General features: G+C 63.4%; 56 protein-coding genes and 2 tRNA genes (2 of these 58 running past the window's edge). 21 read left to right on the top strand and 37 right to left on the bottom strand.

Translation table 11 applies throughout. The annotated features are described in order from the left end of the window. From purL to purB, 3 genes are all read right to left on the bottom strand, one after another. Positions 1 to 1,718, bottom strand: partial view of a phosphoribosylformylglycinamidine synthase subunit PurL gene (gene purL / locus VGG89_01220; GenBank protein ID HEY1975149.1) — the 5' portion only. Its footprint begins 514 nt before the window's first position; 1,718 of the gene's 2,232 nt are visible here — the first part of the coding sequence; it begins with the start codon at positions 1,716 to 1,718; its stop codon lies off the left edge, out of view. Further along, a complete protein-coding gene (locus tag VGG89_01215) occupies positions 1,711 to 2,910 on the bottom strand; it encodes a phosphoribosylaminoimidazolesuccinocarboxamide synthase (GenBank protein ID HEY1975148.1) in 1,200 nt (399 codons plus the stop codon). The genes purL and VGG89_01215 overlap by 8 nt, the downstream gene beginning before the upstream one ends. A 123-nt stretch (positions 2,911 to 3,033) precedes the next feature. Continuing rightward, entirely contained in the window at positions 3,034 to 4,458 is a 1,425-nt protein-coding gene (gene purB / locus VGG89_01210) for an adenylosuccinate lyase (protein HEY1975147.1), read from the bottom strand. Between the two features lie 80 nt (positions 4,459 to 4,538). On the opposite strand from purB, the gene VGG89_01205 reads away from it, so the two are divergent. From VGG89_01205 to VGG89_01195, 3 genes are all read left to right on the top strand, one after another. Further along, positions 4,539 to 6,164, top strand: coding sequence for a peptide ABC transporter substrate-binding protein (locus VGG89_01205; protein ID HEY1975146.1), 1,626 nt, complete (start codon positions 4,539 to 4,541; stop codon positions 6,162 to 6,164). 120 nt (positions 6,165 to 6,284) lie between these two features. Further along, a complete protein-coding gene (locus tag VGG89_01200; GenBank protein ID HEY1975145.1) occupies positions 6,285 to 6,818 on the top strand; it encodes a Uma2 family endonuclease in 534 nt (177 codons plus the stop codon). 2 nt (positions 6,819 to 6,820) lie between these two features. Further along, positions 6,821 to 7,726, top strand: coding sequence for a hypothetical protein (locus tag VGG89_01195; GenBank protein HEY1975144.1), 906 nt, complete (start codon positions 6,821 to 6,823; stop codon positions 7,724 to 7,726). A gap of 81 nt (positions 7,727 to 7,807) precedes the next feature. Here VGG89_01195 and VGG89_01190 read toward each other — a convergent pair whose 3' ends face one another. From VGG89_01190 to VGG89_01175, 4 genes are read right to left on the bottom strand one after another with little or no spacing between them, the layout of a single operon-like run. Next, a complete protein-coding gene (locus tag VGG89_01190; protein ID HEY1975143.1) occupies positions 7,808 to 8,800 on the bottom strand; it encodes a hypothetical protein in 993 nt (330 codons plus the stop codon). Next, positions 8,801 to 10,216 carry an alkaline phosphatase family protein gene (locus VGG89_01185; protein ID HEY1975142.1) on the bottom strand — a complete coding sequence of 472 codons (1,416 nt, stop codon included), beginning with the start codon at positions 10,214 to 10,216 and terminating at the stop codon, positions 8,801 to 8,803. It abuts the gene before it with no gap. 41 nt (positions 10,217 to 10,257) lie between these two features. Further along, the gene (mtnA, locus tag VGG89_01180) at positions 10,258 to 11,262 is read right to left on the bottom strand and encodes an S-methyl-5-thioribose-1-phosphate isomerase (protein HEY1975141.1); all 1,005 of its coding nucleotides are present in this window, start codon (positions 11,260 to 11,262) and stop codon (positions 10,258 to 10,260) included. After that, a complete protein-coding gene (locus VGG89_01175; GenBank protein HEY1975140.1) occupies positions 11,259 to 11,555 on the bottom strand; it encodes a zinc-ribbon domain containing protein in 297 nt (98 codons plus the stop codon). The genes mtnA and VGG89_01175 overlap by 4 nt, the downstream gene beginning before the upstream one ends. A gap of 79 nt (positions 11,556 to 11,634) precedes the next feature. Between VGG89_01175 and glpK the strand changes: the two genes are divergently transcribed. Genes glpK through VGG89_01155 form a run of 4 tightly spaced genes read left to right on the top strand, consistent with a single transcriptional unit; the run spans position 11,635 to position 15,189 of the window. Then, positions 11,635 to 13,119, top strand: a complete 1,485-nt coding sequence (glpK, locus tag VGG89_01170; GenBank protein HEY1975139.1) for a glycerol kinase GlpK — start codon at positions 11,635 to 11,637, stop codon at positions 13,117 to 13,119. Beyond that, entirely contained in the window at positions 13,116 to 14,540 is a 1,425-nt protein-coding gene (locus tag VGG89_01165; GenBank protein HEY1975138.1) for a glycerol-3-phosphate dehydrogenase/oxidase, read from the top strand. The genes glpK and VGG89_01165 overlap by 4 nt, the downstream gene beginning before the upstream one ends. A gap of 57 nt (positions 14,541 to 14,597) precedes the next feature. After that, positions 14,598 to 15,017 (top strand): hypothetical protein, encoded by a 420-nt coding sequence (locus VGG89_01160; protein ID HEY1975137.1) that lies wholly within the window; start codon positions 14,598 to 14,600, stop codon positions 15,015 to 15,017. After that, positions 14,974 to 15,189 carry a hypothetical protein gene (locus VGG89_01155; protein ID HEY1975136.1) on the top strand — a complete coding sequence of 72 codons (216 nt, stop codon included), beginning with the start codon at positions 14,974 to 14,976 and terminating at the stop codon, positions 15,187 to 15,189. The genes VGG89_01160 and VGG89_01155 overlap by 44 nt, the downstream gene beginning before the upstream one ends. On the opposite strand, the gene ribH is transcribed toward VGG89_01155, so the two are convergent. Both ribH and VGG89_01145 read right to left on the bottom strand, forming a co-directional pair. Continuing rightward, positions 15,152 to 15,622 (bottom strand): 6,7-dimethyl-8-ribityllumazine synthase, encoded by a 471-nt coding sequence (ribH, locus tag VGG89_01150; protein ID HEY1975135.1) that lies wholly within the window; start codon positions 15,620 to 15,622, stop codon positions 15,152 to 15,154. The two genes, VGG89_01155 and ribH, sit on opposite strands and share 38 nt — an antisense overlap. 11 nt (positions 15,623 to 15,633) lie before the next feature. Continuing rightward, complete coding sequence (locus VGG89_01145; protein HEY1975134.1) at positions 15,634 to 17,052, bottom strand: bifunctional 3,4-dihydroxy-2-butanone-4-phosphate synthase/GTP cyclohydrolase II; 1,419 nt, start codon at positions 17,050 to 17,052, stop codon at positions 15,634 to 15,636. A gap of 128 nt (positions 17,053 to 17,180) precedes the next feature. Between VGG89_01145 and VGG89_01140 the strand changes: the two genes are divergently transcribed. The 6 genes from VGG89_01140 to VGG89_01115 are packed head-to-tail and all read left to right on the top strand — an operon-like array spanning position 17,181 to position 20,856. Next, positions 17,181 to 17,354 carry a hypothetical protein gene (locus VGG89_01140; protein ID HEY1975133.1) on the top strand — a complete coding sequence of 58 codons (174 nt, stop codon included), beginning with the start codon at positions 17,181 to 17,183 and terminating at the stop codon, positions 17,352 to 17,354. Positions 17,355 to 17,399: 45 nt separating this feature from the next. Next, a complete protein-coding gene (locus VGG89_01135; protein ID HEY1975132.1) occupies positions 17,400 to 18,017 on the top strand; it encodes a TetR/AcrR family transcriptional regulator in 618 nt (205 codons plus the stop codon). Next, entirely contained in the window at positions 18,004 to 19,275 is a 1,272-nt protein-coding gene (locus VGG89_01130; GenBank protein ID HEY1975131.1) for a TCR/Tet family MFS transporter, read from the top strand. The genes VGG89_01135 and VGG89_01130 overlap by 14 nt, the downstream gene beginning before the upstream one ends. A 4-nt stretch (positions 19,276 to 19,279) precedes the next feature. Beyond that, positions 19,280 to 19,639 (top strand): VOC family protein, encoded by a 360-nt coding sequence (locus tag VGG89_01125; protein HEY1975130.1) that lies wholly within the window; start codon positions 19,280 to 19,282, stop codon positions 19,637 to 19,639. 42 nt (positions 19,640 to 19,681) lie between these two features. Then, positions 19,682 to 20,197, top strand: coding sequence for a sigma-70 family RNA polymerase sigma factor (locus VGG89_01120; protein ID HEY1975129.1), 516 nt, complete (start codon positions 19,682 to 19,684; stop codon positions 20,195 to 20,197). After that, on the top strand, positions 20,197 to 20,856 hold the full coding sequence (locus VGG89_01115) for a hypothetical protein (protein ID HEY1975128.1): 660 nt from the start codon (positions 20,197 to 20,199) through the stop codon (positions 20,854 to 20,856). The genes VGG89_01120 and VGG89_01115 overlap by 1 nt, the downstream gene beginning before the upstream one ends. Here VGG89_01115 and VGG89_01110 read toward each other — a convergent pair. From VGG89_01110 to VGG89_01095, 4 genes are read right to left on the bottom strand one after another with little or no spacing between them, the layout of a single operon-like run. Then, a complete protein-coding gene (locus tag VGG89_01110) occupies positions 20,853 to 21,299 on the bottom strand; it encodes a thioesterase family protein (GenBank protein ID HEY1975127.1) in 447 nt (148 codons plus the stop codon). The two genes, VGG89_01115 and VGG89_01110, sit on opposite strands and share 4 nt — an antisense overlap. Continuing rightward, positions 21,286 to 21,882 (bottom strand): riboflavin synthase, encoded by a 597-nt coding sequence (locus VGG89_01105; GenBank protein HEY1975126.1) that lies wholly within the window; start codon positions 21,880 to 21,882, stop codon positions 21,286 to 21,288. The genes VGG89_01110 and VGG89_01105 overlap by 14 nt, the downstream gene beginning before the upstream one ends. Then, on the bottom strand, positions 21,867 to 22,967 hold the full coding sequence (ribD, locus tag VGG89_01100; protein ID HEY1975125.1) for a bifunctional diaminohydroxyphosphoribosylaminopyrimidine deaminase/5-amino-6-(5-phosphoribosylamino)uracil reductase RibD: 1,101 nt from the start codon (positions 22,965 to 22,967) through the stop codon (positions 21,867 to 21,869). Before ribD ends, VGG89_01105 begins: the two co-directional genes overlap by 16 nt. Further along, on the bottom strand, positions 22,958 to 23,563 hold the full coding sequence (locus VGG89_01095; protein HEY1975124.1) for a hypothetical protein: 606 nt from the start codon (positions 23,561 to 23,563) through the stop codon (positions 22,958 to 22,960). Before VGG89_01095 ends, ribD begins: the two co-directional genes overlap by 10 nt. A 209-nt stretch (positions 23,564 to 23,772) precedes the next feature. On the opposite strand from VGG89_01095, the gene VGG89_01090 reads away from it, so the two are divergent. Further along, entirely contained in the window at positions 23,773 to 23,964 is a 192-nt protein-coding gene (locus tag VGG89_01090) for a DUF1059 domain-containing protein (GenBank protein HEY1975123.1), read from the top strand. On the opposite strand, the gene VGG89_01085 is transcribed toward VGG89_01090, so the two are convergent. The 11 genes from VGG89_01085 to VGG89_01035 all read right to left on the bottom strand — a co-directional run bounded on the left by VGG89_01085 (position 23,957) and on the right by VGG89_01035 (position 35,810). After that, a complete protein-coding gene (locus tag VGG89_01085) occupies positions 23,957 to 24,499 on the bottom strand; it encodes a hypothetical protein (GenBank protein HEY1975122.1) in 543 nt (180 codons plus the stop codon). The genes VGG89_01090 and VGG89_01085 overlap by 8 nt on opposite strands. 8 nt (positions 24,500 to 24,507) lie before the next feature. Beyond that, complete coding sequence (locus tag VGG89_01080) at positions 24,508 to 25,530, bottom strand: NDP-sugar synthase (protein HEY1975121.1); 1,023 nt, start codon at positions 25,528 to 25,530, stop codon at positions 24,508 to 24,510. A 5-nt stretch (positions 25,531 to 25,535) separates the two neighbouring features. Continuing rightward, positions 25,536 to 26,288 carry a WecB/TagA/CpsF family glycosyltransferase gene (locus VGG89_01075; protein HEY1975120.1) on the bottom strand — a complete coding sequence of 251 codons (753 nt, stop codon included), beginning with the start codon at positions 26,286 to 26,288 and terminating at the stop codon, positions 25,536 to 25,538. Further along, on the bottom strand, positions 26,289 to 27,218 hold the full coding sequence (gene dapA, locus VGG89_01070; protein ID HEY1975119.1) for a 4-hydroxy-tetrahydrodipicolinate synthase: 930 nt from the start codon (positions 27,216 to 27,218) through the stop codon (positions 26,289 to 26,291). Further along, the gene (locus tag VGG89_01065; protein ID HEY1975118.1) at positions 27,215 to 28,435 is read right to left on the bottom strand and encodes an aspartate kinase; all 1,221 of its coding nucleotides are present in this window, start codon (positions 28,433 to 28,435) and stop codon (positions 27,215 to 27,217) included. Before VGG89_01065 ends, dapA begins: the two co-directional genes overlap by 4 nt. Continuing rightward, a complete protein-coding gene (locus VGG89_01060; protein ID HEY1975117.1) occupies positions 28,432 to 29,442 on the bottom strand; it encodes an aspartate-semialdehyde dehydrogenase in 1,011 nt (336 codons plus the stop codon). The genes VGG89_01065 and VGG89_01060 overlap by 4 nt, the downstream gene beginning before the upstream one ends. Continuing rightward, a complete protein-coding gene (locus tag VGG89_01055) occupies positions 29,439 to 30,146 on the bottom strand; it encodes a dihydrodipicolinate reductase C-terminal domain-containing protein (protein HEY1975116.1) in 708 nt (235 codons plus the stop codon). The genes VGG89_01060 and VGG89_01055 overlap by 4 nt, the downstream gene beginning before the upstream one ends. 4 nt (positions 30,147 to 30,150) lie before the next feature. After that, positions 30,151 to 32,313 (bottom strand): DUF3553 domain-containing protein, encoded by a 2,163-nt coding sequence (locus VGG89_01050; GenBank protein HEY1975115.1) that lies wholly within the window; start codon positions 32,311 to 32,313, stop codon positions 30,151 to 30,153. 77 nt (positions 32,314 to 32,390) lie between these two features. Next, positions 32,391 to 33,434, bottom strand: coding sequence for a hypothetical protein (locus tag VGG89_01045; GenBank protein HEY1975114.1), 1,044 nt, complete (start codon positions 33,432 to 33,434; stop codon positions 32,391 to 32,393). A gap of 3 nt (positions 33,435 to 33,437) precedes the next feature. Next, complete coding sequence (locus VGG89_01040; protein HEY1975113.1) at positions 33,438 to 34,631, bottom strand: glycosyltransferase family 4 protein; 1,194 nt, start codon at positions 34,629 to 34,631, stop codon at positions 33,438 to 33,440. Between the two features lie 96 nt (positions 34,632 to 34,727). Beyond that, a complete protein-coding gene (locus tag VGG89_01035; protein ID HEY1975112.1) occupies positions 34,728 to 35,810 on the bottom strand; it encodes an NDP-sugar synthase in 1,083 nt (360 codons plus the stop codon). Between the two features lie 741 nt (positions 35,811 to 36,551). On the opposite strand from VGG89_01035, the gene VGG89_01030 reads away from it, so the two are divergent. The 3 genes from VGG89_01030 to VGG89_01020 all read left to right on the top strand — a co-directional run bounded on the left by VGG89_01030 (position 36,552) and on the right by VGG89_01020 (position 37,178). Further along, positions 36,552 to 37,007 carry an HNH endonuclease signature motif containing protein gene (locus VGG89_01030; GenBank protein HEY1975111.1) on the top strand — a complete coding sequence of 152 codons (456 nt, stop codon included), beginning with the start codon at positions 36,552 to 36,554 and terminating at the stop codon, positions 37,005 to 37,007. Positions 37,008 to 37,026: 19 nt separating this feature from the next. Beyond that, positions 37,027 to 37,104 (top strand) — tRNA-Gln (locus tag VGG89_01025). Position 37,105: 1 nt separating this feature from the next. Next, positions 37,106 to 37,178 (top strand) — tRNA-Glu (locus VGG89_01020). 295 nt (positions 37,179 to 37,473) lie between these two features. On the opposite strand, the gene VGG89_01015 is transcribed toward VGG89_01020, so the two are convergent. From VGG89_01015 to VGG89_00980, 8 genes are all read right to left on the bottom strand, one after another. Continuing rightward, complete coding sequence (locus tag VGG89_01015; protein ID HEY1975110.1) at positions 37,474 to 37,764, bottom strand: hypothetical protein; 291 nt, start codon at positions 37,762 to 37,764, stop codon at positions 37,474 to 37,476. A gap of 8 nt (positions 37,765 to 37,772) precedes the next feature. Next, positions 37,773 to 38,009 carry a hypothetical protein gene (locus tag VGG89_01010; GenBank protein HEY1975109.1) on the bottom strand — a complete coding sequence of 79 codons (237 nt, stop codon included), beginning with the start codon at positions 38,007 to 38,009 and terminating at the stop codon, positions 37,773 to 37,775. After that, a complete protein-coding gene (locus VGG89_01005) occupies positions 38,006 to 38,926 on the bottom strand; it encodes a choice-of-anchor tandem repeat GloVer-containing protein (protein ID HEY1975108.1) in 921 nt (306 codons plus the stop codon). The genes VGG89_01010 and VGG89_01005 overlap by 4 nt, the downstream gene beginning before the upstream one ends. A 72-nt stretch (positions 38,927 to 38,998) precedes the next feature. Continuing rightward, entirely contained in the window at positions 38,999 to 40,780 is a 1,782-nt protein-coding gene (locus tag VGG89_01000) for a PDZ domain-containing protein (protein HEY1975107.1), read from the bottom strand. A 77-nt stretch (positions 40,781 to 40,857) separates the two neighbouring features. After that, positions 40,858 to 41,688, bottom strand: coding sequence for a hypothetical protein (locus VGG89_00995; GenBank protein HEY1975106.1), 831 nt, complete (start codon positions 41,686 to 41,688; stop codon positions 40,858 to 40,860). Between the two features lie 109 nt (positions 41,689 to 41,797). Continuing rightward, entirely contained in the window at positions 41,798 to 42,016 is a 219-nt protein-coding gene (locus VGG89_00990) for a hypothetical protein (protein HEY1975105.1), read from the bottom strand. Positions 42,017 to 42,038: 22 nt separating this feature from the next. Beyond that, positions 42,039 to 42,932 carry a hypothetical protein gene (locus tag VGG89_00985; GenBank protein ID HEY1975104.1) on the bottom strand — a complete coding sequence of 298 codons (894 nt, stop codon included), beginning with the start codon at positions 42,930 to 42,932 and terminating at the stop codon, positions 42,039 to 42,041. A gap of 240 nt (positions 42,933 to 43,172) precedes the next feature. Then, positions 43,173 to 45,131 (bottom strand): family 20 glycosylhydrolase, encoded by a 1,959-nt coding sequence (locus VGG89_00980; GenBank protein HEY1975103.1) that lies wholly within the window; start codon positions 45,129 to 45,131, stop codon positions 43,173 to 43,175. On the opposite strand from VGG89_00980, the gene VGG89_00975 reads away from it, so the two are divergent. Next, the gene (locus tag VGG89_00975) at positions 45,124 to 46,011 is read left to right on the top strand and encodes an SIS domain-containing protein (protein ID HEY1975102.1); all 888 of its coding nucleotides are present in this window, start codon (positions 45,124 to 45,126) and stop codon (positions 46,009 to 46,011) included. The genes VGG89_00980 and VGG89_00975 overlap by 8 nt on opposite strands. On the opposite strand, the gene VGG89_00970 is transcribed toward VGG89_00975, so the two are convergent. Then, on the bottom strand, positions 46,001 to 47,356 hold the full coding sequence (locus VGG89_00970) for an amino acid permease (protein ID HEY1975101.1): 1,356 nt from the start codon (positions 47,354 to 47,356) through the stop codon (positions 46,001 to 46,003). The two genes, VGG89_00975 and VGG89_00970, sit on opposite strands and share 11 nt — an antisense overlap. Positions 47,357 to 47,502: 146 nt before the next feature. Here VGG89_00970 and VGG89_00965 point away from each other — a divergent pair, with 146 nt between their 5' ends. The 3 genes from VGG89_00965 to VGG89_00955 all read left to right on the top strand — a co-directional run bounded on the left by VGG89_00965 (position 47,503) and on the right by VGG89_00955 (position 54,675). Next, entirely contained in the window at positions 47,503 to 51,036 is a 3,534-nt protein-coding gene (locus VGG89_00965) for a TonB-dependent receptor (GenBank protein ID HEY1975100.1), read from the top strand. After that, positions 51,033 to 52,502 (top strand): hypothetical protein, encoded by a 1,470-nt coding sequence (locus VGG89_00960; GenBank protein ID HEY1975099.1) that lies wholly within the window; start codon positions 51,033 to 51,035, stop codon positions 52,500 to 52,502. The genes VGG89_00965 and VGG89_00960 overlap by 4 nt, the downstream gene beginning before the upstream one ends. 73 nt (positions 52,503 to 52,575) lie before the next feature. Next, a complete protein-coding gene (locus tag VGG89_00955; protein ID HEY1975098.1) occupies positions 52,576 to 54,675 on the top strand; it encodes a discoidin domain-containing protein in 2,100 nt (699 codons plus the stop codon). 55 nt (positions 54,676 to 54,730) lie between these two features. On the opposite strand, the gene VGG89_00950 is transcribed toward VGG89_00955, so the two are convergent. From VGG89_00950 to VGG89_00935, 4 genes are all read right to left on the bottom strand, one after another. Further along, positions 54,731 to 55,057 carry a hypothetical protein gene (locus VGG89_00950; protein ID HEY1975097.1) on the bottom strand — a complete coding sequence of 109 codons (327 nt, stop codon included), beginning with the start codon at positions 55,055 to 55,057 and terminating at the stop codon, positions 54,731 to 54,733. A 158-nt stretch (positions 55,058 to 55,215) separates the two neighbouring features. Beyond that, a complete protein-coding gene (locus tag VGG89_00945; GenBank protein HEY1975096.1) occupies positions 55,216 to 55,632 on the bottom strand; it encodes a hypothetical protein in 417 nt (138 codons plus the stop codon). A 232-nt stretch (positions 55,633 to 55,864) separates the two neighbouring features. Continuing rightward, complete coding sequence (locus VGG89_00940; protein ID HEY1975095.1) at positions 55,865 to 57,061, bottom strand: hypothetical protein; 1,197 nt, start codon at positions 57,059 to 57,061, stop codon at positions 55,865 to 55,867. Positions 57,062 to 57,067: 6 nt separating this feature from the next. After that, positions 57,068 to 57,220, bottom strand: the final stretch of a protein-coding gene (locus tag VGG89_00935; GenBank protein HEY1975094.1) for a LuxR C-terminal-related transcriptional regulator. Its footprint extends 2,427 nt past the window's final position; the window shows 153 of its 2,580 coding nt (coding positions 2,428–2,580); its start codon lies off the right edge, out of view; it ends in the stop codon at positions 57,068 to 57,070.

Here is a 57,220-nt window from a genome sequence, read left to right as displayed (position 1 = left end):
GCGCCGACGCACGCGACGATCGCTGACGCGGCGACCGCCATGCCGGCGGTCGACTCGTTATACAGACTCACGTTTCCCGACACGAACGCCAGGCCGAGCTCGCGTGCGGCAGCGCCCAAGCCATCGATAGCTGCGACGAACTCGCTATACTGCTCGATCTTGCGGGGATTGCCGAAGTTCAAGCAATCCGTCAAGCCGATCGGCCGCGCGCCGGTCGCGTAGACCTTGCACGCCGCTTCGACGACCGCGAGCTCCGCCGCGCGCTGCGGATTGAGCCGTCCGTAGCGCGGATTTCCGGCGACGGACAGCGCGACGCCGAGCTTGCCGCCGCGCACGGCAGCAAACACACCGGCCTCGCCGGCGCCGCGCGGAATCACCGTCAAGCCGCGCACGACCGCGTCGTAACGGCGATAGAGCGGTTCTCGGGAGCAAACCGCCTGGTGTGCCAGCACGCGTGGCAGCAGATCCACGATCTCGTCGGTCGCAAGCTGCGGATAGACGATGTCCTCGTCGCGCAGCACCGCCGGCTGCAACTCCGTAAACGGCAGCTCGTCGCGAATCGAGCCGGTAAGAAAATCGATGTCGACGTCCATCACAACGTGTCCGCGATGACGAAGCACGTATTTCTTTTCGCGCGTCACGCGGCCGACGATCGTTGCGCGCGCGTTGTAGGCGATCTGCGGCAACGTGTATTGGTCGTTATAGATGCGCAGGATCTCGGGCGTCACGTGCGGCGGCAACACCCAGAGCAGGCGTTCCTGCGTTTCGCCGACGGCGATCACTTCCGGCGGCATGTTCTCGATCGCGACGTTGACCTCGTCGAGATTGATGTCGGCGCCGAATCCGCCGCTGGAAACGATCTCGGCCGAACAGCCCATCACGCCACCCGCGCCAAGATCCTTAAAGCCGGCTTCGATGTTATGATCGCGTAAATAGGCGAAGGCGCGATAGCTCGCGCGCATCAAAACGTTTTTCAAAAACGGATCGGGAACTTGAACCGCGCCTTTGTTCGCTTCTTCGTCTTCGGTGTCGAGGGTGAGCGACGAGAACGAGGCCCCGCCGAAGCCGCTGGCGTCGGTGGCCTTGCCGACGAGCACGATGTCCCATCCCTCGGCATCCTTCGGCGCAAACGAGTGAACGATCTCGGATTCTTTGACGATGCCGAGCGCGACGACGTTGACGAGGCAATTGTCGTCAAAGCTTTCGTCGAAATATACGTCGCCCGCGAGGTTCGGCACGCCGATCGCGTTGCCGTACGCGGCGATGCCGTCGACGACGCCGACCGCGACCGAACGCTGATGCGAGTCGGGGTCGTCGATTCGTCCGAAGCGCAGCGGATCGGCGACCGCGACGACTTCGGCGCCCATGCACAGCACGTCGCGCACGATCCCGCCGATACCGGTCGCCGCACCCTCGAAGGGCACGACCTGCGAAGGATGGTTGTGCGACTCGTGCGCGATCACGACGCCGTATCGCTCGCCGTCGTGCTCGCCGAGATAGAGAATTCCGGAATCTTCGGCCGGTCCCAATATCACGTCCGGGCCGCTCGTCGGAAGCTTCTTGAGGTGATGGCGGCTCGACTTATAGCTGCAATGCTCGCTCCACTGTGCGTCGAACGCGTGCAGCTCCGCGGCGGTCGGCTCCCGGCCTAGGCGTTGCGCGATGCGCTCGAGTTCGTCTTTACGCAGCGCGACGTTGACGGGCGCCTGATTAACCAAGAACGGCGCCCTGCATTAAATGCTGAGGCTGCTGTAAAGCCGCGTCGGCATGGACCACGCTCGAACGCGCGTTGGCTTGCATCAGCAGCGTCCGCCCGTAGAGCACCGTATCCTCGAGCCCGAAGAGCTTCGCGCACTGCATCGTGAGCTGATTGGTCGCGGCCCTTCCATCGAGCACCGGCGATGACGAGGCTGCGTCGAGCATCGTCCGCAGCAGATCGTTCTCGCCGACGCTGACGAAAATCAGCCGCGCGAACGTCGCTTCGAGCTGCCCGATGAGCTGCAGCACGTAGCCTGGGGTCGTTGCCGGACTCGCGACGTGGCGCACCGTCGGCAGTCCCAGTTGTCCGATGGCTTGCACCACCTCGTTGACCCGCTCGACTTGCGAAGTGGAATCCGCCAGCACCGCGACCATTCCGGGACGCATCACCGGAAACGTACCGACCAGATCGGCAACCTTTTCGTAGGCGCGCTTGACGTCGGCCAGCGCGGCATCGTCGACGCTCTGCAGATTGCGATAGATCTGCTTGTCGAGCATCAGATCCTCGCGCCCCTGCGGCCAGATTCGCCACGAGTCGTTGTCGATGACGTCGGCGATAACGAGCTGCCCCTGATTCTCGCCGCCGGCCAAACGGCCGAACTCGATCTTCAAATCGACCAGCAGCGTGTCGCGGCGGCGCCACGCGTGCGTGAGGATGTCGAACGTCAAACGGGCCATCTCGGTCATCGCGGCCACTTCGTGCGGCTGCGCGATGCCGCGCGAGATGATTTCGTCGGGCGAGATCATCGGATCGTGGTTAGCGTCGTCTTTGAGAAAGAACTCGGTAAGCCGCGGAACCAGCAGCATGCCGCGCTGCACGTTGGGATTGCGCTTGACGAACGAGCCGGCGGCCACACCCCGCGTCACGACTTCCAGCGGGATCATGTTGCAGCGGCGCACGACCATCTCGTTCTGATCGTCGTCCTCACCGCCGTTGAGATAGTGCGTCGGCAGCCCGCAGAGATTGAGCAAACGGAAGACGCGCGCCGTGGTCTGCGCGGCGAGGCGCCCTTTACCGGCGATCTCGTTGCGGCGCGCCCCGTCGCCGGCCGAAATATTATCGGTCTGCGCGACGACGAGCTGATCCGGTTGACCGGCGTGCTCGTAGAGCACTTTGGTCTTGCCGCGCGCGATTTCTAAACCCTTATTCATTTTTGAAGGCGCTCCGGCCCGGCCTCCGCGCCCCCCACTTCGTGGGGCCCCCATACCATGGGGCGCATAAACGTATCGTCCGGCGGTGATTCCCCTAGGGCGCCCCAAACGATCGTTACCTCTTTAGCTGACATGTAGCGGGACCTCGTCTTGCTTTGGAAAGGGTTGCATGTTCTCGATGTTGTCCGCCAGCAATAGCGCGCGCTGCGGGGCGGTACCGACGTGCTTGCCGGGATCGAGCAACCGGCGAATTTCGGCGGGATCGACGCGCGACGTGAGATCGCGATCTTCCACCAGGAGCTGCGAAAGCGGGTTGTCCTCGCCGCGCGCCAGCGACTCCCACGCCTGCATCGAGGCGGAGCGAATCGTTTCGTGCACCTGCTGGCGGTCGCCGCCCGAGCGCACGGCTTCCATCATCACGGCTTCGGTGCCGGCGAACGGACCGTACGTGCGCAGGTTGTGCGCGATGCGCCGCTCGTTGACCTTCAGTCCGCCGATCACGCGCTTCGCCAGCGAAACGAGCTCGTCGGCGCACAGCATCGCTTCGGGAAGAATCGTGCGGCGGTTGGCGCTGTCGTCGAGCGTGCGCTCCAAATAGTTCGTGGCCGCGTTCTGCCACGCCACGTCGCTGTAGCCGGCAAGCAGCCGCGCGAGCGAGTCGATGCGTTCGCACAGAATCGGATTGCGCTTGAACGGCATAGCCGAGCTGCCGACCTGGGCTTTGCCGAACGGCTCGGCCACTTCGCCGAACTCGGGCGAGCTGAGAATGCGCACGTCGGCTGCGAATTTCGAGAGCGACGCGCCCAGCCCGGCCAGCGCCGTCAGCAGTAAGTAGTCGAGCTTGCGAGGATACGTTTGCGTGCTGATCTCACGAGCTTCCAGCCCAAATTTTCCTAAGACGTAACGCTCGATCTCGGACGACTTGCCCGAACCGTCGAGTAGATGCTCGTACGAGGCTGCCGTGCCGACCGCGCCGCGCAGGCCCTTGGTCGTCAGATTCTCAAACGCGAAGCGCAGCGCTGCGTCGTCGATCGTCAGATCCTGCGCGTAGACGGCAAGCCGGTAGCCCAAGGTCGTCGGTTCGGCCGGCTGTAAGTGCGTGAACGCCATGCACGTGAGATGGGCGTACTCGCGAATTTTTTCGGCGAACGCGCGCAGCAGGTCCTGGAGCGAAGCGCCGATCCACGAAAGCGCCAAGCGAAGCCGGTAGGTCTCGACCGTGTCTTCGACGTCCATCGACGTCGCGCCGAGATGCAGCTTCGCACCGCCGGTCTTGGCCTGCGACGCGAACACGCGGATTTCGGCCATTAAATCGTGATGGATCTCGCGCTCGATCGCGAGCGCGGCATCGATATCGATGTGACCGGCGTGCGCGCGCAGATCGGCGACTTCGGCCTCGGTGACGAGTCCTTCGGCCGCCTGCGCCTCGGCCAACGCCACCCAAACGCAGCGCCACAGCCGGCGGCGCGTCTGCTCGGAAAAGAGCGAACGAAGCTCGGCGCGACCGTATCTCCAGGAGAACGGTGAGGCGTACGTGGCGGAATCCATTGGACGGAATCGCCTTCCCCCTCGTGTCACCCTGAGCCTGTCGAAGGGCAGGCGCCACCCCAGAGCGAGAAGAGTAGACTATGAAGTACATCGCGATTGCCTGTGCGGCGCTCTTCCTTTTAGCTGGCTGCAGCCGGTCGGCGATCGGGGGCGGCGGCCGGCATAACGGCACGCAGCCCGGCGTGCTTCGCGTCGCGGTGGTGACGGAGCCCAAGAGCCTCAACCCGCTCCTTGCCACCGATACGACCGACGGCTTCATCGACCGGCTGATGTTCGAGCCGCTCGTTTCGGCCGATCCCAAAGGCGACCCGGTGCCCATGCTCGCGTCGGTCGTCCCCTCCCTGACCAACGGCGGCATCAGCAAGGACGGCCTCACGATTACTTATCACCTGCGCAGAGACGCCAAGTGGAGCGACGGAACGCCGGTCACGTCCCAAGACGTGAAGTTCTCGTGGCAAGCGATCGTCAATCCGAACGACAACGTCATCTCGCGCCACGGCTACGACAACGTGCGATCGATCGACACGCCCGACGCCGACACGGCGGTCGTGCACCTCAAAGAGCGCTTCGCGCCGTTCGTCAACACGTTTTTTGCCGAGAGCGATCAACCGTACAATCTCGTGCCCGCGCACGTGCTCTCGAAATACCCAAACATCAACCAGCTTCCGTTCAACAACGAACCGTCGGTCAACGACGGCCCCTTCAAGTTTGCCTCGTGGGCCCACGGCGATCGCATCGTGATGGACAACAATCCGAACTTTTTCAAAGGCAAGCCGGGTCTCAACCGGGTCATCGTCCAGTTCGTGCCCGACGAAAATACCGCGATTAACTTGCTGCGGACGCACGCGATCGACTACATCTTCCAAGCGTCGATCAACACGTACCCCGCGCTCAAGAACGTGCCCAACGTGCGGTTAGTCTTCGTCGACATGAACGCTTTCGAGGCCCTCGAGTTCAACGTGCAGCATCCGGGGATTTCCGATCCGCTCGTGCGCCGCGCGATCGCGTACGCGCTCGATAAGTCCAGTCTCGTCTCGCGCTTGACGTACAACCAAGACAAGATCGCCACCGGCGACCTTCCGGATTGGATGTGGGCGTTCGATCCTACGGTGAAGTCGTATCCGCACGACGTCGCGACGGCACGGCAACTCCTCGCTCAGGCGGGTTGGCGTCCGGGACCTGACGGCATCGCACGCCGCGACGACAAACCGCTGTCGCTGCTGCTCTCCACCGACAACGCCAACGCCACCCATCGCGAAGAAAGCCTCTTGGTGCAGGAGGCGCTCAAGCGCATCGGTATCGACGTCGAGATCAAGTACTATCCGCAGGATCTGCTCTACGCAACCCAAGCCATGGGCGGCATCCTGCAAAGCGGCAAGTTCGACCTCACGCTCGCCCCGTGGTACGCCGGTATCGATCCCGACGACTCATCGCAGTTCATCTGTGCCATGCTGCCGCCCAATGGTTACAACACGGCGCGCTACTGCAATCGCGATATGGAGTCGGCGCAGCGCGACGCCCTCACGCACTACGACATCGGTCCGCGCAAGAAAGCGTACTCGCGGATCGAGCATTTACTCGTGCGCGACAACCCGTACATCTTCTTCTGGTGGCAGCGACAAATGGAGGCGATTAGCGTCGATTTCAAAGGCTTCTCGCCGAATCCGACGGTCGAATCCTGGAACGCCTGGCAATGGAGCATCTAGCTCCGCTCCTGTCATCCTGAGCGTAGCGCCCGAAGGGCGCGAAGTCGAAGGGCAGGCGCATCTAACGCATCGCGGCTGTAGTTAGCACCTAGCCGTCAGCGCTGGCCGTAGTGATATACTATGGGTGCAGTGGTTCATATCGACCTCGACGACAAGCCGTACCTGGAAATCCTCGACGGCCGCTGCGTGCGCAAGGTGAGCCCGAAGCGCAAGCACGCCGTCCTGCAGTGGCGCATCGCGGCATTGATCGACCGGCTCGGCGGATCGTTCGGCCAGGTCGCGACCGAGTGGCGCTTCCACTTGCCGGCCGGCGGTAACGGAGCAACGACGTTGGTACCCGACGTTGCGTGGGTGGCACTGGAACGATTGCGATCGCTTTCTGAAAACGCACGCGAGGAGCCGCCCTTTGCGCCCGACATCGTCGTCGAAGTTCGGTCTCCTTCGGATCGCGAGGCGCATATCGCCGCGAAGATCGCCGCTTACTTAGCGAACGGCAGCCTCGTCGTACTGGACGTCGATCCCGATCGAGAAGTCATTACCGCCCACGAGCGCGGCGGTTCGACCACGTTCTCGCGTGGCGACTTCTTCCAATGCAGCTCCGTTCCGTGGCTGCGTTTCGAGACAGCACCTCTCTTCGCGTCGCTCGAAATCTAGCGATGCAACCTTGCCAAGTTGTGGCTTGCAGCGTCCTCGCAACCGCGCTGCTCGGCCTAGCGCCACTCCAAAGCAACGATCCGTATCGGATCTTCGATCGCGCGCGGTCCGTTTGGCGTACGCAAAAGTATCCCGACGAGGTTCAGTTCAGAACCACCATCCACGTGACCGAGGGAGCTAAGGACGAGCAAGAGCACTACGACGGCGAAGCTTCGGCAACGGGCGACATTCGCGTCGAAGGCATAAGCGACGAAGAACGGTCCACGCCGCATGAAACGAGCGGCATCAACTTCAAGATCAACCTGGAGTTTAGCTGGAACAAGAATGCCGGCGGAAACGTTGGGTCCTTGAAGATGGACGATCACCGCAAAGAAAGCTCACCGGATTATCTCGGCGTGCCGATGGTCAGCCCGGAATATTCATTCGGCCTAGATCCACTACAGCAGCCGGAACCAGTCTCGACAACGGGAGAGCCCACGCCCAAAGGCGGGCTCCGCACCATCGCAACGGTCAACGCGGTGGACCGTGCATACGATATTACGAACCTTGGTACAGAAACGCTAAACGGCTTCTACGTGTATCATCTGCGCTTGCAGCCGCGTCGCGACCCTACGAAATATCGACTACGGGAGCTATGGATCGACGCTTATACGTTCCAAGTCGTAAAGCTCGTGACGCAAGGAAACTTCACCGGAGCCCCCATGAATGCCGTACCATGGGAGGTCACGTTCCAAGACATCGGCGGCGCGATGTATATCGAATCGGAGATCGCTGGAGCACCGCTCGTTTTTCGCGGGGATCGTACCTTCACAACGGCAACGATCACCTTCAGCGACATTAAGGCCGCAGCCTCGACACTACCCATTCTTCCGTTCATGGACTCCGGCCAAATCTTGCGCGAACCGTAAACCACAAAAGCGCCGCCATTGTCATCCTGAGCGTAGCGCCCGAAGGGCGCGAAGTCGAAGGGCAGGCGCCTCCTAAGCCTATCACCTCGACGGTTTTGACATTCCCGAGAGTTCGACGCTGATGCGTTCGACCAGCGCCCGGTGATCGTCGGGATCGTTGCCGGCTTTGCCCGTGACGATCGATTCAACGCCGCCGACGGCTCGTTCGTACGCAACGCGCGCGCGCCGTTCGCCGACGCGCTGCGCTAGCGGACGCAGCGCGCGCTCGCGCCATTTCGCTCGCGACGGCAACTCGCCCCCCGCGCGTGCCATCTCCCATAAGAAGCCGCATTCCGTCGCGAGTGCCGACAGCAGCGGAATCGCCGCACCACGCGGATCGCTCGAAAAGAAATCGTTTGCGATACCCAGCGCTTCGGCCATTCGCCCCTCGACGAGCGCGCTGGCGTACTTGTACGCCTTGGGATCCTCGATCGAGAGCGATTCACGCTCGAGATCGGCGACGCTGATCTTCTTCCCGAGCAGCGCCAGTTTCTCGAGATCGTTGCGAACCGCCGCTAGATCGGCTTCGCTGCGCGCCAGCTCGTCAATCGCACGCGGCTCGGCTTTCGCGCCCAACCGCTCGAGCGTTTCCGTGACGAATCGCTCGCGCGCTTCTTCGCCTGCCGTCGTGTCGATCCGCATCGCCGCCCGGCCGGCCTGCGCGCCAAAAGCTTTGGGGCGCTCCGATCGCGGCGACAGCAAGTCCATCAGAATCAGCGTGTTGCCGTCGGGTACGGCTTGTGCTGCATCCCACAGATCGCGCCGAGGCTGCGCGCGCAAGGTCTGCGAATCGGTGACGACCACCACGCGCCGCTCGGCAAGAAACGGCATCGCCTGCACCGCTTCGCGCACCCGTGACGCATCGCCGACGTCGTCGGGGGAAATGCGGTCGAGGTTGAGGTCGCGCACGTCCGGCGGCAACAGCCTGTCGAGCAAAATCTCGAGCGCACGATCGGCCAATACCCGTTCTGTACCTTCGACGATGACGAGCTTCGCGATCGCCGGCTCTTTGTCGACGAAATCGTAGAACTTCAACTACTGGTCCGTGTCGACCCTACGCTTGTCGCGGGCAAAGCGTTGCCAGTAAGCCGGCGTATATACCCGCTCGAACGCGGTGCGGTCGAACGAGCCAAAATGCGCGATAGGCGCTATCGGCGTCTGTTTGTAGTTGAACATATCGGACAGATTATCCGAATGCTCGTCTTCTTGGTGCAGCGTTCCGAGCGCAAAGTTCTTTTCGATATAGTGCAGGACGCTCCCGAACGTATGCGTCACGTGCGAGACTTTTTGCCGAGCGTAGGGCGAAACCGCGATGAGCGGCACGCGGAATCCCAGCGGCCCGAACGTATCGTGCGGCGGCGCCACGTGATCGTACCAGCCGCCCGAGTCGTCCCAGGTCACGAGCATCGTCGTCGACTTGTAGAGTGCCGGATTCTCGGTCAGCGCGGCGTACAGCGACATGACCCAAGCCGGCCCTCCGGCCGAGAGCGTCGCGCCGTGATCGGATGCCGCAAACGGAGGCGTCACGAACGAGACCTGCGGCAGCGTTCCGTTTTGAATGTCACTAAGGATCTGCGTCATCGGCGTGACGACGTTGACCCAGTCGCCGCTGTATCGTACACGCTTGATCGCATCGAACGCGCTGATTCCTCCATCGACCGTGCCGATGGCGCCGGTGTAGTACCTCCACGACACCCCCTTCGCGTCCATCAAATCGGCGATCGATTGATAGTCGTAGCACGGGACGCCTTGGACGAGCGGAGCGGAATAGCTCTTACCGAACTCGGCGACGTGCGATTTGGGCGCATCGCATCCCCAAATGGAGGCCAAGCCTTTCGCGCCCGTGCCCCACGGATCGCCCGCTGCCGGCGTTTGTCCGGCTACTAAGAACTGATGTCCCGGGAATGACGGGACCTGGCGCGACGAAAACATGCGATCGGCAAATCCGTATCCTTTGCCGGCGAAATCGAATTTGCCCGCGAGCAGCCAATACCACGTGACCTCGGCCGGCGGGACGAACGAGTACGCGAAGTCTTTAGGCGGCGTGCATCCACCGGCGAGATTGAGCGGATCGGAATCGCACGTGTCGAGATCGAAGCCGTTCATTTTCCCACCGTCGTACTCGGTCGCAAGCGACGGATGCGAGTGGCTCGGATCGTACTCCCATTCGAGTCCTTGGGGTTGTAGCGTAACAGGGTTGCCCTTATGATCCGTGCCGGCCGTAACCGTATCGGCGCCGGGGAAGCCGTTAAACAAATTATCCGTCGTGCGATTCTCTTGAATCACGACGATGACGTGCTCAATCGGGCTGCCTGCGGCGGCCTTGGCGGGTCGCAGCCTTGATAACACCGCGTCCGGATTCGCGAGAGCGCTGGTAGGCGGCGTCACGTTGCCGCCGCACGCACAAAGCAGCGCGGCGCAACCAATAGCGGAAACGATACGGCGTAGCATGCAAGCCACTTCGGACAAGCCGAAGTCGCCCCTCTTATAGGTTAACGAATGCTAACGTGGGGGCGTAACTCGAGGCCGGGAATCGACTCGCCGTAGGGCGCTCTGAGAATGCCGTACTCGGTGACGATCGCCGTAATGAGCCGGCCTGGGGTGACGTCGAACGCGGGGTTATACACCACCGCGCCCTCCGGTGCGACGCGAACGCCGCCGAAGCCGGTGACTTCGTCGGGAGAACGCTCTTCAATCGGAATGTCCTCGCCGGTTTCGATCGAGGGATCGAACGTCGAGCGCGGGGCCGCGACGTAAAACGGAATGCCGTGATGCGCCGCCAGGATGGCCAGGCCGTACGTCCCGATCTTGTTGGCGGTGTCGCCGTTGCGCACGATGCGATCGGCGCCGACGATCACCAGATCGATACCCTTGCGCGCCATCGCAATGGCTGCGGCCGAATCGGGCTGCAGCACCGCATCGACGCCGGCTTGCGTCAGCTCGAGATAGTTTAGGCGCGAGCCTTGCAGCAGCGGCCGCGTTTCATCGACGAAAACCCGCGGTTTCTTTCCGGCACGTTGCGCGGCAATGATGACGCCGAGTGCCGTACCGCCGCCCGCGGTCGCGAGCGGTCCGGTGTTGCAGTGCGTGAGAATGCGCGCGCCCTTGGGGACGAGCTCGAGCCCATTTTCAGCGATCGCCGCATCGACGGCGACTTGCTCGCGCGCGATCGTGTGGGCTTCTTCCAACGGATCGGCCGCCGCGCTCACACGATCGACCGCCCACGCGAGATTCACGGCGGTTGGCCGGGCGTTGCGCAGGCGCGCTAACGCCGCGGCGAGATCCGCTTGGCCGGAAACGGTCCGCATGAGCAGCGCTGCGCCGAACGCACCGAAGACGCCGATGCACGGCGCACCGCGAACCGCTAACGTCTTGATCGCACTCTCGAACTCGTCGACGGAGCACGCGCGTTCGTAGCGGACGTCGTGCGGAAGCTGGCGCTGATCGAGGTAGACGACGGCGTCGCCCTCCCAGGCGACCGCCGTAAAGGACGTCAAACCGTTGCCGGAACCTGCGCCGAATAGCAACTGCGGCAGTACACCGGACGATCGCCGCGCGGACGGAACGGTACGGTTGTCTCCACACCGCACGCCGCGCACACGGCCTCGTAGCTGGGTCGCTGGTTGGACCGCGGTGCCGAATCGCCGTTTTGCGAGCGACGGGCTTGCCGGCAGTCGCGACAGCGTTGGGGCTGGTTCGTGAAGCCTTTTTCGGCGAAGAATTGCTGCTCGCGTGCTGTGAACGCGAACTGATTTCCGCAATCCTTACAGGTAAGCATCTTGTCTTCCAAGGGGGCCTCCACAACGGGCTGAGCCGGGGTAATGCGACCTAGGTAACAGAGCTCCTGCAGGTGAACGCGTCCGGCTGCTATGCCCTTCGTGCTCGCGCTCGACCAAGGGACGACCAGCTCGCGTGCGATGCTTTTCGATGCCGCTGGTGCCATTGTGGCCGTCGATCAGCGCGAGTTCCGGCAGCACTTTCCGCAGGACGGCTGGGTGGAGCACGATCCGCGCGAGATCTGGGAGACGCAGCTCGCGACCGCTCGCAACGCTATGCGAGCGGCCGGCGCAACGGCGGCCGACGTCGCCGCGATCGGCATTACCAATCAGCGCGAAACGACGATCGTATGGGAGCGCGCGAGCGGCGCGCCGGTCGGTCCCGCGATCGTCTGGCAAGATCGCCGCACCGCGGCGCGTTGTGAAGAACTTCGCGCGTCCGCCGCGATGGTCGCGCGTAAGACGGGTCTGGTGCTCGATCCGTATTTCTCGGCGACGAAGATCGCGTGGATTCTCGATCGTACGTCTGGCCTGCGCGAACGCGCCGAGCGCGGCGAGCTCGCATTCGGCACCGTCGATTCGTGGCTGATCTGGAATCTCACCGGCGGCGCGGTGCACGCTACCGATCATACCAACGCGTCGCGCACGTTGCTGCTCAACATCGAAACGCTCGACTGGGACGACGCGCTACTCGAGCTGTTCGCGGTGCCGCGCGCGATGTTGCCGGAGATTCGCCCGTCGTGCGCTGACTACGGCGCAACCGCTACAGACCTGTTCGGCGGAACGATCTCGATCGGCGGGATTGCCGGCGATCAGCAAGCCGCGCTCTTTGGGCAAGCCGGTTTCCGAAAAGGACTTGCCAAGAACACCTACGGCACCGGCTCGTTCGTTGTGCTCAATACCGGTGAGAACATCGTGCACAGCACGCACGGGCTGCTCGCGACGGTCGCGTTTACGACGGCAACGCAGCGCACCTACGCGCTGGAGGGCTCCATCTTCGTCACGGGCGCCGCCGTCCAATGGCTGCGTGACGGACTCGGGATCATCGCCGACTCGCAGGCCGTCGAACGACTGGCCGGTTCGGTACCCGATAACGGCGGCGTGTATTTCGTTCCCGCGCTCACCGGCTTGGGAGCGCCGTATTGGGATCCGTACGCGCGCGGCGCCATCTTCGGCTTAACGCGCGCGACGACGCGCGCACACCTCGCCCGCGCGACCCTCGAATCGATGGCCTACCAAACGCTCGACGTCGTCGACGCAATGGCCGGCGACGCGGGATTCGCGCTGCGCGAGCTGCGCGTCGACGGCGGCGCGGCGCGCGATGACTTGGCGATGCAGTTCCAAGCCGACGTACTCGGCGTCGACGTCGTGCGTCCGCGCGTCGTCGAAACGACCGCGCTCGGCGCCGCGTATCTCGCCGGACTGCACGCCGGCTATTGGAACGACCTCGACGCGATCGAACGGCTGTGGCAGCAAGAACGGCGTTTTGAACCGCGCATCGACACCGCGACACGAACCAAACTGATCGCCGGCTGGCAGACCGCGGTCGCGCGCACGCTCGGAAAACACGGGACGTGAATCGCGCGGCCATGCTGGCGCGCCTAGCGAACGAAACGTTCGACGTGGCGATCGTCGGCGGCGGTGCGACGGGTCTTGGCTGCGCGGTCGATGCGGCGTCGCGCGGCTACCGCACCGCATTGGTCGAGGCGCACGATTTCGCCGCGGGCACGTCGAGCCGTTCGACCAAGCTCGTTCACGGCGGCGTGCGCTATTTGGCGCGCGGCGACGTGTCTCTCGTGCGCGAGGCGCTGCACGAGCGATCGCTGCTGCTTCAGAACGCACCGCATCTGGTGAAAAGCGTCGCATTCCTCACGCCGGCGTATCGTTGGCTCGAGATTCCGTACTATGCGACGGGCCTCAAACTCTACGACGTGCTGGCCGGACATCGCACCGGCTTCGCTCGCAGTCGATTCGCGGGCCGCGACGAGGCTCTGCGCCGCGTTCCATGGCTGCGCGCGGACGGCTTGCGCGGCGCGATCGAGTATCACGACGGGCAGTTCGACGACGCCCGCTTGGCGATCGAGCTGGCGCGCACCGCCGCACACCACGGCGCCGCGTTAGCGAACTATGCGCGCTGTACGCGCATCGCGCAGGGTCGCATTGCTACCGTACGCGACGAGGAATCGGGCAACGTCTTCGAGCTGCGCGCAAACGTCGTCATCAACGCGTGCGGCATCTTCGCCGACGCGCTTCGCAAGCTCGACGACCCCTCGGCCTCGCCGTTTCTCGAACTCAGCCGCGGTACGCATATCGTTATCGAACCGCACGCAATGTGGAGTGACGACGCCGTGCTCGTACCGAAGACGGCCGATGGGCGCGTCGTCTTCGCGATCCCGTGGCACGGCCGTCTGCTAGTCGGCACGACCGACGTTCCGGCGACCGAACCGGTCGCCGATCCGCAGCCGACCGATGCGGAGATTGCTTTTTTGCTCGAGACGATCGGGCGGTACTCCAACGTAACGATCGACGCGGCTAAGATCGGCGCCGCTTTCGCGGGTTTGCGTCCGCTCGTCGCGCGGCACCCCTCGTCGTCGACCGCGCGCGTGTCGCGCGAGCATTTCGTCGACGTTGCGCGCAGCGGGCTCGTAACGATTGCCGGCGGCAAGTGGACGACCTATCGCAAGATGGCGCAAGACACGATCGATGCGGCGATCGACTCGGCGGATCTACCGCGGGCGCCGTGCGTGACCGCGCGGCTTGCGCTGCACGACGGAACGAGCGAGGTCGAAACGCTCACGAGCGCCCAGCCAGATCTGGCACGCCCGCTTCATCCGGATTTTCCGTATACGCTAGCCGATGTCGTCAACGGTTTTCGTAACGAGATGGCGCGAAGCGTCGACGACGTGCTCTTCCGCCGCACGCGTCTAGGCTTTTTGGATAGCCGTGCAACACAAGCGTGCCGCGATGAAGTCGCGCGCTTAGCGGCCGAGCAGGCGTAAGCTCATCGCCCCTGTTGCAGCCTCGTGCGCGAACCGATAGTAAGTCCGGAGGATCCTATGAGTCCGCTCGACATGCTCGAAGAGGTCGCGCTCTTGAGTCTGTTCGTAGCCCTGGCGTTGTCGTACGCGCTCGATCGACTGCACCTCGTCTACTACGGACGCCACGCGCGTGAAATCGTCGCCGATTTAGAAGCGATGGAGGCGCGCTTGCGCGCCGAACAACCCGCGATTGAGGACGCCGACACGGCGATCGTCCGGTTGTCGAAACTCGAGAAGCGGCTGACGGCCGCATCAAAGCGCCTGATTACTTGGCGCGCATCTCCGGTCGAGCGCGCAATCATCGGGCCGCATATCGATAGATTGCTCTTCCAGTACGAACGGGCTGGCGCAATGACCACCCGGGTCAGCTCCATGATCCGGGTACGTTACCACAATGCCCGAGGAAAAGAAGAAGCAACCGTTCCCGCGCGATCGTAAAGGCGAGATCTTTCAGGACGATTTAGGCGAAGATCACACTGCGTCGCCGTCGATGCGCGACGATGCGGCCCACGACGTCAATCTCAAACCTGACGACGTCGACTCGCAAGAAGCCGACGAGTTCATGAAGCGGTTTAAGTCCGAAAACCGGCCCGGGCAACGCCGGCCGTAATTCGCAACAGCGTCGCGGCGGCAAGCGCGGCTTCATAGCCTTTGTCGCCGCGCTGCGGATCGGCGCGCTCTTGTGCCTGAAGCGCGTTCTCGGTGGTCAAAACGCCGAAGCCGATCGGCACGCCGGTGGAGAGTTGCACGTCCATGATGCCGCGCGCACACTCTCCGGCGACGAAATCGAAGTGCGGCGTTTCGCCGCGGATTACGACGCCGAGGGCGACGAACGCATCGTAGCGATCGGTATCGATGAGGTTGCGGCACGCCAGCGGCAGCTCGAAGCAGCCCGGAACGTCGTGGACGTCGATTTCGTCGACGCCACAGTCGCGCAGCGCGCGCTTCGCGCCGTCGACCAGCCAGTCGGCCAAATCGGAATAAAAGCGCGCGACGACGATGCCGAAGCGCTTACCGCTGCAGTCCGGCAGCGAACGATTCACCCCGTCACGCTTCACGAAGCCGCCACCGTCTCTTCTTCTTCGAACATGTGCCCGAGCTTCGAGCGCTTCGTATCGATGTAATGACGATTGTGCGGCGTCGGCGTCGTATAACTGGGAACCCGCCCGACGATCTTGAGACCGTAGCCTTCCAGACCGAAGATCTTGCGCGGATTGTTGGTAATCACGTGCATCTCTTTGACGCCCAGATCGACGAGAATCTGCGAACCGATGCCGTAGTCTCGCTTATCGGCGGGCAATCCCAGCGCTAAGTTCGCCTCGACCGTATCGGCGCCGCGATCTTGCAGCTCGTAGGCGCGCAGCTTGTTAGCAAGGCCGATGCCACGGCCTTCCTGACGCAGATAGAGCAGCACGCCGCGCCCTTTTGCAGCGATCACTTCCATCGCGCCGTCGCGCTGAGCGGCACAATCGCAGCGGATCGAATGCAGCGCGTCGCCCGTCAAGCACTCCGAATGCACGCGCACGAGGATGTCTTTGCCGTCACCGATGTCGCCCATCACCATCGCGACATGCGTGTTGCCGTCGACCGTCGTTTCGTACGCGACGCCTTTCCACAGCCCGGTTGCAGTCGGCAGATTGAACTCGGCAATCTTCTTGACGAGCTTCTCGGTTTGCATGCGGTACGCGATGAGATCTTTGACCGTGATGAGCTTGAGACCGTGGCGATCCGCGTACTTGCGCAATCCGTCGCGACGCTCCATCGTGCCGTCGTCGGCCATGATTTCGCAGATGACGCCGGCCGGATACAGTCCCGCCAAGCGCGCGAGATCGACCGACGCTTCGGTTTGCCCGGCGCGCACCAGCACGCCGCCGTCGCGAGCGCGCAGCGGAAACGTATGTCCCGGACGCAGAAAATCGCCGGGCCGCGCCTCGGGGTCGACGAGCCGCTTGATCGTCGCGGCGCGATCGTGCGCGGAGATCCCCGTCGTCGTCAGTCCGCGCGCTTCGACCGAAACGGTAAACGCGGTTTCGTGCACGGCGGTGTTGTCGTCGACCATCTGCGGCAGATGGAGCTCGTCCAAGCGGCGTGCGGTCATCGGAACGCAAATCAAGCCGCCCGCCTCGCGGCGCATGAAGTTGATCGCCTCGGCTGTCACCATCTGGGCGGCCATCACGAGGTCGCCTTCGTTTTCGCGATCCTCGTCGTCGAGCACGATCACCATCTTGCCGGCGCGAACGTCGGCGATCGCCTCTTCGATTCGATCGAACACGCGGGCGCCGTTCTCGCTCGCATCGGAGAGCTCCGGGAGCACGGTCGTCAGCCGCTGGAGCGTCCGGTACGACGGCTCGCGGCGCCCGGACCGCAGCAGCGAGATTGCCGATTCGGTGAGGCCGGAACGCTCGGCCAGCTCGACGGCCGAAAGCGACGCCTGGTTCAAAGCCGTGTTGAGGCGATCTGCGAAGGTGCTCACTTGTTAACCGTAGGCCTCGACTTTACAGATGTCAACTGCCAAAGCAGCCGATTCCTAGATAAAGCGAGCCAGGGCTCGGGCCTGGGTCAATGTAACTACTCTTACCGGCTCTGCGATAAGGAGACGCTATGCGACGTTGGGAGATCCGCCGGCTCGTTCAAGAGACTCGCCCCTTCGACCAATTGCTCTTTATTGCGGTGCTGATCGAGAAGCTCAGCGACAAGAAGATTCTGTCGGACGAAGAGATCATGGACATGTTCCAAGAGCAGCGCCGTCTGGCCGAGCAAGCCCACTACGAGTAGTCGGAATACTTGAAACAGTCGTTTCAAGTATGATACCGTGGGCGCATGTCGCCCCGTCCCCCCGACGAAGCCCATCGCCTCGAGCTCCTAGACCACGCAGTCGACTACGTCTGCCGGCACGGGATAAGCCAGCTCTCGCTCCGCCCGCTCGCTAAGGCCCTCGGCACCAGTCCGCGCAACCTGCTCTATTACTTCGGGTCCAAGGACGATCTCGTCGTAGAGATCATTCGGCGTGGTCGCGCGCGTCAGCAGGCCACGATGGCCAATCTCAAGCTTTCCGCTGATCTCCCGCCCGGCCAGGTATCGCGGATTCTCTGGCGCCATTGGACCGACCCCAAGCGGTTGCCGCTGATGCGCCTCTTTTTCGAGATCTACAATCTCGCCATGTCTGACGCGGCGCGTTTCCCGGGCTTTACCGAACGCGCAATCGAGGAATGGCTCTCGGCGCTCGAGGGCTGCTCGACGTTACCCGGCTACTCGCGCGTCAACGCTCGCGCGTTTGCCACGGTCCTCATTGGCGGGTTTCGCGGACTCATGCTGGATTTGGCTGCGACCGGCGACCGCGCGCGCGTCGATCGCGCCGCCGAAATCTTCTTCACGATGATCGACAACAAAGCGAACGACGCAACGCCGAGCGGAGAGTCACAGAGTGAAACCGCCTAACGGGCCGGCGCGCAGCGCCACGATTCTCTTCATCTTCATCACCGTTGCGATCGACATGATCTCGGTCGGCATCATCGCGCCCGTCTTGCCGCGCTTAATCACCAGTTTCTTGAACGGGAACGTCTCACACGCCGCCGTCATCACCGGTATTTTCGCGACGGTCTGGGCAGCGATGCAGTTCTTCTGCTCGCCGCTGCTCGGCATGCTGTCGGATCGCGTCGGCCGGCGCCCGGTCATTCTGATCTCGTGCGCGGCGACTGCGGTCGATTTCGCCATCATGGCGATCGCGCCGAATTTGTGGTGGCTGTTCGTAGGCCGCGTGCTTTCCGGCATGGCAACGGCAAACCTCACCACCGCCTTCGCGTACGTTGCCGATGTCACGTCGCCGGAGAAGCGCGCGCAGTCGTATGGGCTGCTGGGCTCGGCTTTCGGACTCGGCTTCATCATCGGTCCCGCGATCGGTGGTTTAGCCGGTAACCTCGACCCGCGTCTGCCGTTCTGGATTGCGTGCGGTCTGAGCGTCGTCAACACCCTCTACGGCTTCTTCGTCCTGCCCGAATCGCTAAGCGCCGCACATCGCACGCCGGCCATCGATTGGAAACGCGCCAACCCAATAGGAGCGCTCAAGCTGCTCGGCCGCCATCACGAGCTCTACGGCCTCGCGACGTCGTCGTTCATCGCGCTCGTGGCACACGAAGCGCTCCCGGTCTTGTGGGTGCTCTACCTCATGGCGCAGTTCCAGTGGGACACGCGCGCAATCGGCCTTACCTTGGCGCTCGTCGGCGTCTGCTCGGCGATCACGGCCGCAACGCTGGTCGGACCGGTCGTCAAGCGCTTCGGCGAACGCCGCACGCTCGTAATCGGGCTAACGACGTTCTGCCTGGGTAACGTGCTGATCGGCATCGCGAGCGTGCCCGCGTTCATCGCGGGCATTATCGTGTTGTGCGTCTCGATCTACAACTCGCCGATGCAATCGCTCATGAGCAAGCGCGTCGGACCGAGCGAACAAGGCGAGCTGCAGGGCGCGATGGGATCGGTCCGCGGCATCGCGATGATGATCGCTCCACTGATCTTCGCGTGGGCGTTCTCGCAAGTCTCGGGACCGTGGCGCGCCTTGGCGCCGCTGGGCTCGCCGTTTTTCTTAGCCGCCGCCATGCTCGCCGTTGCCGTCTACGTGACCTGGCGCGTCACGACGCGCGCCGACGACGAGGTCATGCCGTTGGCCGAACCAATGCAGATCACCGTGGTGGAGGGTTAGATCCATGGCAATACCCGAGGGATTTCACTCCGTGACGCCGCGCCTGGTGTGCGACGATCCGCAAGGACTCGTGACCTTTCTCCAGCGCGTGTTCGATGCCACCGGAGAGCTGCCCGAAGACAAACCGGCGCACGTGCAGATCGGCGACTCGATCGTGATGGTGAGCGGTAGCGGACCGCGCGCGGCAACGCACTCGGTGTTTCACGTCTACGTTGACGACGTCGACGCGACGTTTCGCCGCGCGCTCGATGCCGGGGCAGCGTGCGTCGAGGAGCCGGCCGAGATGCCGTGGGGCGACCGGCGCGCCATCGTTACGGATGGGTTCGGCAACGACTGGCAGATCGCGACCTACGGCGACGCCTAAGGCCGGTGTGATTTTCCCCCGGCCGGCCGCGAAGAAGAGGTTGTGACCAGGCCGGCCGGACCGCGCCAAGCGGCGTTCGTAGAGCTCGTCGAGCAGCACGCGCACATTTTGCAGAAGGTGGCACGCGCGTACTGTCCGTTCGCAGCGCAGCGGCCCGACCTGGTCCAGGAGATGACGATCGCCCTGTGGCGGTCGTTCGAACGCTACGACCCCTCGCGCCCGTTTGGGACGTGGATGTACCGCATCGCGCTCAACGTCGCGATCTCGTTTTTTCGATCGGAATCGCGTCACGCCGTGCGACTCACGCCGCTCGACGACATCGAGCGCGCCGGCGAGCCGGCTTTTGACGACCCGCGCATCGGTTCTTTGCTCGAGTGCATCGACGATCTCGGCCCGCTCGACAAAGCGCTGATCCTCATGTACCTCGACGGCTATCCCCACGCCGATGTTGCGGGCGTGCTCGGAATTTCAACCAGTAACGCCGCCACCAAGCTCGCGCGTATCAAGCAACGCTTGCGCGCAGCCATGACCGCACCGGAAAAAGGAGCGATACACTAATGGAACGCGATACCGTACTCGAAGCGTGGGCGTCGTTCGAAGCTCAGCTGAAGCGAACCGAACGTCTAAACGACTTGATCGTCGTCGAGTCGCTGAGCCGCCGCGCGCAGACGCCGCTGAACCGCGAGCGCCTCTTCTTGTGGGTCGAGGTCGGCGTAAACATTCTCGCTGTCATTGCGCTCGGCTCGTTTGCCGCCGATCGCGCGCCCAGTGCGGCCGGTATTAGCGCGGCGATCCTGGGCGCGGCGCTGCTCGCGATCGACGCCGTGTTGATCAACATCGCCGTGTCGCTGTCGCGTCTGGACTTCGAGAGCCCCGTGGTAACGCTCCAAGCAGATCTTGCTCGTCTCAAAGCGCGGCGCGCCGCACTGGTTGCCGGCACGTTAATTGCGGGACCGCTGCTGTGGGCGCCGCTGCTCGTGCTGCTCGTCGCGCTCGCCGGAATCGATCCGGTGCGCGCTCTGGGTGTCCCCTACATTGCCGCAAACGCCGCATTCGGAGTGCTGTTCGCGATCGCCGCATTGAGCATCGCACGCACGTGCGGCGACCGGCTGCGGACGTCGGGGTGGATGGCCGGCATCATCGATGCACTTTCGGGCAGTGCGTACCGTGACGCGGCCGATTACCTCGACACGATCGAGCGCTACCACGAAGATTAGCTCGTCGCGTCGACCAGCGCAGCCCGTATAACGTCGGGGAGTGGGCGGCTCTTTTTCGTGGTGCGATCGATGCAGGCGACGGTGAGCGTAAACTCGGCACCGGCCTCCCCGGTGCGCTCGTTAAAGACGACGGTCTTCCAGCGAACGCTCGACGCGCCGACTTTTTCGAGATGGGTGCGCAGACGCAGCCAGTCGTTCATCAGCGCCGGAGCGTGGTATTCAGCTTCGGCGCGAACGCGCGGCAGCCAGATGTCGAGCTCCTCGAAGACGCGATCGTACGGAAACCCGAGTTCTGAAAAGAATTGGATTTCGGCGTATTCCACGAAACGCCAGTAGGCCGCAAAGTACATGATGCCGGCAATATCGACGTCGGCCCACTGCACTTGGAGCCGCGCCTCGAACGTGCGCCGTCCCTCGGGCAGCGAATCCTTAAAGCGCGTCACGGATCGCCAGGACGTAGCGCGCGATCGGATCGACTTCGACGTTGACGCGGCTGCCGGGCGGACGCGCCCCGAGCGTCGTGCGCGCGAGCGTCTCGGGAATCAACGCGATCTCGAACCAATCGTCGCGGGCCGCCGCGATCGTGAGGCTGACGCCGTCGATTGCGACGAACGCCTTCTCGACGAGCATCGGGGCCAGTGCGGCCGGACGTTCGAAGCGCACGCGTTCCCCCTGACCTTCCGTCGCGCGCGTGACTACGCGCGCGGACGCATCGACGTGGCCGTAGACGTAATGTCCGCCGATTCGATCGCCGACGCGCAGCGCGTACTCCACGTTCACGCGATCGTCTCTGCACCGCTCGCCGATGGTCGAACGTGCCAGCGTCTCCGGAATCACCTCGAACGACAGCACCTTTCCCTTAATCGCCGTTACGGTGAGGCAGACGCCATCGATCGCGATCGAGTCCTTGACGTCTGGCTTCTCGCGTTTGGTTCCATCGCAGCGGACGCGCAAGGTTATACCGCTGCCCTCCGACGGCTCCGCCGACACTACCTCACCGCTATAGGCAATTAATCCACCAAACATATGCGCCCCGTTACGATCGCGTCTGGACCGACGCGCTCCACTTTATCGAACTGCACGTTTAGCGCGTCGAAATCCACGCCTGCTAAAACCGGAACGGCGCCTTGCCGTTGCAGCAGCACCGGCGCTATCGCCCACACGACGCGGTCGACCAGTCCGCCGGCAATCATCCGTCCGGCCAGCGTGGGACCACCCTCGCAGAGCACGCTGTAGATCTCCCGCTCGCGCAGAGCCTGCATCGCCGGCGGTAATTCGAGCCGCTCGCTGCGATCGTCGCCGACGAACATCACGTCTGCGACGCGCGCTAGCGCGGCGAACCGTGCTCGCGCACCCGCCGGGGCCAGCACGATCGTCTTTGCGTACTCGTCGAGCGAGGAAAATACGCGGCTCGTTTCCGGTACGGTATCGGTTTCGCACGCGACCACGCGCACGTACGGACGCGACCGGTGGTGCGGCGGCCGTACGGTGAGCTGCGGATCGTCAACGCGGACCGTTCCGGCGCCCACCATCACGGCATCGTGCGCGATCCGCATGTCGCGCACGTAGGATCGTGTCGCTTCCGACGTGAGCCACTGGACGGCGCCGGGCTTCGACGCTATCGCACCGTCGAGCGACATCGCCATCTTCAGGGTGACGAACGGCCGGTCGGCGCGCAGCGACCCCGCAAAGATCTCGATCAGCTCGGCCGCACGCGCATCGCTAGTGACCTCGACGTCGATGCCGCGCTCGCGTAGCGACGCCACGCCGCGGCCCTGCGTTTTGGGATTCGGATCGATCGCGCCGACGACGACACGCGCAACACCGGCATCGATCAAAGCGTTTGCGCACGGAGGCGTGCGTCCGGTGTGATTGCAGGGTTCGAGCGACACGTACGCGGTTGCACCGCGTGCCGAATCACCGGCCATGGCCAAGGCATTGGTTTCGGCGTGCGGCTCGCCGGCGCGGTGGTGATAGCCTTCACCCACGACCCGTCCGTCGCGCACCACGACCGCGCCGACCGGCGGGTTGGGCGCCGTGCTGCCGATGCCGCGAGCCGCGAGTTCGTACGCGCGATCCAAATAGAGCCGGTCGAAAGCCGTCACCGCCACGAGGTCGGGCTTTTCGTCGCCGCCACGACGACGGCCCCCGTCACGCTTGCGCCCGCGCTGCGAATCGCAAGCGCGCAATCCGTCAAGGTGGCGCCCGTCGTGCACACGTCGTCGATGAGCGTGCACGCGCGCCCTTCGAGAGGTTCACGAGCGCAAAAGCGACCGTGTGCCGCCAATCGTTCGTCGCGCGTTCGCCCGCGCTGCGTGTCGCCGACCCGGTGTTCGAGCGTGTGAAGCACGGTCGCGTTTGCGAGATACGCAGCGGTCGCGGCGACGAGCGCGACGCCGTCGAGGCCGCGCGTCCGCAGCCGCGCGCGGGTGGTCGGAACGGGCACTAAAAGCGAGCCGGGCTCGATCGCGGGTGCGATCCGCGCGCCGAGTGCTTCGGCGACGTCGCGACGGCCGTCTTTGAGGGCGAGAATTGCCGTGCGCAAAGCACCATCGTACCATCCGGTTGCAACGACTCGCAGCCCCGGATGCGCCACGCTAAACGCGGGCATCGGCGGGGCGCACGTCGCGCACAACGCGCTGCCCAAAGCGTTGCAGGCGGCGCACTGCGCGGGAAAGACCGCATCGAGGATCGCTCGCCAAATCATGCAGTTCAATCACGACGCGGAGTGAACGCGGCTAGGCGGTCGGCGGCATCGTGGTCGTTCTAGGATTTTTGGCCTACGGCATCTTTGCGCTCTTCACAACGACATTGCGAACTCGCGCTAAAAGCCGGTTAGCTTGGTTGCTTTCAAAGGACGGCGATTCGGCCTATAATGACTTACCGCGCGTTCTTGCGCGGCGATTGGAGCACACCGTGGCACGTAAAGTCATCGATTGTCGCGATTTTCCGAGCGAAACGGACTGCACTGTTGCGATTGCCGCCGATACGACTGACGAGCTCCTCGACGTTGCCGTTCGTCACGCGGTTGAGAAGCACGGTCACGACGACACGCCGGAGCTTCGCGAGATGATCCGGGGCGGCATCAAAGAGGGCGCCCTCACTTAAACTTCGCGGCCATACGCGGATCGTGTCGAAGCGCCGCGTAGAACCGGTCGATTTCGCCCGCTTCGAGGTTGGCTCTCGAACGCATCGCCAAGTGTTCCCAACTTGATGCGAAATGCGGAACGCCGTTTCGGCGCAGGTATACGGCCTCTGCGAGAGCATCCCAGAGCCGCACGATTTCGTCCCCATACTTCATCACGATCAGACGCTCGGTCATGCTTCGCGTTACGATGAGCATCGACAACGAATCGAGGAACCGAAGCAGCGTTTCGATCTGCGTAAACTCCGGAACGGGCTGCACCTGCACCATTCGGTCGCGCAACGCCTGATCTCGCTGAAGCAGTTCGGCAAACTCTGCGTAGGACCGGAATGCCTCGTGGGCGTTTGCCGATTCCAAGCGATCGGCCAAGTGGAGATAAATCGTGATTTCGTTGGCGTTGCGAATGTGCCGAATTTGCAGCACCGCCGCAAGGGCGGCAATGCCGACGACGAACGCGGAGGCGACGGAAGCAATGGCGGCAACCCAACCGGCATCCATAATGCGGTCTAGCTCGCCGGGACTTCCTCGTTGGCGACGACCGCGTTGTCGAGCGCCGTTCCTGGCGCTACGCGGTAGCCGATACCGACGATCGAATCGCGCAGGGTAGCGTTCGCGCCGACGGTCGCGCCGGCCCACAGAATCGTGCGTTCGATGCGCGCGTTGGGTTCGATGGTGACGCCGTCGCCCACGATGCTGGGGCCGAGGATCGAAGCACCGTCACCGATGCGCGCGCGCGCGCCGACCCACACCGCCCCTTCGGTGCGCACGCCTTCGCCGAGCACCGCGCTGGGATCGACGCCGTCCGCGCGCGTCCCCGGAATGCTGAAGACACCGCGCACGACGTCGTAACTCGCGCGCCGGTATTCGCCGGGCGTTCCGATGTCGGCCCAATACGCGCCGCGCGCGTCGAATCCGTAGAACGGCTCGGCCGCGCTCTGCAGCGCCGGAAACACTTGTTTGCCGAAATCATAGAACTCGTCGGGCGGAATACGTTCGAAAATCGCCGGCGAGAACGCGTAGATACCGGTATTTACCAGGTTGCTGCGCTCGGTACCCTTGGGCGGCTTCTCTTGAAAGCCCACGACCTTTCCGCGCTCGTCGATCACGACGACGCCGTACTGATCGACCTCTTCGCATTCGACGAGGCCGATCGTCGCGACGGAGTTGCGTTCGCGGTGAAACGCCGTGAGACGATCGAGCGGAAGATCGGTGAGATCGTCGCAGCCGACGACCACAAACGGTTCGTCACCGAAGAACGACTGCAGCTTCTTGACGGCGCCGGCGCTGCCGAGCAACTCGGGCTCGTACGAATACGTCAAACGCACGCCGAAACGGCTGCCGTCGCCGAGCGCGGCCACGATCGCGTCGGAGAGATAGTGAACGTTGATCGCGATCTCGTCGTAGCCGTACGCGCGTAGATAGCGCATGAGGTGCACCGCGTTGGGCACGCCGGCGACCGGGACGAGCGGCTTGGGGACTTGTCTGGTGAGCGGATAGAGACGCGTTGAAAGACCGCCCGCGAGAATCATCGCCTTCACGTCGGTTGCCGCCTCGTTCGAAGGCCGATCTCGTCGAGCGCGACGAGCCAGACGAAGTACGGAAGTGCGAGCTGCCGCCGCCAGCGATGCGGCTCTTTGACGAGCCGGTAGAGCCATTCCAAACCCAAACGGCGCATAACCGTCGGAGCGCGATCGATGCGTCCGCTAATCACGTCGAACGATCCGCCGACACCGATACCGGCGCCGCAGCCCGTCGCCTTGAGATTGTCGTGCAGCCAATACTCTTGCCGCGGAAAACCCAGACCCACGAACAACAGCTTCGCGCCGCTAGTGCGAATCGCAGCGACCACTTCGTCCGTTTCGTCGGGACGAAAGTAGCCGTCGCGCACGCCCGCGATGTTGAGTCCGGGATGCAGCGCTTCGAGAATTCCCGCGGCGTCGGCAGCAACGCCGGGCGCGCCACCGAGAAAGTAGATGGAAACGCCTTCGAGGACGCTGCGGCGGCAAAGCTCCTCGATCAGTTCGACGCCGGTTACGCGATCGTGAAGCACCGCGCCGTGCCGGCGTGCGACGGCAAGCACGCCCACCGTGTCGCACAGCGAGAGCGCGGAGCCGTTGACGATCGCGCGGAAGCGCTCGTCGCGCCGCGCGTGAACGACCATCTCGGTGCCGAGCGTGACGATCTGCGCGGCGGTCTCGCCGCGCGCGAACGTCATGATCTGATCCGCCGCCTCGGCGGCGTCGACGGCATCCAAGCGACAGCCGAGGATTTCAACGCGCGCCGGCACCTACGCCTGAACCAGCACTTCCGCACCGTCGTCGACAAACGGCGCGAGCAACGGCCGTAACCGGTTCGCAACCGGCTGCGGGATGCCGTCGAGCGGCAAGCGGCACTCCCCCGCGCGAAAGCCGAGCTGACGCATCGCCCATTTCACGGGGATGGGACTGGTCGTCGCAAAGAGCGCTTCAAACAGCGGTAACAAAGACGCATGAATCTCGGCCGCTTCTTCGACGCGGCCGCTGCGGAACGCATCGAACATTTTGCGATATTCGCGCGAACACAGATGCGACGCAACCCCGACGACACCGTCGGCCCCAACCGCCAGACACGGCAAGAACAGATGATCGTCGCCCGCGAACACAACAAACTCGCTCGAACGGCCGCGGACGATCGTCGCGATCTGCTTGAGGTCGCCGCTGGACTCTTTGACGCCGGCCACGTTGGGGTGCTGGCTTGCCAGTTCGAGCAGCGTTTCGGGAAGCATATTGGCACCGGTGCGCCCCGGGATGTTGTAAATCACGATCGGAAGCTCGGGCGTCGCCTCGGCGATCGCGCCGAAATGCTTGACAATTCCGCTCTGGGTCGGCTTGTTGTAGTAAGGCACGACCGCCAGAATGGCGTCGGCGCCCGCAGCCGCCGCATCTTGCGCGGCCGCGACCGATTCACGCGTCGAGTTGGTGCCGGCGTTAGCAATGATCTTCGCCCGGTCGCCTACCGCGCTCTTGACGGCGGCCCACAGCGCGATGCGCTCGTTTTTGTCGAGCGTCTGACCTTCGCCGGTCGAGCCGGCCAAGACCAAGCCGTCCGTCTCGCGATCGACGAGGAAACGCGCCAGGCGCTGCGCCTCGGCAATGTCGAGCAATCCGCGTTTGTCGAACGGCGTGATCATTGCCGTTACAATCGTTCCCAGCCGGGAACGTGCCCCTTGGTTATTCATTGCGATACGGGATCTCCTGAAGCGAGTGAAAACTGTTCGTGAACCGCGATCTCGCTGCGCGTTGCGTCGGCCGCCGGCACCAGGACCGAGATCGTGACGTTGCTGTCGGTGCAGTGAATGATTTCGACGTTCGCGCGCGAGAGTGCCTCGACGACCTGCAAGACGACGCCCGGTGCGTCCCGCATGCCGCTGCCGACCACGCACACCTTCGAACAGCCTTCGCGTACGCGAACCGCGAGGTTCAGGTCGCCGAGCAGGCGCCGGATTTCGGCGCCGCGATCGCCTTCGACGACGAACGCCACGCCGGCCTGATTGATCGTTACCTGATCGATCGAGATCTCCGCCCCGGCCACGCGCCGAAACATCTCGAGCTCGGTTTCCATGCGGCGCGACGGCGACTCGATGTCGCCGCGAATGACGCGTACCCACGTTAGCCGGCCCGACGATGTGACGCCGGTAACGACGCGATGGTGGTCGGAACTTTCATCGACGAGCGTCCCTCGATCGCTCTGCAAACCTTTGATCGAATAGTGCGTGCCGGTGCGATCGGCGTAGCTCGCGGCCTTGTCGTGCATGACCTTCGCGCCGTGTTCGGCTAGCTCGGTCATCTCGGACAACGATGCGCGCTCGATCGTGCGCGCTCCCGGAATGCGCCGCGGATCGCCGGTCATGGCGCCGCTGACGTCGGTATAGATGTCGACGCGGTCCGCACCCAGCGCGTGTCCAATCGCGATGGCGGAGAGATCGGTACCGCCGCGACCGAGCGTCGTGATCACGCCGTATTCGCTCGAGCCTTGAAATCCGGCGACGACGGCGACGGCGCCGCGGTCGAGCAGCTCCCGCACGAGCTGCGGCTCGACGCGCAGAATCGTCGCGTCGCCGAAACGGCCGTCGGTGACGATGCCGGCCTGTGCGCCGGTGAGCGCGACCGCCGTGATGCCCGCCTCGGACAGTTCGTCGGCAAACACCGCCGCCGCAATCAACTCGCCGGCGGAAAGCAGCACGTCGGCGTTGGAGGTTCCCGTGCGTCCGCCGATCAGCGCCAGCAGCGAATCCGTGGCGTACGGGTCGGGCGGTCGTCCCATGGCCGAGACGACGGCGACCGTCGCAAAGCCGGCGGCACGCGCGTCGCGCACGCGTTCGACGGCGATCGCGCGCTGCTCGCTCGTCGCCACCGAGGTACCACCGAACTTCAGAACGGCTACGCGACCGGTCATGCCGACAGAATGCCTCTTGCTATCAACAACTCCAAGATTTGCACGGCGTTGGTCGCGGCCCCCTTGCGCAGCTGATCGCCCACGCACCATAGCGCGAACGTGTCGCCGCGCGGGGTCTGTCGCTCGGCGCGCAAGCGAGCGACGTGCACCGCGTCGGTCCCCTCGACGTCGCGCGGCGTGACGATTCCGTCGCGATGAAACACGATTCCCGGAGCGCGTTCGAACGCGGCTGCGAGCTCCTCGACGCTGGTCTTGCGATCGGTCTCGAACCACACCGCTTCGGAATGCGCGGTGCGGACCGGAACGCGCACGCTGGTCACGCTCACGTCGAGGTCCGGTAATCCGAGCATCTTGCGGGTTTCGTCGCGAACCTTTCGCTCTTCGCCGGTGTAACCGGATTCGTCGAAGGCGCCGACTTGCGGCACGACGTTGCGCGCGAGCGGCCGCGGAAACACCGCGGGTTCGGGCTCGGGCATCCCGAGCACGAGCGCGCGCTCGCCGCCAAGAAACTCGTCGAGCCCCGCGCGGCCCGCGCCGCTAGCGGCCTGATAGGTCGCGACGCGGACGGCGTGCAGCCCGGCGACGTCACGCGCCGGCGCGAGGGCGGTGCTAAGAATGATCGCGGTACAGTTGGCAACGGGGAACAGCCGATGATCGATGCGCACGCTCTCCGCGTTGACTTCGGGAAGCACGAGCGGTACGCCGTCGTGCAGGCGGAACGTCGAGCTGTTGTCGATCACCACCGTGCCGCGTTCGATGAGCGCGGGCGCGTAGGTTTCGCTGGCGTCTTCTCCACCGGCAAAGAACACGACGTCGAACCCTTGCAAGGCCGTTGCGCTGGTCTCGCGCACGTCGAGCGCCCGGCCCCGAAAACTCACCGCGCCGCGCCGCTCGCGCGACGCAAACGGCGTCAGCTGCGCGACGGGAATGTTGCGCTCTTCGAGCACCCGGACGATTGTCTGGCCGACCGCGCCGGTCGCGCCGACGACGGCGATATCCAGACTCACGTTTGCGTCATCTCCAGCACTTCATCGAGACCGACGACCAGCCCGCGCGCGTGCATCACCGCGCGAATCGATGCAAACATGCCCGGAACGAAGCATTCGCGCGAAAACGAGTCGTGACGGACGCTGAGCAGCTCGCCCGTGCTGCCGAAGAGCACTTCCTGATGCGCGACCACCCCCGGCAGCCGAACGCTGTGAATCGGCGGGCGTTTCCCGGCGACGTGGGCGATGCGATCGGCCGTCGTCGCCGCCGTTCCCGACGGCGCGTCTTTCTTGCCGGCATGGTGCATTTCGACGATCTCGGCGTCGGGAAAGTAGCGCGCGGCTTCTTCGGCTAAACGCATCATCAAGACCGCGCCGAGAGAAAAGTTCGGCACGAGTAATCCGCCGATACCGCGTTCGTTCAGCCGCGCGGCCAAAGCATTGCGCTCGTCTTGCGTCCAGCCGCTCACTCCGATCACCGGACGAACGCCGTGCGCCGCCGCGGACATGGAAATCTCAACCGACCCCGGCCGCGTCGTGAGATCGAGCAAAACGTCGACGCCCCGAGCGAAAAGCTGCTCGAGGTCGTCGGTAATACCTTCGGACTCGCCGGCGGTGCGCGCGTAGCCGCCCGCGTACGCGATCGATCCCGGTGCATTCGCGAGCGCCGCCCGTGCGACGGTTCCCATCCGCCCTAACGCGCCCGCCACGGCGACGCGGATCATTACGTTACACTTTTTCGAGCGGAGCGTACTTCAGCATCAGCATTTTTTGGCCGACGTTCGGAAAATCGATCGTTACCAAGCCGTCGCCGCCGGCACCGACGAGGTTTTGAATCGTGCCCTCGCCCCATTTGGGATGACGCACCTTATCGCCGGTCTCCAGGCCGAGATGCACGCCCGCGCCGGCCGATTCGTGAATCGCGACTTCGCGCCAGCGGCCGCCCGAGGGACGCGGCAGCGGAACGCTGTCGCTCTCGAGGATCTCTAACTCGGGCATTTCTTCGAGGAATCGCGATTTCGGATACGCGTACGTGTTGCCGAACAACGCGCGTCTGAACGCATAGCTCAGGAAGAGCCGGTCGCGAGCGCGGGTAACGCCCACGTAGGCCAAACGGCGTTCCTCTTCCAGCTCGTGCGTGTCGGCCAACGCCCGGCTGTGTGGGAACACGCCCTCTTCCAAACCGGTCAAGAAAACGCTGGAGAACTCGAGTCCCTTAGCGCCGTGCATCGTCATGAGCGTAACGTACGACGCTTCCTCTTCGAGTGCGTCGAGATCGCTGATGAGCGCGATGTTCGCCAGGAAGCCGCCGAGCGACGGATCCGGGTCATTGTTTTCGTATTCGCGTGCGACGCCGACGAGCTCGTGCAAATTCTCAAGCCGCGCCCGCGCGTCGTGCGTATCTTCGGTCTGAAGCTCGCGTACGTAACCCGAATCTTCCATCACGTTGACGAGCAGATCGGCTACGCCCATCGACTCGGCGCGCTTACGGAAACTCGCAACGAGCTCCGCAAATCGCTCGAGCTCCTTGAGCTTCTTGGGCACAGCCGTACGGAGGAGCTCGCCGTCGAAAATCGCTTCGCCTACCGACAGGTGCGCGGCCGTCGCCGCCTGCACGAGCGCTGCCAGCGTTTGCTGACCGATGCCGCGCCGCGGTACGTTGACGATACGCTTGAACGCTAGCGCGTCGGACGGGTTGAGTATGTAGCGCAAGTACGCGATGACGTCTTTGATCTCGGCACGCGCGTAGAAACCGACGCCGCCGACGACGCGGTAGGGAATGCCTTCGGCGAGCAGCGCTTCTTCAAAGACGCGCGATTGCGCGTTGGTGCGGTAGAGCACCAGGAAGTCGCGATAGGCCGAACCGTCGCGAACGAGATTCTTGACCTTTTCGACCACGTAGCGAGCTTCGTCGCGTTCGGTCGCGGCCGGATACACCGTGATCGGATCGCCGACGCCTCGCTGCGTAAAGAGCCGCTTGGCCGCGCGCGTCAGGTTGTTGGCGACCAGCGCGTTCGCGGCATCGAGAATCCGCTGCGTGCTGCGATAGTTTTCCTCGAGCTTGAAGATGCTCGCGCCGCGGAAGTCGTCTTCGAAGCGCAGGATCATGCGATAGTCGCTGCCGCGCCACGAATAGATCGACTGATCGTCGTCGCCGACGACCGTGATGTTGCCGTGATGCGCCGCCAGCAGGGCGATCAGCCGGTATTGCGCGGCATTGACGTCCTGGTACTCGTCGACGAGCACGTACTCGAAGCGGCGCTGATACTTCTCGCGCGTCGCCTTGTCGCGTTCGAGCAGATCGATCGTCCGCACGATGAGATCGTCGAAGTCGAGTGAATTCGACTCCGCCAGGCGCCGCTGGTACTCCGTATAGACGTTAGCGATGCGCTCGCCGACGAACGACGTTTGCTTCTCGGCGTACGCCTCGGGCCACATCAGCGCGTTCTTGGCTTTGCCGATTTCGGCCAAACACGCGCCGGCCGCGAGCTGGCGCTCGTCGTAGTCGAGATCGTCGAGAATTTCCTTAACGAGCTGGCGCTGATCGGTATCGTCGATGATCGCAAAGTTCGGCGCGATGCCGATGCGCGAGCCGTCGCGGCGCAGAATGCGCACGCACATGGCGTGGAAGGTGCCGACCCATATGTCGCGAGCGACCGATCCCACCATGGTCTGCAAGCGCGATTTCATCTCGCCGGCGGCCTTGTTGGTAAAGGTCACGGCCAGAATGTGGTCGGGCTCGACGCGCAGATCGCCCAAAAGATAGGCGATCCGATGGGTCAAAACGCGCGTTTTCCCGCTGCCCGCGCCGGCGAAAATTAAAACCGGGCCATCAGTCTTCCGAACGGCCGCGGCTTGCGCGTCGTTGAGTATTTCCGTCTCCAGGAGCATTATTCTCTATTCGCCGGAGGCACTTTATGTCATCCTGAGCGTAGGCGCGAAGCGCCGAAGTCGAAGGACGACGATAATTATCGCACCGCGCGTAACGTCCGAGGACGGCGAAGTGCCATCGTATAGGACCCCGCCAGCAGCGCCAGCGTCGATTCGGCGCCCATATTGCGATTGACCGCATTTTCGCCGAGCCCGTCGTAGCATCCGCCGCCGTGTGCCATCACGACGCCGCGCGAGTTCTTACCGTAATACCATGCCAGCGCGAGCTCCGCTGCGGCCATCCGAGCCGGATCCGAGGTGGCGTCGTAGGCGGCGAGCTGGGCGTCGATCGTTGCGTACGCCTCGAGCGGTTGCTGGTCGTAGATTGCGCGCGAGCCGCCTCGCGGGTACCACCCGTCGTTGCCGATTGGGACGAAAATACCGTCCACGGTGGTGGTTCGCTCGTAAAAGGCGAGCGTTACCAAGCCTAAGTCGGCGTATCGCGGCTCGTTCAAAGCCTGTCCCGCGCGAACGAGCGCTTCGCACAGACGCGCGTTATCGTAGGTCATCTCGGGCTCGAACCACGCCCAGTCGCCGTCGCTAGTGGCATCGTAAGCCGCGACGAGCGTGTCGGCGAGGTGCCGAAACGCCGCAGCGTAGGACACGTCGTGCAACGCGGGATAGGCGTGCGCCAAACCCAGCATCGCATATGCGCGCGAACGTGGAAACTCCAGCGCCTCGATCGCCGGCAGCGCGCGATCGAAAAGCATGCGGCATACGCGCCGCCACGGCTCACGCGGCGCGTAGCGAACGCCGTAGCCCAGCGCCCACACCGCGCGCCCGATGCTGTCCTCAGTGCCGACCTCGTCCAGCCACGAACGCTCGTACGACATGAAATTATGGAAGCGGCCGTCCTCGAGCTGCGCGTCCTCCAGGAACGCCAAATACGTCGATGCCAAACGGTCGGCCAGCTCGTCGCGCGGCGCTAGCTGCAAAGACTGCAACGTTACGATGAACGCCCGGCCCACGTCGTCCGTGCAATAGCCGGTCTTGCGGTTGGGCACGTTCTCGGTAGCGTGCTGAATGATTCCGGCGTCGTCGGAGAGGACCGCCAGATGTTCGAGCGTCGGAAGCGTGGCCATGATCTAAGCGGTCGACACCAATTCCAGCGACTCGGGCGGCGCCAGTTCCAGGAACAGATTTCCGTACTCCACGGCAACGTGCGGCCACGTCATTTGGCGGCCGAAGCGGTACGCGCGGCGCTCCGTAGCGCGCCGCAACGCGGGATCGTCGAGCAGCATGGTGAGTTGACGCGCGATCGAATCGGCGTCGCGGAACTCGCACAAGAAGCCGCGATTGTGCGCCAGGAGCTCTTGAGCGTAGAGATACGGCGTCGAAACGATCGCTTTTCCGCAACCGACCGCATAGGCTAACGTGCCGCTGACGATCTGCACCGGATTCAGGTACGGCGTCAAATAGATGTCAGTCGCCTGTAAGTAGCCGACGAGTTCGTCGAAATCGAGGTACCGGTCGACGAGCTGCACGTTGTACTGCAGACCGTACTCGCGTACCAGCGCCTGCACCGATTCGCGATACGACTCGCCTTCCCGCCGGCGCACCACCGGATGCGTCTCGCCAAGAATGAGGTAGAGCACTTCGGGATGGCGTTTGACGACCGTGCGCATCGCCTCGATCGCGTATTCGAGGCCTTTGCCGCGGCTGATCAAGCCGAACGTCGAGATGACCGTCCGCTGACCGATGCCGAACGACGCTTTGGCGGCGTCGGTGCTTTGGAACGGAACGTCGGGAACGCCGTGGTGGATGACGCGCAGAGTGGCGGGATCGATCCCGTAGACGGTTTCGAGCAAATCGCGCCCGGTTTGCGAAAGCGAGACGACGCGCGAAGCGTGCGCGCACAGCTCGCGCGTGACGCGCAGCATCGTTTCGTCCGGTTCGGGCAGCACGGTGTGCATCGTCAGGACGGCGGGCTTCTCCAGCGCGCTCAGAAAGTCGATCAGCCACTCGCCGCGATCGCCGCCGAATAGTCCGTATTCGTGCTGAACGTTGATCAGCTGCGCCGCGCTGCGGTTGACGAAGCGCGCCATACCGGCATAGCTGAAGCGGTCTTGCTCGGCGATGCGGGCGACGACTTCGGGTCCGTACCGGCGGACTTCGCCGCCGGGCTCGTCGATCGCGATGACCTCGCTCGAGACGCCGAACGCACGGTTGTACGAGTCGACGACGTCCTTGGTAAAGGTAGCAATACCGCACTCACGGGGCGGATATGAACCTAAGAATAGGGCACGCGGCGGCAGCATATGGTCGGTCAGCTCCTCCACAGGTAGGACTTAAAATTACCCCTGCGGGGATGCGTGTAAAACCCGCTTGCCTGGTCAGCGTTCCCTTGCCATGCCCGACTGGGCGAGACCTTTATCTTAGGTCGCCGCCTTGACCACGGGACCCAAGCGGCTGCCTGGTTCGAGGACCTGGCCGGGCTCGACGCTGACGTCGTGGCCAATGACGCTGCCGCGGCCGACCTGGGCCTTGGGCCCAATCGTGGCGCCGCTGGCAATAATCGTCTCTTCGATCGCGGCTCCCGAGCCGACGCTTACCCGCTCCCAGAGGACCGACTCGCGAACCACGGCGTTGGCGCCGATGCTGCAGCCGCGTCCGAGCACGACGTTGGGACCGATTTTGGCGCTGGCGTCGACGACGACGTCGTCGTCGGCATGAACCGGTGGAACGACGCCCGGATGTCCGCGCAGCGCGTCACGCCCCGAGCCGCTGATGCCCGGCTCGAGTGCGAGCGGCATTGCTCCGCTGAGCACGTCGCGGTGCGCGGCTAAATAGTTTTCCGGACGGCCGAGATCGATCCAGTAATCGGACGTCGTATACGCGTAGAGATCCTTGCCGGCGGCAATAACTTGCGGAAACGTTTCGCGTTCGATCGACACGTTTCGGCCGGCCGGAATGAAGTCGAGTATCTCGCGCTCCAAGAGGTACGTTCCGGCGTTGATTTCGTTCGTCGGTTCCTCGCCTTTTGGCGGCTTCTCGACGAAGGCGCCGACGCGATCGTCCGCGTCGTGCACGACGCAGCCGAACGACGACGGATCGTCGACGCGTATCAGATGCAGCGCGCCAAGTCCGCCCTTCGCGTCGTGAAACGCCAGCATCGCCGTGAGGTCGAGGCTGGTGAGCACGTCGCCGTTGAGCACGAAGAAGCGGCCGGTAATATGCTCCTCGACGTTCTTGATGGCACCGGCGGTGCCCATCGGCGTCTGCTCGATGACGTAGGTGATCTTCATGTCGAGGCGCGAGCCGTCGCCAAAGTAGTCGACGATGGCTTGGGGCATGTAGCCGGCCGGAAGGATGACGTCGCGGATGCCCGCCTCGTACAAGCGCTCCATGGTCCGCGCCAGGAACGGCACGTTCATGATCGGCACCATCGGCTTGGGCGTGCCGTAGGTCAGCGGCCGCAGCCGCGTCCCCTCGCCCCCGACCAGAACGATCGCTTGCACAAAACCCCCCTGTAGTAGGTGTAGACCCCGATTCTATCGTGCGACGCCCGGATGCGTCGAGAGGGCCCGGCCTAGCGGCCCAGCCCTCTCCTCTTACCCGCGTTTGCGTGAATGCCACCCAGTTGGCACACGGATATTCTACGATCGCCGCATGGGACGACTGTTACACGACTGGGCCGCGGTGCAAGCCTATCACGACGCAGGCCACGGTTTTGTCGAGTGCTCGAAGAAATTTGGATTCTCGCATACCGCTTGGGTCAAGGCCATAAAAAGTGGGCGACTACGCTCTAAGGCTACGCCGTATCGCGATCGCCGGCGCAAATACGACTGGGCAGAAATACGTGCCTACTACGAAGCCGGTCATTCGTATCTACAGTGCGTGGCACGTTTCGGATTCTGCTCCAAGGCCTGGGAAGGCGCCGTAAAACGCGGCGACATTAGGCCCGGGGATCGCGTTAAACGACTGCTCTCTCAAATATTGCAGTCGCAGTCCTCACGCTGGCGTAAGAAGCTACGTCTCCTACGAGAAGGCGTCCTAACGAATCAATGTTTGAGGTGCGGAGTCACCGACTGGCGCGGCAAGCCACTGGCGATCCACATCGACCACATCAACGGTGACAAGAATGATTGGCGCCTAGAGAACCTCAGAATGCTTTGTCCTAACTGTCATAGTCAAACACCAACGTTCGGGGGACGAAACCTTCGCCGTTTGAGTCCGCTGCTTTTGGGTTACGAGGCCGCATGAGGCGCAGTCCGGGCACCGACAGGCGTCGCCGCTACGATTGGTCGGAGATTCAACGTTATTATGATGAAGGCCATCCCCTTACAAAATGCATCGAAAGGTTTGGCTTCTGCAGAGGCGCTTGGCATAAAGCTCTCAAACGCGGTGAGTTTAAAACACGGCCGCTAGCGACCCCGCTCCTGGAACTTCTAGCAACCGCAAAAAGCAGGACGAACATAAAGCGCCGCCTGCTTGGGGTTGGACTGCTCGAGAATCGCTGCCAGGAGTGCGGTCTTACCGAGTGGCTGGGCGAGCCCCTGACCGTGCAGATAGATCATATCAATGGGATCCATGACGATTACCGCTTAGAAAACCTGCGCATGCTCTGCCCGAACTGCCACAGCCAGACGGCGACCTACGGGCGCCGAAACGTCGGGCGCCGCACGTGCTTGCAAGATGGGACGCCGGTCGTGTAGTATAAACGGTCGCTACCGGTCCGGGTTAGCCAAGTCTGGTAAGGCACCTGACTCTGAATCAGGCATTTCGGTGGTTCGAATCCATCACCCGGAGCCATGGCCCTATCGTCTAGAGGCCTAGGACGCCGCCCTCTCACGGCGGTAACACCGGTTCGAATCCGGTTGGGGCTAAACTTCAGAGCCGCGCGAGAGCGCGGCTCTTTTCATTTCGCAGCGGGGCTCGGCGTTGAGCCGGCCGGCGGAACGGGGCGGGGAACGTAGGAGTACTTTTCGCCGCAGATTCGGCAGACGTTCAGCGGACTTCCGAAATGTTCGTGAGGAGCGTACACTTTAGGAGGCGCTTTCGAGCGCTTCTTGGCAGGGACTGTTGCGGATGCGATGATGTCGATCGATTTCGCTCCGATGCTCGGAGCGGCGCGCGTCCAAAAAATCCTGGACGACTTTGACATGTTCGACGTTGAGCAGATTACTCTTCTTCTATTGGTTCCGGCTTGTCCCTGATCGACAGTCCTAGGCTGCGGTGATACTGTTCACTCTTCGCCAGCGCTTGCTCGATATCGTCGCGAATGCCGTGATCGGCCAGCAACTTCCGTAACCGCTCGCGGCTCTCGCGTAAATCGCGTGCGTAACCTTCGAGCACCGCGCCGGGCGTATCGTCGGTCGCGTCGGGCGGTCGGCTCACCCACCGCTCCATCGCTTCGTATGCCGCGAGTCCTAGTCGTTCCGCGGCCTGCAGCTCGTCTCGATAAGCGCTCATGGTATCTCTTACAGCGCGACGGAGTAGGCCGTGCCGCCTCCGAGAGTATTTGCCATCGGATACGTTCCGCCGTCGTACGTCACTCCGTACAGGCGCCCCTGGTAGTACGTCACGCCGTCCTTCGGAAGCACGCCGTCGGGCGCGGGTTCAAAAGCGTACACGATTTGCTCTTGGCCAGCGGTCGTAAAGCTGAACACCGTGCCATTATCTGCGCCACCCCCGTAGGCCGAAGTTCCGTAGATCACGTTTCCGACCGCAATGAGCGGTCCGTACGGGTGGATCGCATCGAAGCCGCCGTTTTGCAAAAACGTGTAGAGCTTGGTGTACTTGCCTTGGTGGTGAGCGAATAGAAAACGCCGACGTTGTCGGTGTGCCCGTCGGTGGTTCCATAAAGAACGCCGTTGACCATCACCATGCCGGTGGGCCAGTTATCGCTCGGGCTGAAGCTATGCAGCGTTTTGAACTTGCCGCTCAGATCGATCGAATACGCCGCTCCCTGGCCTTGCGAACCGCCGGCCACACTCGTTCCGTACAGAACTCCGCGCGAGTAGATCAACGGAGCGACCGGCGTCGCGCCGTCTTTCCCATCGGTGAACGTGTGAACGATCGATTCTTTTCCACCGAGCGTGACGCCAAAAACGACGCCGCTTTGAGCGACGGTTCCGCCGTAATACGTCGTTCCGTAAAGCGTGCCGCGAGCGTATACAAGCGATGCCTGCGGTCCCCACCCATCCGGCGAACCGGTAAAGCTGTGCAGCACGTGCTCCACGCCCGCCGGCGTGATGCTAAAAACGGTGCCTTTCCCTTTGCGGCCGCCGATCTCGGTCGTTCCGTACAGCGTTCCCTTCACGACGATCAATCCAGCGAACGGCTGCGCGCCGTCCTTCTTGAATCCAAAATCGTGGAGGATCTTCTCGTTCCCGTTCGCGTCGATGGTGAAGACCGTGCCGTTGCGGTACTTCCCGCCATACTGCGTGGTTCCGTACCACAGACCGTTGAGTAAGACCAGCGGACCCGACGGATTGTATCCGTCACCCGTATTCCCGAAGCTGTGCAGCAGCGTGTCCGCGGATGCAGAGTGCGCTCGCGCAGCCGCGTGCGCGAACGGCAGCGCGCTCGTCGACCTGCCGGCGCAGCTTCCGAGGGCCAACAGAAATACCAAAACAACAGATGAGAAAGACCGCATCATCATTGCTGCTTCCGCCCGGCCCCTTTTTACCCTTCAGAAAGTGCGTTAAATGAGGGCTCGCATCGGCACGGTAACCACGCGTTTTCGCCCGTCGCGCACGATCGTAAACGCGATCGTCCTCCGCTGCGGCAGGGCGTTTGCCGTCGCGAAGTCCGCGCCCGAGAACTGCTTCGCCGAAACGCCGTCGACGGCGGCAATGACGTCGCCCTTGCGCACGCCGGCAAGGGCAGCGCCAGAGCCTACTATGACGTAGCGAGCGATAAACGTTCCATCGGCTTGCTTCGCTGCGATGACGCCGGAGCGATTATACGGCGTCGGATCGCGCGCAAGCGGCTGCAGCCACACCCCCCGGCGCGCGTAGTCGAACGTCGACATGAATCCGTCGATGAACGCCTCGCTGAGAATTGCCGCCTCGTCGGTGAAGAGTTCGGCATTGGGGTCGGGCTCGTACATGACAACCTCGCGGGGACGCAGAAACGGTCCGACGCCGACGGGAGCGCGCGACACGTACGTGCCGCTTCCAACGAACGAGCCGCGCTCAAGAAGCGATGCCACGCCAACGCGCGTCGCCCAGCGACTTGCCACGATGACCGGCGCGGCATTTCCCGTATCGAGCATGCACAAACCAGCCTTGCCCGCGACCGAACATCCCGCAAGCGGCGAATCCTCGTCAAAGACGATCGGTACTTTCGTCCCCGCCGCCGCCGGCCGCGGCGCGTTGAGCGGCCGCAACGTCATCGTGTGGTTGCGCGGATCGAACGTCACCGCGAACCGTTCGAAAAACTCCAGTCCGAGCCACCCCGCTTTGGGGGCGCGCGGACCGCGTTCGCTCTTGGCAAACGCGTACGGATTGATCTTCACGACTTCGTCGTGCAGCACCGCACCGCCGATGCCGATGCTGCGTACCCCGGCGAAGCCGACGTGCGAAATCGTGCCGAAGTTCGTACTGCTCGCAAAGCCGCGTCCCGTTAAACCAACGCGCCGCGCCGTTGGCGCGGTCAGAATGAAATGGCCGCCCGCGTCGACGACGAACGGAAACGGACCTTTGCCGTCGATCGTCACGTCCACTATCGGCTTGTAGCCTTCCATAACGTACGGGACCGTCACCGCGCTCTTGCCGTGGGGCATCGTAACGCCGAACGCGGTGTGCGGCGGCGCGTAGACGCCGGCGTTCGGTACGAACGATTTTTGTGCGACGAGACCCTCGATCTTGCGCGACTCGACGTCGTTGTCTTCCGGGTCGACGATCGACGTCGCGTAGGGAACGACCGTCCCGGCGATCGATCGCCAATCCGAATAGTATGCAATGACGTGATTCTCGTCGTATCGCACGCTGCTGCTGTCGAGCAAATGCGTGGCGCGATCGACCAGCAACGTGACGGGCGCACCGCCGGCCGGGCGCGCAACGACCGCATCCAGAAACGTTCCGTTGGCCAAGTGCTGCGTCTGCGCCGCGGAGTAACGCGTGCCGCCCGCGTCGCACCAGCCGCGAGCGCGCACCCACGCCTGCGTCTTGGCGATTGCGATGACCGCCGGTGCGTCCATCACGTGCGTCGTCGCCGAAAAGTCGCGGTCCCACGGCGCTACGCCGTCGTAGCCGTCTCCGCTAGCAAAATCTCCGCTCTGCCAACGCGTCACGTACCGGCCATCGCGCGTGTCGATCAGTTGTTGATACGGACCGTTGAGATTGTCGCCGCGATGCGTGCCCGAAACGGCCACGGTGCGCAGCCGCCGCCAACCGGCGCATCCGCTCGCCGCGCGCAGCGCAGCAATCGTTTGCGCCGCCGCCCGGGCCGTTACCGCGACCGTGGTAACCGGAACGATCATCTCCCACCCTCTACTAAACGTTTAGTAGATAATAGCCGGGCCCAAGCGCCGTGTCAACTAAGCTTATAGTAGTTACGCTAGGGTGCGACGCGAGTGAACGACCAGGTCGAGTAGATCTTCACTTTTTTGCCGCCGAGATTCAGCTCGTCGGTTTGCGCGCCGGTGATTGCGTGAAACGTACCGGCGTTAAAACTCGCGTCGATCGTCAACGACATCGCATCGGCCACCGCACCCTGCGCGGCTTTTTTCTCTTCGGCCGTCCGGTGATGCATGGCGACCGCGGTCGCGATGCGGCCTGCAGGGGTGAACCCGTGCGAAACCATACCGACACCGGCGCTCTTCACGAGTTGCGCCGGATCGATGCCGCTGCTCGGCGGCAAGGTCGTCAACGACGTTCCGCCGACGGTTCCCGAGTACGTGACGTTCCCCGCGCCCCCACCCGGTTTCATGGAAATCTGCGCGGGCACCGGCGTACCTTCGCCGATCGGCCTCAGCGTCACCGGAGCGTTAAACGCTTGACCGCCGCTCTTTTTCGCAGCGACGCCGACCGTTGCCGCGAGTTTCAGATTGGCCATCAGCGTCTGCGCCGCGGCCGGTACCGACGAAGCCGACGGCGACGGCATTGCCGGCACTATGGTGCCGTTTTCCATTGCAAGCGGGATGGTTTTGCTCGTACCGTCCGACGACGTGACGGTGAGCGTCAACTTGCCCGTACCTGCCGGCCGCACGACGATTTGACCGCTGCTGGATTTCTTGCCCTTCGACGTCTGCACGCCGATGGTGTAGTCGAACGTCGCCCCCATCGCACCGTTGGGCATCGCCGGCGTCGAGTCCGCGGCCACCGCCGCCAGGGACGAAACTACGATCGCCGCCGCCGCAAAGGCGGTCGCGTTAAGCAAACTCTTCATGCGCGGGGATTCGCGACCGGCGGCTGTCCCCACTGCCCCAAAAAACCAACGCCGGCGCACGAGCCGGCGTTGCTGCTAACGGACGTTTAGAGGGACGGTTTGGACGCGATCAGGGCGGCGTCATCGAGTTCGGGCACTCGAAGCCGACGGGCGCGCCGTTGAGCTCCTGCGTTACGCGCAACGGAAGGCGGTAGGCGGGCTCTTCGATGTCGTCGCTGTCGCGATACTCCACCACGCCCTTCTCGGCATCGCGTTTGTTGGACTCCTCGATACTTGCGTCGAGCTGGGCCATCATTTGCCAGAGCGACGAGTTGCTAGTGGTCGACATATAAACCCCCATGTCCCCGGATTTAGCTTGCTTTTTGCCCGTTAAGGCTGCCGTTTCGCAGGCTGCGCGCAAGTTCTACCTGCTCCGTGATGCGCGCCGTAAGCCGTTGTAGGTCTTCGATTGCGCCCGTGCCCTGGGCCGAAGGCAGCTCGGTGCGCAGCGCCTCGGCGCTTTCGTGCGCTGCCTGCGCCGCAGCCTCGGCCGCTTCGCGTTCGGCCTTACGGGCCGCGGTGCGCGCCGCCGCTTCGGCAGCCGATCGCGCCGCCGCGGTCTCACGCGCCGTGCACTCGCGCGCGCGCGATTCGTGAAGCGCGACGTCGGAAAACACCGTCTGCGCCGCGTGCTTCAACTCTCCGAGCTTGCGCTCGAGATCGGCAATTTCGAGCTTGGCCGCGTCGGCTTCGTGGCGCTTGATCGTCACGATTTCTTCAATGCTCTTGAGTTCGCTCGACAGCACGGAATGATCGTGCACGAGCGCGTCGGAGCGTTGTTTGGACTCGGCTTCAGCGTTGGCGGCGGCTTCTGCCCTCGCCGCGGCGTCTTCGGCTTTCGATTTTGCCGATTGGTAGGCGCGCGTCGCTTGCGCGGCCACCGCCGCATTCTTGATCTGATCCTCGAGCGCACGCGTCTCCGATAACAGCGCTTCGGCAGCCCTACGTTGATCCGCGATGAGGCGCAACGCTTCGCTCGTTACTGAATCGATCTCGATCGCTTCTGCTTGAACGCTAGTGCGTTCGATCACGCCGAGTTCGACCTTGGGCGTTTCCACGTTAGAAGTCTCGACTTTCGCCGTGTCGAGCGGCGGTTCGGCGGCAGGCGCGGGATCCGCAACGGCATGAAGGTCTCGCTTGCGTCCCGCCTGCACCGCGCGCTCGCGCTCGGTCGATTGCGCGATTCCGGCGTCGAGCTGCTGCATCAGGCTGCCTAGTTTGGAACTAGCTTCGGATGAGGTCTCCACGACCGGCTCGTCGGCTTCGTCCCGATCCCGGCGGCGCCCACCCAGCGACCAGAATGGCGGTTTCGTTTGATTAAGAATGGCCGTTGTCTCCTCCAAGCAATCATGCCACCGGTCATCTGTGGAGACAACGCTCGTTACGGAGTCTTTACGCCGCGTGTATTGACCGTTGACGTGTTAACGGTCTCGCGATTTTAAACTTTACGGCGATGCAGCGGCGAGCATTAAGCAACTGGGGGTACTAGCGCGACCATCCGGGAGCACTACGATCGCGGTAATTCGTACCGCTTGGTTGGGCCCGAGCGACAACGCAATCGGATTGCGGTACCCCGTCGACGTTTTCGACGGCGGCGTTCCGTCGACGGTGTAGCGAATCGTGCCGTTCGGAACGACGCTCGATATCGTTACCGCGACGCTGCCTGATGCCGTCTGCGCGTCGACCGTGCGAACGCTGGGCGACACGTTGGCGAAATGCAGGCTGCCGCCGGCCACCGAAAACTCCGGATTCGGAATGCGAAACGCGTAGCCGTGCCCGCCTAACCACGGCAGCTGCGCGCCCATCGCGAGCGCGAAATCGCTCCACGCGCGCGGCTGAGGATCGCGCCAGGCAATTTCGCTGAGACTCAACATGCGCGGGAGCAGCATATAAAAGAGGTGCTGCGGCGTCCCGACGTACTCGGCCCAAAGGTTTCCCTGTACGCCGATGATGTGCCGCGACTGCGCGGAGGTCAGCGAAGCTGAAACCGGCTGATAGCGGTAGATCATCTCGGGCGTCGACAGATCGCCGATCGCCTGCGGCTCGTCGTTGGGATCGCCCTGATACGCATCGAAATACAGCGGACCGTCCGGCGTCATCACCACGTCGTTGCCGTGCCGCGCGGCCTCAACCCCGCTGTCGCCGGCGTGCCACGACATGATCGCGGCGCGGCGAGTCACTCCGCCGCCCAGAATGTCGTCCCATCCAATAACGCGCCGCCCGTGAGCCTCCAGAAATCGCTCGATGCGGCGGTCGAAATACCCTTGCACGCCGGCGTAGGTTGCGATGTGCCGTTCGCGCATGAGTTGTTGCACGGCGGCACTGTGCCGCCACGCAACGGTAGGGACTTCGTCGCCGCCGATGTGGACGTACGGTCCGGGAAAGAGCGCGATGACTTCGCGCAAGACGTTTTCGAGAAATCCGAACGTGTACTCGGTCGGGCAGTAGACGACGTCGCTTACGCCCCACGTTTCGCGGACCGTAACGTGAGGACTCCCGCATCCAAGGCGCGGATAGGCCGCGATCGCGGCTTGGGAGTGTCCCGGCATTTCGATCTCGGGAACGATCGTGACGTAGCGGGCTTTTGCGTACTCCACGACCCGTCGAATCTGGTCTTGCGTGTAATAGCCGCAATACCGTTGCGCGTCGATCTCGGTGGCGTCGCCTTCGAGCTCCGTACCGGCGCGGCATCCGCCCGCACTGGTAAGACGCGGATAGCGCGCGATCGCGATGCGCCAGCCTTGATCGTCGGTCAAATGCCAGTGAAAGACGTTGAGCTTGTAGCGCGCCATGACGTCGATGTAGCGCTCGACGACGTCGACGCCGAAGAAATGCCGGCTGACGTCGAGATGCATGCCGCGCCACGGGTGCGCCGGCCAATCGGCGATTTCTACGCCGCGCATCGTGCGATCGCCGCCGGCCGGCGGCAACAGCTGATCGAGCGTCTGCAGCCCGTAGAAAACTCCGGCATTCCCGTTGGCCGCGATGGTGATCCCCGAAGCGGTCACGTTCAGACGATAGCCCTCCGATCCGAGCGCCGCATCGTTTGCCGATCGCGCGAGGGTCAAGGCCGCTCCGACTCCGTGTTCGCGCAGGATGCGCCGCGCGAGCGCGATCGATTCGGACGCCACGCCGGAAGCCGAAATCGTCACCACTGCAGGAAGCACGTAGCGTTGCGCGGTTTCGACGAAATGCTGCGGCGACGGCACGACGGTTTCCGCGCGCGCGACGCAGGCGCACAGGAAGAGCGCGCCCGCTGCTGCAATCGGGGCGAGCGTGGAAACCCAGCTCGGCCGTGACTTCGAGCGCGAGATCTTCGAGCAGCCCGAAGTTTGGGAGAGAATCGCGCGTTCCGATGCCGCCGCAAGGCTCGCGAGCGCGCTCGAGGGAAAGATCGTGCTCATCGGCAGCGGCAGTTCGCTCTTTGCCGCACAGCTGGGCGCAATCGCGCTGCGGCGCCGCGCAATCGATGCAATCGCGCTGGCGGCAACCGAAGCGCAGGGCGACCATCGCGCGTTCGAGGGCAGCACGGTCGTCGCACTTTCGCAAAGCGGCCGCTCGACCGACGTTCTTCGCGCGCTCGAGGTCCTGCGTCCCGCAAAGCTCGTCGCCGTTACGAACACGGCCGAATCACCGCTCGGGCAACGCGCCGATCTGACGATCGACGTGGGCGCCGGACCCGAACTCGCCGTTCCGGCCACGAAAAGCGTCTCGTGCACGATAGCCATTCTCCTTACGGCGGCGTCGCTGCTCGCGCAGGATCGTTCGCGCGAACCCGCGGTGCTGCTGGAAACGGCGCAAACCGTTCGCTCGTGGCTGCGCGATTCCGCCGGCACTACTCTGACGCCTGCGGCGCGGATCGCGCACTGCAGCGGTATCGTGATTCTCGGAACCGACTACGGCGCGCCGATCGCGCGCGAAGCGGCGCTGAAGTTCAAGGAAGCCACCTACATGCACGCCGAGGGGTTTCAGGCCGGCGAGTTTCGTCACGGTAGCGCCGCGATGGCCGACGCATCGACTGCGGCGATCGGCATTGTCGATGCCGACGGCTCGCCGATCGTGGGAGCGGCAATGCGCGACCTCGCCGTGCGCGGGGCGCTGCGGATTACGGTAGGCACCGAATCGCTGGGAACCGGCGAACGTCTCGGACCGGTCGTCGACGATCCCTACAACACGCTCGCGTGGCTGGTGACGCTGCAACTGCTCGCGCTGCACGTCGCACGCACGCGCGGCGTCGATAGCGACAAGCCGCGCGGCTTGACCAAAGCGATCGTTACGGAGTAGCGCTCTGCGCGAACGGCCACCACCGCTCCATTTTGGCCACAACGAGAAAGACGGCGATCCCGACCACGAGCCAGCCCACGCCGAACTCGATCGCCGTCGTCCCGGTGAATTTGAACGCCAAGATCCATCCCGCCAGTGCGATCAGTGCGGGTAACGGATAGAGCGGCATCCGAAACGGCGCCGGCCCGCGCGACGTGCGCAGCACGGCCAAGGCAACGATCTGCGCGACGCTTTGAATCAACACGATGCCGGCAGTCAACACCGCGATCACGAGATCGAGCGTAAAGAAGCTGGCGACGAGCGAGAGCGCCCCGATGGCCAGCAGCGACACGAAGGGGAAATCTCCGGTTGGATGCAGCTTACCGAAGGCGGGAATGAACGCGCCGTCGCGCGCCGCCGCATACGGAATGCGCGACGCGCCGAGCAGGTTTCCGTACAGCGACGCCAGCGCGGTGACGAGCACGAGCATCGTCACCGCGAACGCCGCCGGATGTCCCCAGGCGCCCTCGACGATCGTAGATCCGATGTACTGCGATTGCGGCGTCGGATTGCCGTGTGCGTCGAGCAGCGATTGCCACGGCACCGCGCCGAGCACGCCGATTTGGAGCAACACGTACAGTGCCGCAACCACGATAACCGAAATGAGTATCGAGAGCGGTATCGTCCGATTCGGCGATTCCACCTCGTCGCCGACGAGCGCCACGGTCGAGTATCCGGCGTAATCGTACATCGCGATGTAGAGCCCGGTAGCAAACCCCGCCACAAACGCCTTATCGAAATGCAACGGCTTGGCGAGCGCGAACGCGTGGCTCGCGTGACCGTGTGTGAATGCCGCCAGCGTTACGATGACGAGCGTGGCCGCCGCCGCGACCCCAAGCACTTTGCCCAGCGCCGCGACCTCGGACGTTTTCCGGTACAGCAACGCAATCGTAATCAAACCGACCGCAATCGCGAGCGTATCGCGAGCGAGCGGATTGCTCGCAAAAACGGGCGCGACGTACGCCGAGTAGTTGACGACGCCGATGTATCCGGTCGCCAGAATGCACGGATAAAACAGCAGGCACTGCCAGTTGAAGAGGAACGCCAGCGCACGGCCCAAACGATGCTCGCCGAACGCCGCGCGCAGGTACGCGTAGGTGCCGCCCGATCCCGGAAGGCGCGAGGCCAGCTCTGCCCACACGAGGCCGTCGCAGAGCGCGAGCACAGCACCGGCGATCCAGGCGGTGAGCGCAAGCGGACCGCCCAGTGCCGAGAGCACCAGCGGAATGGTGATGAGCGGCCCGATGCCGATCATCGTTATGACGTTGATCGCGACTGCGCCGCGCAGTCCGATCGCTCGTTGCATGGGCGCCCGCGTTCGTGGGTGGAAGGAGACCCCCCTGGCCCGGGGAAAGCCTCCGCGTAACGTGGGGGATGCGCCCACTAGCGTTCACGTGAGGTTAACGCTCACGCCATAGCGAGGCTTCTTGACCGGCTCAGGAGGTTCTCGTCATGCTCATACGCTCTGTTAGCGTCTCCCGCATTTCCACAGCACTCGCGCTGACCGTCGCCCTTTGCGTCGCGGCGAGTTCCGTCGTTTTTGCGGCCGGCGGCGTCACGGGAATCTTACGCGGATCGGTCGTCGACTCCAAAACGAGCGCACCCGTCGCGGGCGCGGCGGTATTGGTGAGCGCGGAGTCCGGACAGTATCGGGGGACCACCGATTCGCACGGCTCGTTCACGTTTCTCGATCTGCCGCCCGACACGTACGTCGTCAAGATCACGGCGAACGGTTACGAAGAGGACACGCTTACCGGCATCACCGTATTCGGCGACGAAACGCAGCAGATCGGCGCCGTGCGCCTCATCAAAGGCCTCAAGACGATCGCGAGCGTTCACGCGCGCGACACGACGTCTGCCTTCCAGCCGCATCAAACGATCGACGAAACGACGTTTCAAGGCAAACGCGTCGACGAAGCGTTGGGGGAAGCCGGATCGACGAACTTCAATCAGCTCGTGCTCTCCGCACCGGGCGTGATCCAGAACACGAACTACGTGCCGGGACCCGGAAACAGCAGCAACGCGTTTACGATTCGCGGCTCCGCCAGCGTCGAGATCGGTTATCAGTTCGACGGCATCGATTATCGCGGATCGTTTTTCGACGAGAATCCGAGCCAGGGCTATCTCAACGGCGTCGGCGGCGGTGCGGGTTCGATGCAAGTCGTTAGCGGCGCGGGCGACGCGACGCAGGGCGGCATCGGTGCCGGCGTCGTCAATATCGTTCCGGGACGCGGAACCTATCCCGGCAACGGCTTCCTGAGCTTCGACGTCGGCGGCCCGTGGTATTATCACTCGGCCGCCGGTCAGTACGGCATCGCAACGCAGGACGGGCGCTTCTCCGACTTCTTCTCGTTCCGCTCGACGCGCTCGGCGCCGCAGTACGCGCCGTACGGCGTCTCCGTTTCGGATATCGGACAATATTACGGTACTTCGTTTAACTACGACGACGACGTACTCAATAATTTCTACTACCGCTTCGGCAAGAACAATTCGCAGCAGATTCAAATTCTCACCGATTGGCTCGACCACCGGGCGTGGGCGAACGCGGGCGGCTTGCAGTACGCGAACTACTACCCGTACGATCCGTTCTCGGAAGCGAACTTCACCAGCGACTATAGCGGCTATCCGATGTTTCCGAGCACTCCCGGCGATCGCAACGGGCAAAAATGGTACGATTCGGTGATTCCGTACTACCCGGGCGTCCCGACGACGTACGCACATCCGACGCAGCCCGAGCAATACGTGTACGGTCCTACCAATCTTCTGAAGATCGGCTACACGCGTCCGCTCGGGACGAACACTTCGATGAACGCGTTCTTCTATAACTGGGGCGGGCTGGTCGCCAACAACGTAACGGGTTCGTCGTCCGATTTGACGCTCGGCTCGTATTTGCCGGGTTACAACAACGCCGGCGGCCGCAAGGTCGGCTTCCAAGACCAAGTCACGAGCATTCTCAGTGATAAGAACACGATTACGTTCGTCGCCAAATACGAGAACGGATTTCCGTACTGGAATCAGCTCAACTACGGCAACACGTGGCAGGGCTTCTTAGGCGGACGCGGCGTCGATCAAGCCGCGGCGCAGTCGTCTTGCCAGTATAATTCCGCGACCGGCTTCGACACGCAAACGTCCCACTGTTACGAGCCGACCGGCGCGCGCATCGAAGATTGGTACTTGCCCGAAAATCCGGGGCAGCCGGTCAGCGGCAGTAATCCGTGCATCGGCCCGGCTCTCGACAACGGTTACTCGCCAAACGCGCCGACGGGTCAAGGCTGCTACCTCTACGAGTGGCTGCTCTCGCACGGCGATTGGAAAGGCAAGCTGCCCGTGATGCCGTCGACCGGCTTCGACTACATGGGTGCCGACTTCCAGCAGTTCGGTTTCGGCGTGCGCGATCAATGGACGCCCAACGATCGCCTCAGCTTCGATTACGGCGTTCGTCTGGACGGACAGAATTTGAAGTGGGCCGGCAATACGCAAGTCAACAAAGATCTCAGCAACACCGCCGACATCGGCACCGGTTACGCCGTTCTATCGGACAGTTATCTCTATCCCAAAGTCGTCGAGCCGCGATTTGCGACGAGCTATTTGCTCACGCCGCACGACAGCGTTCGCTTCAGCTACGGCCGTTCGGCCAGCTTCTTCTTCGGTCAAACCGCCGGAACGCCGACGAACATCGGCGGCGTCAATCCGATTCTTTGGGAGATCCCGGCTAAAGATTCCGGCAGCCCAACCTACAACCCAAACACGGGCGAAGGTCCGGCGTGCGGAAGCGGCTGGCATCCGCCGGGATCGGGCGTCAACGGTACGTACGTCCCCAATCCGAATCAGTACTGGTCGGGCGCCGGTACGGTCGGCAGCGTCGGCAACTATTTCCAATGCAGTGACTACGCGCAGCAACTCTATTGGGCGTTCGACCAAGCCTACGCGGCACCCGACATCGGCGGGCAAACGGTCGCGACGTACAATAACTACGATATCGCGTGGAGCCACGGTTTTCGCAACGGCTGGGGAACCAAGCTCACGGGCTACTATCGGCAAGGCTATAACACGTATCAAGTCGTGCTGCTCAACGCCGGGCCGCCGGATCCGGTAACGGGTCAGCAAACCGCCGGTTCGTTCCAAGTTCGCCAAAACGGAAGCACCAAAACGTACGGCATCGAGTTTATGCTGACGACCCCGGATCGTTTGTCGGGCTGGGGCGGATTCTTGACCGTCGACTACATCAACGCTTTGACCTCGACGCCGCCGGTGTCGAACTCGGACAGCCTGCCGGCGACGGCCCAATATCTGTATCAAACCGGCGCGCTCTTTCACGCCGCCTACGTTCCACCGCTGTCGGCCGTAGCCGGCATTCAGTACAAAACGAAGGGTGGAATCACCGTCAATCCGATCATCACGGCAAACGGCGGCATACCGACCGGCGTCGGAACGACGACATACGGCTTCGTCAACGGCGTGCTCTACCAAATTCCAACCGGCAACCTCGGGCAAGGCCTTCCGTTTGCGGGGCCCGGTCAGCCGCTTCAGGCCTACAACGCACTCTGTTACGTCGACCCTGCGTTCCCGGGCAGTATTTTCAAACCGCACGACTATGCGTGCCGCGGCGATAAGGAATCACCGCTGGCGGGTCAGACGCTCACGCCCCCACGGGCATACGCGGATCTCAACCTGCAGTACGAGCGGCGCAGCGTAACGTACGGCGTCTACGTCACCAATATTTTCGACAACTATCGCAGCGAGCCGGGCGTCAATCAGGCGTGGCAGCCCGTTGCAAACGGCGTCGGCGGCGCGCAGACCGGCCAGTACGCGGGCGCGTATCCCACGCAGCTCGTCAACGGCAAGCTCGAGTCGAATCCGCTCTATCAAGCCGGTGCGCGCAATCAAGCCGCCTTCAATCAATCGTGGCTGCCGTATCCGGAACTGTACGTCCCGGGCCGTTCGGTGCGTGGATACATCCAGTTTGCATTAGGACCGAAACCATGAGAAAGCCGTTCGTTATCGCGCTGCTCGCCGTCGTCGCGTCCGGATGCGGCGGCAGTTCACTCCCCGCGGGACGCGAAGGGGCTATGGCGCCGTCGTTTTTCCTGCCGCGCGGTACGAGCTACGGCGCGTTGCAGTTCGCGGTCGGCACGGCAAACGTGTACGGCGGGAGCGTCGGGCTCAACATCGTCTCGACGTTCCGGCAGAGCAACGGGTATAGCGCGGTTGGAGTCAGCACGCCCAAAGTAAGCGGGCCGTTTAGAATCGATGCGCGCGCGGTCCCGTCGTTCGCCGAAGCCAACTCCTCGTCGGGATTTCCCGACCCGTACACGACCGTCTTCAACGGCGGCCCGAGCGCGCGCGAGTGGCGCGGCAGTTCGATCGATGGTACGCCGCAGACGGTCGCGCCTGGAACGCCTTCCTGCGACGGCATAGGCACGTTTCCTAAACCGCCGAAGGGTCAGAATTTCGTACGCTGCCCGAACGGACTCTCGCCGAACACCACGACGTTCGGTGAGAGCGGCGGCGTCTTTGCGATGGGGTTTCAACCGGCCAACGCGGTCGCGGAAACCGGACAAGGCTATAGCTATCAGCCATATCCGCAACCGATGTATTCGGCGCACGATCCGATCTCGCGCTACGTTTTCGTGCCGTGGGGCGGCCCGCCGGCGTTCGATCCGGATCTCGACCACATGGGAACGCGCGACGGTCTGATTTTGGCCGGCGTCGATTCGTTCGGCGATCCGTATTTCCTAGGCGTCGGCGAGGGCGTCACGGTGTTCGACCGCACGACGCCGCGTAGCGGTGACTACACGCTCGCCGTCGCCATTTCAACGGTAGGATCGGGCGGCGTCACCACGACGACCGTGAGGAAGACGGCTACGCTCAACGCGTCACACGTCTTACCGAAGATGACGGCGCCGGTCTTCGTTCCCGACGGTAACGGCGGCGGACACGTTACGGCGTTCCTTCCGTTCGGCGTTAAAGAAGCGTACGTGCAGATCGTCGATTACGGTCCAAGGGGCGGACCACACGACGGCGCGAACAGCGGCGCGTCGAATTGTCAAGGGGCTCGCGGCACGCAGTTTGCACCCGTGTATTACACGCTGCTCGTGACCTCGCACGCGAAGGCAACGTATCGTTTGCCCGATACGGACGGACCGAATCTTGCGACGTCAGGGGGAGCCGGCAATCTCAAACCCAGCCCGTCGATCTGCACCGCAGCGCAGAATACGACTGCCCTCGGCTCTAAGACGAATGCCGACGACATCGTCGTTCAAACGATCGGCTTCGACTATCCCGCCTACGAAGCGGCGCACGGACTGATCGAACGCACGACGCCGCAGAAGCCCACCATCACCAACGCGGCCGGACAGGCCGACATCACCCTCTCTCAAGCCATGGAGCAAGACGACGGTTCGACGACTCAGACGGGTATGTACGTTCGCGATCCTCGCCCTCGTCACTAGCGCCGCGGCGAGCCCGGCGAAAACGATCGTTCGCAATGTCGATCCGATAAATTCGCATTCGATAACGATGAGCGTGGATACGACGCATCGCGTACAAACGATTCGGCCGTTGCGCGCGTTGGGGACGTCGGTCGATTCCGATCCGAAGGGTCATCTCGATCAAATCTACTCGCCGGCCAACACCCAGCTCATGTTGAGCACGGGCCTGGGAACGCTCACGTATCGCCTCTACACCGAGCTCTCGATTCAGGATTGGCACTGGAATCCCAACGGCACGTTCAGCGACGCCTCCAATAAGCGCGGTTACTGGACGAGCAGCGCAACGCCTTCGGATGCGACGATTAGCGATTCGTTCGGTTATCGCTTGCCCCGGCGCGGTTCGTCGCGCGATCAGGGCGCCGACGACGGCTACTCCCGGATCGACGACGGCGATTCCTCGACGTATTGGAAAAGCGATCCGTACTTGTCGCACGCCTATACCGGCGAGCCCGATTCCGCGAATCCGCAGTGGATCGTGACGCAATTCTTAGCGCCGCAACGGATCGACGCCGTACGCGTCCATTGGATGAATCCGTATGCGACGCGATATTCGGTTCAATATTGGACCGGAGCGCAAGACGTCGTACTGCATCCGTCGTCGGCGGAGTGGAAAACGTTTTCTTCCGCGACCGTTACGAACGGTGGGGGCGGCATCGCGACGATCCGCTTGGCGACCACGCCGGTGAAGACGCCGGCGGTACGCGTCCTCATGACGCGCTCGTCGGGAAGCTGCGACGCAAACGGCAGAGGCGATCCGCGAAACTGTGCGGGCTATGCGGTCGAGGATCTAGGAGTCGGACGTATTGATGCTGCAGGGCGTTTCCAGGACCTCGTCGTTCGCTCGAAATACGGCTCCTGTCACGGAGCCGAGGTTTGCACGCCCGATCCAAAACGCCAAACCTTGATGTGGACGTCGTCGACGGATCCCTGGCACGACGATACCGATAAGGTCACCAACGATCAGGACCAGCCGGGGCTCGATCTCATCGCGCGCAGCCCGCTGACGCGCGGCCTGCCCACGATCTATCCGGTTGCGGTCTTCTACAGCACGCCGGAGAACGCCGCGAACGAGGTGCGCTACATGGAAGCACGCCACTATCCGATCGCCTATATCGAGATGGGCGAAGAGGTCGACGGGCAATACGCGCTGCCCGAAGACTACGGCGCACTCTACATTCAGTTCGCGCAAGCGATCCATGCGGTCGATCGGAACGTCAAGCTAGGCGGCCCGATCTTCGAGGGCGTCAACGACGACGAGCGCGCGTGGCCGAACGCAAGCGGCGATACCTCGTGGCTGCACCGCTTCATCGCATATTTAAAGCGGCGCGGTCATCTGCGCGATCTCGCCTTCATGTCGTACGAGCATTACCCGTTCCACAACTGCGATAGCGGCGCGCTTCGGCAAGACGATTTGGTCTCCGAGCCGGCGCTCGTGCGCCACATGGCGCAGACGTGGCGCGCCGACGGCGTTCCGGCGAACGTTCCACTGTTGGAAACCGAAGACAACTTCTCGGCCGACGGAACCGGTGCGCCGCAACGCGTCTACGGCGCGCTGTGGACGGGTGACTTTTTCGGCGCATCGCTCGCGTCGGGTATCTCCTACGCGACGTTCTACCAAGCCGAACCCGAGCCGCTCGATTTCAACGAACGCTGCAAGACGTGGGGCGCCTACAATCCCTATATGGTCGACGAGCATTATACGGTGCAGGCCAAAGGCGCAGCTTACTACGCGTTACAGCTGATCACGCGCGACTGGGCGCTTCCGGGGGACGATCCGCACGGCGTCTATCCGGTCGCGACGAGCTTGGGCGACAACAAGCCTTTGGTAACCGCGTACGCATTGAAACGGCCGGACGGCACCTGGTCGATTCTCGTCGTGAATAAGGACACCGCGACCCGCGTCTTCACCGTCGAATTCGACGGCGCGCAAAGCCGCCGGCACTTCGCCGGCACGGTGCATTTCGCAGATTTCGGCCGCCACCAGTTCGGATGGACGGGGCGCAATCCCGCCGACCCGCCGAATCCGGACCTGGGAGTTATACACGCGACCCGGTTCAAACTCAACGGATCGACGAGGTTTGCGATCTCTCCAGCGTCGCTCGAAGTGTTAAGCGGAAAGATCGATCCAAACTAACACTATAAACGAATGGGCGCCGCGATTGCAGGGCCCCGCGAACCGCGCTTTCACGTTAGAGCCCGATCTGACCGATGTTCGCAATGAAGCGCTGCGTTGCGGGAGAGTCCCACCAGTTGGCGACGATCGCCTCCAGCTGCGGAACGGCGCGCAACGCGCCGACGTGCTTCTGAATCGTTTTTGCGTCAGGCTTATCCGCGGTCACTTCGGCATGAAGCTCGTCGACCGTCCCGTGTGCCGGATGCCGCTCCGGCAAAGCCGCATGAAAGTCCTCGACCGGCAGCAAGGTTTCGGCTTGCGCCATTGCCTCTTCGTTTTCGAACATTCCGGTGTCGTCGGCAGCGCTCACTTCCCGCCGCCAATTTTCTTGTCTATCGCTCATCTGAGGACGCTTCTCGCTCGCACTTACACTTCTTGCACTCAAAAAGAGAGAAGCCGGCAGGGGCTGCCGGCTTCTCCCACGACGTCGTCGCACATCCGATAGCGTGAGTCAGGTTCCGTTTATGGAGACGATGATGCACTCGGCTCCGGGCTCGGATGCTACCTCGATGTACCGACGACGAAGTCGTAGTTCTGTCCGCCGACCATGCTGAGACCCGGCGACAGTGGGGCAAAGATCCACGGATTGTCGGTGATCGCTGCCGGTCCGGCGACCGGAACGGCGTTCCAGTGCGCGGCACCCGCCGAGTGACCGCTGCCTTTTCCGTGGCGGGCGATGGCAAAGATGTAGACGTTACCGGTGATGTTTCCGTGGCTCGACACGCAGACCGGCACAATCGACGGACTTGCCGCCAGCGCGAGCGGAGCGCTGGTCGGCGCGACGTACGGCGTGATACCGCCCAAACCGCGATGCCCGCACGACCGGTGCGCGATCGCGGTGAAGCTGGTTCCGTCGAACGTCAAGCCCGCAAAGACGTGGCGGATGACGACGGTGGAGGATGAAGTGTCGACCCGCATGGACGGCGCTCCGGGCGCACTAGCGGAAGGGATTCCGCTACCGGAAGGGCCGGTGCAAGCTGCAAAAACTGCCGCCGCGGCTAAGCCGAGCGCCAGCGATAGCGAGTTACGCTTCACAGAATGTCTCCCAAAAAGGCTCCGAACACGAGTGCATCCTCCACGGCCTAGCGTACGGCCGCGGGGCGCGGAAAAATATCGCGCAAACTACCTAGATTACGTAAGGGGGCTGGGCCTAGAGGCCCGATACGCCGATCGGTGACCCCAGGCCGGTGGCCAGGTCGAAGCCCGAAGCGCCGACGTCGCGGAAGTCGGCGGGATTGGCATACGCGAACGCCGGGCCCGCGGGATGTCCCGACAAGGCGTACGCCGCCGCGATGACCGGCGCGCCGACGCTCGTACCGCCCGCCACGACCCAGCCGCCCGACTGCGTCGAGAACATCGTCACGCCGGTTTGGGGATCCGCGACTACCGCCATATCGACCGTCGAGCGAGTCGAGCAGAGCCTCGGTTGGAACGCGGGTCGCGGCTCGTAGCCGCTACAGCCTTGCCCGCCGTACTTCCAGGCTGACTCATTCGGGGAAGCGCCGCTTTGCGCGACGGTGAGGCCGCCCACCGACGTGACGTACGGTGATGCAGCCGGGTAATACGGGAAGGCCTTATCGCCCGAGCTGGCTGTGATCGCCACGCCGGGATGATTGTAGTGAACGTCCTCGGCCGTCTCGTCCGACCACTCGTCGGCGTAATAACTGTTGCTGACGACGCGCGCGCCCAAGCGCACGGCCGTGTCGACGCTCGCGCCCAGATCGTCGATTGACGGCGAGTTTGCCTCGACCAACAAAATCGGGCAACGTGGGCACACCGCCGACACCATTTCGATGTCGAGCGAAATCTCTTGCGCCCACGCGCGGCTGGAGTGCGGGTATTTATCCGCATTGCCGTCTTGATTGACCTTGCGGAAACAGCCGTTCGCGGTGGTGCAGGCGCTCAAACCGAACTCAGCTCGGTATTTGTTGAGATCCTTCTCGGCTTGGCGGTTGTCGTAGGCATCGACGATGGCGACCGTCATGCCGGTCGCATGAACCGGAAATCCGTAAGTCTTGGCGAGTTGAGCCGGATGAATACCGGGGAGCCTGGACGCCGGAAAGTGCGGATTGCGCAACGCTGGAATGTGGATGTTCAAAGCCACCGGACAGCTGGCATTGTGAGAGCCGCCCTTAGCGTGACTGTGACCGTTGCCGTGGCCAGGGAACCCGCAGGGTAGCACCGCACCGGGCAGCGCGCTCGCACCGTGATCGGGCGTGACCGGCAGATCCCAGCCCGCGACCGAACCCGGAACCATCGACGGGCTCTGGGCGCATCCGGCGAGCATCACTGCGGCGGCGACTATAAGGAGATGACGACTGATGGTACGGCCTCCGGGCGGCTCCATGTTACCCTAGCGTTCTTCATTCTCCACCCACCCGGCGCCTATTGCAAGGGCTACGGCAGCCCGCCGGCTCCGGCAGCTCAGCTTCTTGCAGATCGACCGGACGTGGCTCTCGATGGTACGGGGACTGCGCGAGGTGCGTTCGGCCATGCTTTTGGTACT

It is taken from the genome of Candidatus Baltobacteraceae bacterium (assembly GCA_036488875.1).
Lineage (GTDB): Bacteria > Vulcanimicrobiota > Vulcanimicrobiia > Vulcanimicrobiales > Vulcanimicrobiaceae > JAFAHZ01.
This window is presented reverse-complemented; position numbering and strand designations above follow the sequence as displayed.

Coding starts and splice junctions, on each gene's coding strand:
- VGG89_01215 (HEY1975148.1), bottom strand. CDS start 2,910: ATGAATAAGGGTTTAGAAATCGCGCGCGGCAAGACCAAAGTGCTCTAC.
- purB (HEY1975147.1), bottom strand. CDS start 4,458: ATGGATTCCGCCACGTACGCCTCACCGTTCTCCTGGAGATACGGTCGC.
- VGG89_01205 (HEY1975146.1), top strand. CDS start 4,539: ATGAAGTACATCGCGATTGCCTGTGCGGCGCTCTTCCTTTTAGCTGGC.
- VGG89_01200 (HEY1975145.1), top strand. CDS start 6,285: ATGGGTGCAGTGGTTCATATCGACCTCGACGACAAGCCGTACCTGGAA.
- VGG89_01195 (HEY1975144.1), top strand. CDS start 6,821: ATGCAACCTTGCCAAGTTGTGGCTTGCAGCGTCCTCGCAACCGCGCTG.
- VGG89_01185 (HEY1975142.1), bottom strand. CDS start 10,216: ATGCTACGCCGTATCGTTTCCGCTATTGGTTGCGCCGCGCTGCTTTGT.
- glpK (HEY1975139.1), top strand. CDS start 11,635: ATGCCCTTCGTGCTCGCGCTCGACCAAGGGACGACCAGCTCGCGTGCG.
- VGG89_01160 (HEY1975137.1), top strand. CDS start 14,598: ATGAGTCCGCTCGACATGCTCGAAGAGGTCGCGCTCTTGAGTCTGTTC.
- VGG89_01155 (HEY1975136.1), top strand. CDS start 14,974: ATGCCCGAGGAAAAGAAGAAGCAACCGTTCCCGCGCGATCGTAAAGGC.
- VGG89_01140 (HEY1975133.1), top strand. CDS start 17,181: ATGCGACGTTGGGAGATCCGCCGGCTCGTTCAAGAGACTCGCCCCTTC.
- VGG89_01135 (HEY1975132.1), top strand. CDS start 17,400: ATGTCGCCCCGTCCCCCCGACGAAGCCCATCGCCTCGAGCTCCTAGAC.
- VGG89_01125 (HEY1975130.1), top strand. CDS start 19,280: ATGGCAATACCCGAGGGATTTCACTCCGTGACGCCGCGCCTGGTGTGC.
- VGG89_01115 (HEY1975128.1), top strand. CDS start 20,197: ATGGAACGCGATACCGTACTCGAAGCGTGGGCGTCGTTCGAAGCTCAG.
- VGG89_01105 (HEY1975126.1), bottom strand. CDS start 21,882: ATGTTTGGTGGATTAATTGCCTATAGCGGTGAGGTAGTGTCGGCGGAG.
- VGG89_01095 (HEY1975124.1), bottom strand. CDS start 23,563: ATGATTTGGCGAGCGATCCTCGATGCGGTCTTTCCCGCGCAGTGCGCC.
- VGG89_01085 (HEY1975122.1), bottom strand. CDS start 24,499: ATGGATGCCGGTTGGGTTGCCGCCATTGCTTCCGTCGCCTCCGCGTTC.
- VGG89_01080 (HEY1975121.1), bottom strand. CDS start 25,530: ATGATTCTCGCGGGCGGTCTTTCAACGCGTCTCTATCCGCTCACCAGA.
- dapA (HEY1975119.1), bottom strand. CDS start 27,218: ATGAATAACCAAGGGGCACGTTCCCGGCTGGGAACGATTGTAACGGCA.
- VGG89_01065 (HEY1975118.1), bottom strand. CDS start 28,435: ATGACCGGTCGCGTAGCCGTTCTGAAGTTCGGTGGTACCTCGGTGGCG.
- VGG89_01055 (HEY1975116.1), bottom strand. CDS start 30,146: ATGATCCGCGTCGCCGTGGCGGGCGCGTTAGGGCGGATGGGAACCGTC.
- VGG89_01050 (HEY1975115.1), bottom strand. CDS start 32,313: ATGCTCCTGGAGACGGAAATACTCAACGACGCGCAAGCCGCGGCCGTT.
- VGG89_01045 (HEY1975114.1), bottom strand. CDS start 33,434: ATGGCCACGCTTCCGACGCTCGAACATCTGGCGGTCCTCTCCGACGAC.
- VGG89_01030 (HEY1975111.1), top strand. CDS start 36,552: ATGAGGCGCAGTCCGGGCACCGACAGGCGTCGCCGCTACGATTGGTCG.
- VGG89_01015 (HEY1975110.1), bottom strand. CDS start 37,764: ATGAGCGCTTATCGAGACGAGCTGCAGGCCGCGGAACGACTAGGACTC.
- VGG89_01000 (HEY1975107.1), bottom strand. CDS start 40,780: ATGATCGTTCCGGTTACCACGGTCGCGGTAACGGCCCGGGCGGCGGCG.
- VGG89_00995 (HEY1975106.1), bottom strand. CDS start 41,688: ATGAAGAGTTTGCTTAACGCGACCGCCTTTGCGGCGGCGGCGATCGTA.
- VGG89_00990 (HEY1975105.1), bottom strand. CDS start 42,016: ATGTCGACCACTAGCAACTCGTCGCTCTGGCAAATGATGGCCCAGCTC.
- VGG89_00985 (HEY1975104.1), bottom strand. CDS start 42,932: ATGCAGCAGCTCGACGCCGGAATCGCGCAATCGACCGAGCGCGAGCGC.
- VGG89_00980 (HEY1975103.1), bottom strand. CDS start 45,131: ATGAGCACGATCTTTCCCTCGAGCGCGCTCGCGAGCCTTGCGGCGGCA.
- VGG89_00970 (HEY1975101.1), bottom strand. CDS start 47,356: ATGCAACGAGCGATCGGACTGCGCGGCGCAGTCGCGATCAACGTCATA.
- VGG89_00965 (HEY1975100.1), top strand. CDS start 47,503: ATGCTCATACGCTCTGTTAGCGTCTCCCGCATTTCCACAGCACTCGCG.
- VGG89_00960 (HEY1975099.1), top strand. CDS start 51,033: ATGAGAAAGCCGTTCGTTATCGCGCTGCTCGCCGTCGTCGCGTCCGGA.
- VGG89_00950 (HEY1975097.1), bottom strand. CDS start 55,057: ATGAGCGATAGACAAGAAAATTGGCGGCGGGAAGTGAGCGCTGCCGAC.
- VGG89_00945 (HEY1975096.1), bottom strand. CDS start 55,632: ATGCGGGTCGACACTTCATCCTCCACCGTCGTCATCCGCCACGTCTTT.
- VGG89_00940 (HEY1975095.1), bottom strand. CDS start 57,061: ATGGAGCCGCCCGGAGGCCGTACCATCAGTCGTCATCTCCTTATAGTC.